The following is a 57,671-nucleotide window of genomic DNA, read 5'->3' on the forward strand; positions in this document are numbered from 1 at the left end:
CCGGAACCGACGCCGATGCGGCATGGTTCTGGGAGCCGGTAAAGTTAAACGAGACGGTAAGGAGCAGCCAGCCGAAATGCGTCATCAATCCGCGGTCCGGCTGGATCGGCGATTTCCAATGCGACGAAGGACCGCACGAGATTACCGGGAACATCATTCCCATCGATTGGGAGAAATGCTTCACCATCGCGTATCACTGGTCCTATGACCCGAAAGAAAGGGTCATGCCGCTTGAGGACATCATCAAAATCATGATCGATTGTTTTGTCCGCGGCGGCAATGTGCTGCTCAACGTTGCTCCCGATCCGGACGGGGAAATACCGGCAAGCCAAGTGGAGCGATTGAAGCAAATCGGCGAGTTTATGAAGAAAAACGGCGAAGCCATTTACGGAACGCGGTCGGGACCGCTCGAGCCGGTCGACCATATTTACGGCATGACCCGCAAGGGAAACCATCTATATTTGCATGTACAAAATATGCCGGCTTTTGACGGCATGGTTTTGCCGGCGCTTCCGCAGAAAATCGTACGCTGCCAATTGCTGGACGGCAGCGCGGTCCCTTTCGAACAAAATGAGCAGGGGATTTCCATCAAAGTTCCTAAAGAAAAATGGGAGCCGCTTGATACGGTTATCAAGCTTGTTGTAGAAGCAGGAGGCTGAAACTGGAAATGTCTAACCGGCCGATTGTTATATTTTGGACGGATATTTCCGTATGATGTCAATTTATCCAATCCATAAATAAATAACGTAATATCATTTTATAATTTATAATATACTTCTATTTATATCTTATAAATAAGTAGATTATAATACTATTAAAAAGTAATATTGATATAATGACAAAGCGAATGTGTTCAATCTGAAACGAATGCTTTGGGAAATGAAAACGTTATCAACAATAAAAGAGCGGGTGCTGTCGAAGCTTCGGTGTAGTGGAGGGGGTATTAAATACATGTCATCTAAGGGGGAAGCTGGATTGAATTCCACATTGCAGATCTCTGCGCCGAGAAAAAAATCTGTGCTGAAACAAATAAAAAGACACTGGCAGTTCTATTTGCTCATTATCGTGCCCATAGCGCTGCTCATCACGTTTAAATATGTTCCCATGTACGGCGCGACGGTGGCGTTTAAAAACTTCAGCATCGTGAAGGGCATCCTGGGGAGCCCGTGGGCCGGGTTCAGGCACTTCGATTATTTCTTCAACGGGCCTTACTTCTGGCTCATCTTGAAAAATACACTCATCTTGAGCTTGTACGGCCTGCTCGTCGGGTTTCCGATTCCGATCATCTTCGCTCTTGCGATGAATGAGGTTCGCAGCGCGATGTTCAAAAAGTTCGTGCAGTTGGTTACCTACGCGCCTCATTTCATCTCGACGGTCATTGTCGTATCGATGATGGCGCTGTTGTTCGCGCCGCAAATCGGCCTTGTTAACAATATTTTGGTACAGTTCGGCTTTGACCGAATCAATTTTATGGGCGAGGCGTCATATTTCAGATCGCTGTACGTCTGGTCCGACGTGTGGCAGAACGTCGGATTCAACGCCATCATCTATTTGGCGGCGCTCTCCGGCATCGATCCGACGCTGTACGAAGCGGCCAAGATGGACGGCGCGTCCAGGTGGCGGAAAATCATTCACATCGATCTTCCCGGGATCGCCCCAACCATCGTTATATTGTTGATTTTGGCCGTCGGAGGCATTATGTCCGTCGGTTTTGAGAAAGTGTACCTGATGCAAAATCCGATGAACGCGGATACGTCCGAAGTGATCGCGACTTACGTATATAAAGTCGGTTTGCTCAATTCGAACATCAGTTACGCGACGGCAGTCGGGTTGTTCAATTCCGTCGTCAATCTGATCCTGCTCGTCAGCGTTAACGCGCTGGCCCGGAGGGTCAGCCAAACGAGCTTGTGGTAAAGGGGGAGACGCAGACATGCAGACGAGTCGAACAATCAAAATCAAGGAGTCTCGCGGAGACCGGGTGCTGCTCATAGCCATCCATACCTTCCTTACGCTGTGCTCTCTGGTTGTGCTTTATCCGTTGATTTACATTCTCAGCGCTTCGTTCAGCAATCCTTTTGCCGTCATATCCGGCCAGGTATGGCTGTACCCGGTCGATTTTACGCTGATCGGATACGAGACGGTGTTTAAAAATTCGCAGGTGCTTGTCGGGTTCGCCAATTCGTTTTTTTACGCGACGGTCGGCACGTTGGTTGCCGTCACCGTCACCGTGATGATGGCTTATCCGCTGTCCCGCAAAACCTTCTACGGTCGAAATTTGCTCATGTTTTTGCTCACTTTCACCATGCTGTTCAGCGGCGGGCTGATCCCTTTGTATCTGGTCGTAAAGGACCTGAATCTCATGGATACCCGTTGGGCGCTTATTATCCCGAACGCGCTCGGCGTCTTTCAGATCATCATCGCCAGGACCTTCTTCCAGAATACGATTCCCGAAGAATTATCGGAAGCGGCTGAAATCGACGGCTGCAGCGATATGGGATTTCTGTTTCGCGTCGTGCTGCCGTTGTCCAAGCCGATTATCGCCGTCCTTGTGCTGTTTTTTGCCGTTGGACAATGGAACGCCTATTTCGATGCTTTGCTGTATCTCAAGGACAACGCCAAATATCCGTTGCAGCTTGTTCTTCGGAACATCTTGCTGCTTCAAACAACCGAAAATCCGACGAATATTTCGGAAACGATGAAGAGACAGGGTGTCGCTGAACTGATGAAATATTCTCTCATTGTCGTCTCTACCGTGCCGGTTCTTGTTCTGTATCCGTTTATTCAGAAGCATTTTGTGAAAGGGGTTATGATCGGCTCGCTTAAGGGATAGCGCTTATTCTTTAAAGGGGGTGAAGCCAGGCAAACAGCGGTGCAATTCACGATTATGGATCGAAAGTTAATTCCGTCATGAAATCAAACTGGGAGGTTCAAGAATGAAAAAGACATTGACCTTGATTCTAAGCATGATGCTTATAGCCGTTACGGTGCTTGCCGGATGCTCCGGCAGCAACTCCGCAAGCGAAAGCGAATCCGGAAACACGGACAATCCCGCACCGGCCGAAGAAGCGAACAAAGAACCCGTGCCGCTCACGATTTTTATGGCCGGCGATCCCGAGCAAGATTTTTCCAACAACAAATTTACCAAAGAGATTGAGGAAAAGCTGAATATCAAACTGGACCTCCAGGTCAACGGCGGCGAGGTCATTAAGGACAAGAGGCAGCTTGCCCTGACCAGCGGGGATTATGCGCACGTGTTCCTGTTGAACTGGACCGACTATATCTTGCCTGCAGAACAGATGAAGCTGGGACAGCAAGGCGTATATGTTCCGCTGAACGATCTCATCGAGGAGCATGCACCCAACATCAAGAGGCTGATGGAGGAAATCCCTTACTACAAAGCGGGTGTCACGGCTCCCGACGGCAACATCTACGCGCTGCCGGGCATCAACGAATGTTACCACTGCAGCTTCGGATCGAAAATGTGGGTCAACTCCGAATGGTTGAAAGCGGTCAACCTGGAGATCCCGAAGACAACCGAAGAATTCAAGGAAATGTTGCGAGCATTCAAAAACAATGACTTGAACGGCAACAAACAGAACGACGAGGTACCGTTGAGCGGATTTACCGGCGCTCGCGTATCCGCTCCGTTGATGAACGCTTTTATTTTCGACAAAGCCACCGGTGAATGCGGCGCGAGCTCTTGTTTCCTGATGGTCAACAACGGGAAGGTTGAGCTTACCGCCAACAAACCCGAGTTCAAAGCCGGATTGGAATATATCGCTTCGCTATATGCGGATGGATTGATCGATCCGGGCGCATTCACGCAAGACTTTAACGGTTACAGACAACTCGCCAATCGCGAAGACGTCGCTATTCTCGGTGTCGGGGTAGCCTTGCATCCGTATGTCTTCAACCCGCCCAGCAACCCGTTCAATACGCAGTATGTGCCGATTCCTCCGCTTACGGGACCGAATGGCGTTTCGTATACAGCGAACGGCACCGGAATCCCTGGCGGAGCTTTCGCCATCACCAACAAAGCGAGCAAAGAACAGCAAATCGCCGCGATCAAGCTGGCCGACTACATGGCTTCGGAAGAAGGTACGGTCCGGATGACGTTCGGGGAAGAAGGGGTCAACTGGGAGAATGGCGGCTCCGGGGATATCGATTTGAACGGCGAACAGGCTAAATACAAGCCGATTCCCAAGACGCCTGACGAGAGCAAAGCGCTCAACAACTCATGGGGCGAAGTCGGTCCTTTCGTCAAGACGAAAGAGTTCCGCGCATCCTGGGCTGTGGACCAAGATATGATGACGCCGGCGGGATACGAGCTCAGATTGTTCAAAGCGACCCAGCTCTATGACGGACACCAGCCGAAAGAAATGCTGCCCGACGGTTTGTTCATCGATCCGAATCTTGTCGATGAATATGGCTTGCTTGCCACCAATATCAACAAGTATGTTGAAGAAAGCATGATAAAGTTCATTACGGGCACCAGTAACTTCGGCTCGGATTGGGACTCATACGTCAGAGGATTTGAGAAATTGCAATTGAATCGTTATCTGGAAATTATCCAGACGGCATACGACGCATCGAAGTAATTTACCATGTAATGAAAACGGTTGAGCAGGGGACTAAACCTGCCTAACCGTTTTTTGTTTGTAACGGTATTCAATTGTAGTGCAATTTCCGAAAATCGCCCGGCGTGACACCTTCCATTTCCATAAAGATTTTGTTGTAATAGCTTACGCTGGGATAGCCGGAGTTTATTGCGACCTCCTTGATTTGCATATGCGGATCGCTTAGCAGCATTTGTTTGCTCATCTGGATCCGGCATTTCGTAATGTAAGAGAGCGGCGTCATCTTTGTTACTTTTTTAAACAGGCTGCAGAAGTAATTAGGTGTCAGCTTCGCCTTGTCCGCCCACTCCTCCAGGATAAAAGGAAGGTGGGCGTTCTTTTGCATCATCGGAAGCAGTTGAATGATCCGGTCAACGTTGTGTGTGCCCCTTTTATTGGAAAAAGGTATCGCATTACACATAAATTCAACGATCACGGCATAGGTCAGGGCGGAAATTTTGGCAGGCCGCAAAAAGTTGTTCGCTTGAATTTCATCAAGCAGTTCCAGCCACGCTTGCTCGAGCGGCCCGTTCTCTTTCATATACCAGAGGGACGATTCGTGAAAGCCTCTTTCCAGCATAAAGCTCGCCAAGGCGCTTCCGTTAAATTGCACCCAATAAATCTCCCAACGGTCGTCTTCCGATGTGTAATAGCGCATTCTTTGAAACGGCGTGTGGAGGAACACATCTCCTTGTTTTAAGGTGTAGACGGTCCCGTTCAATTCCAGATATCCCTTGCCGCCTATTACGAAATGCAAGCTGAAATCTCTTACCCCCGCATCGCGAGTGACATTATGTTCAAGCGGCCTGGTGTACTTTCCTACCGAGTCCGGAAAACAAAAAAAGTTATATTCGTCGAAGGCAGGCAGCATATATTGGCGGTACATCAAAAGAACCACTCCCATATAATTTGGTTATACTATCACATTAATTATTCGTGCTACTTATATCAATTATATAGGAAAATAAGCTTGAGAGGGAATAACGAAATCGTAACATTATTTTATTGTTTGGAAAATTGTGTTATTTTCTTCCTGATGAAGCATTTCTATAATCAAATGTAGGGCCGTTCTATAACTTGGCTCGAATGATCATTGCAACACAAAAAGGAGGTGCAACAGAAAGCGCTTACAGTTCACCGCCATTGCTGCGTCGAAAAACCGGTATGAGCACTGGGCAAAAAAAGGAGATGAATTTTATGATGAAGAAGATCTTAGCGTTTTCAATGATTTTATGCTTTCTGGCAAGCATGATAGGGAATGTTAGGGAAGGGCAAGCAGCTACAACCGGCCCCTTTGTACATCCTGGCATTCTCCACACACAGGCGGATTTCGACCGCATGAAGCAGATGGTTGAGGCGGGCACGGAGCCTTATTGGTCGGGGTTTGAAAAGTTGAAGAGCAGCCCGCTTTCAGCCTCCGGTTGGACCCCGCGCGCGACGGAGACGATCATTCGCGGCGGCGACGGCGACAATGTAGCCTTGTTGTACATCGATGTTGCCCGCGCTTTCCAGAATGCCATAAGGTGGAAGGTTACCGGCGATACGGCTCACGGCGATACGGCAGTTAACATTCTGAACGCCTGGTCGTCCACACTTAAAGAGGTCACGGGCAATGCCGACCGCTATTTGGCTGCCGGACTTTACGGCTATCAGTTGGCTAACGTGTCGGAGATTATGCGTGACTATCCCGGTTTCAATGTGGCACAGATGCAGGACATGTTGTTGAATGTATTTTACAAGCCTCTTAACGAGCGCTTCCTGATCGGCAATGAATTCGGCGATGATCACAACGGAGCATACATCCAAAATTACTGGGCGAACTGGGATTTGTGCAATATGGCGGCTACGGTTGCGATTGGCATTTTTACTGACCGCCGGGATATTTACAACATCGGAATCGAATACTTCAAACACGGTGCCGGGAACGGTTCCATCTATAATGCGATTCCATTCCTGCACCCCGACGGGCTCGCACAGTGGCAGGAGTCCGGGCGCGACCAACCGCATTCGGTACTGGGCATCGGGTTAATGGCTGCTACGGCTGAAATGGCTTGGAATCAAGGCGACGATTTGTATGGGTGGGCCAATAACCGTTTCTTGCGCGCAGCCGAATACGTTGCCAAATATAACAATGGGGGAGACGTACCGTTTTCGACCTACGAATGGGGAACCGGCGTAAACGGCGACGTTCGATGGCATACAGAGATTTCCAGCTCCGGCCGCGGTGATGCGCGACCGGTCTGGGAAATGATTTACAACCACTATGCAAACCGCAAGGGGCTGTCGGTGCCCAATATTGCCGCACGCGCCCAGATGTTGAGACCTGAAGGCGGTCCGAACGCACACAATAATCATCCTTCGACATTCGACCAACCCGGATACGGTACGCTTCTTTATACTCGGCCGGCCGGCAGCGGCGGAACCGCAACGCTTCATGACGGAAATATTCCGGACGGCACTTACCGTTTCATTGTGCGCCATAGCGGCAAGGCGATGGATGCTGCCGGGACAACAAACGGTGCAGCTGTTCATCAATGGTCCTATCATGGAGGAAGCAACCAGCACTGGACCGTGACCCATCTTGGCGGCGGTCAATACAGCGTTAGGAATGTGCAGAGCGGACGATCTTTGGATGTAGCACAAGCGTCTCATGATCATAGAGCCAAATTTCAATTGTGGAGCTATCATGGCGGGGACAATCAGAGATTTGCATTTATCCCTGTAGGCGAAGGTTATCACCGCATCACTCCTGTACACAGCAACAAACCGGCTGACGTGGACGGTGTCTCCACCGCGGATGGTGCCCTTATACAGCAATGGCGGTATGTTCTTGGCGGTAATCAGCAGTGGAAGCTCGAACCGGTATCGGTTAACGTTCGCTTACAATCGCATAACTTTCCGGACCGTTACGTACGGCACTTTGACTTTCGTGCACGGATCGATGCCAATGTTTCTCCGGTTCAAGACTCACAGTTCAAGATGGTTGCCGGATTGGCCGATACAAGAAGCGTTTCGTTCGAGTCGGTCAACTTCCCCGGGCGCTACTTGCGTGTCCGAACCAATGGAGAAGTATGGCTGGATTCGAACGACAGCACGACAGCTTTCGCGAATGATGCAACCTTCCGCCGCGTAGCGGGATTGGCGGATCCCCAAAAATCGTCCTACCAAATGTGGACGGATTCGACCAGATATTTGCGCCACTTCAATAATCTTTTGTATGCCCAAAGCGGGTCAGGATCGACGTTTAACGCCGACGCGACTTTTACTGAAGTCGCCCCGTAAACTAACATATGCAGGCGGAGCCGACCGGCAGTGGCAATTAATCAAACAGGAAGAGCAGCGGCCTTTTTGCCCTGCTCTTTTATATTAACGCAATTTCGTTATATACAAGATAATATTATGCTATTTTACTTGGAAAATCGGTGATTTATACTAATTGAATGAAATAAGGAGGGGCTGCTATGAAGCTGCAATACCGGACACCGGCCGGCGCCTGGACGGAAGCGCTTCCGGTCGGAAACGGCCGGCTCGGCGCCATGATTTTCGGCGGGGTGGAGAAGGAACGCATCCAACTGAACGAGGATACGTTATGGTCGGGATTCCCGAAAGATTGGAACAACCCCCGCGCGAAGGATGTGCTTCCGCAAGTGCGCCGGCTTGTAATGGAAGAGCAGTATGAGGAAGCCGACCGGTTGTGCAAAGAAATGATGGGGCCGTACACGTAATCGTACTTGCCCTTGGGCGACTTGTATCTCCAATTTGAACACGGGAATATTTCTGACGGGTACAAGCGGCACCTCGATTTGGAAGAAGGAGTCGCATACACGGAATACAATGTCGGCGGTGTGAATTATACCAGGGAAATATTCGCATCCCACCCGGATCAGGTTATTGTAGTCAAGGGTATATTGAGCTGCTTCCCGCGCTGCCCGACCGTTGGCCGGAAGGATACATCAAGGGCTTGCGAGCCCGCGGCGGATTTGAAGTAAGCGTCAGATGGGAAGGCGGCCGGCCGGTTGAAGCCGGGATTTTGTCGCACAAGGGAGAGAAATGCGCTGTGCTGTCGAGGCATCCGTTCCGAATTCTGGAAGGAGAGAACGCGATCGCCTCAGACGTATACAATGACGGCGTGCACCGGTTTCCGACTAAGCCGGGATTCAAATATTTGCTTGTTTTCGAATAACATCAGCGGTTGAGCGCACACGGGAGGATTATACATAATGACAGTTCATGAAGAGTACGCCGGATATTTGTTCGTCTATTTCACCGATAAGGGAGATTCGGGGGAGGAGGTGTATTTTGCTTTAAGCAAAGGAAACGACGCACTTCATTGGCAGGAGCTTAACGGGGGCGAACCGGTACTTGTTTCCCGCTTGGGGGAGAAGGGTTTGCGGGATCCTTTCATCACCAGATCTCCAGGGGGAGACAAATTCTACTTGATAGGAACAGACCTTAAGGTTCACGGCATCGGAGGCTGGGACCGCGCCGTAACGAAAGGAAGCAGGTCCATCATGGTTTGGGAGTCCGCGGATTTGATCGATTGGTCCGATCAAAGAATGGTGGAAATCGCTCCTCCGGATGCAGGGTGCGCATGGGCGCCGGAAGTTTTTTACGATACATCGTCGGAACAATATATCGTATTTTGGGCGTCTACGCTTCCTGGCAAAGAACAGGAATCGTACCATCGCATGTTGTATGCGAAAACAAATGATTTCGTCACCTTTACGTCCCCGGAAATATTTATGGACTACGGGTACTCCGTCATAGATACGACCATAATCGAGCATCGGGGCAAAATATACAGATTTTCAAAAGGCCGCAATGTGATTCAGGAAGCGGGGAATTCGTTCTTTGATGCGAACTTTGCCATAATTAATGAAAACATTGAAGAGAAATTCATGACCCGGGGCGAAGGACCGATCGTGTTCAAGTCAAATACCGAAGAGAAATGGTATTTATTTATTGACGAATTTGGATTAAGAGGGTATCTGCCGTTGGAAACGACGGATTTGGATTCCGGCGTATGGACGATGCCGAAGCATTATTCCTTGCCGCCCAAACCGCGCCACGGAACCGTAATGCCGGTCACAAGTTCCGAGTACGACAGATTGATGGAAAAGTACGGCAACAAATAAACATAGATGTGCGTCATTGGTTAGGCAATTCATGATAATTGTCTAACCTTTTTTTATCAAAAATGAATCACGATCTGAAGTGCTTGCGATACGACATCGGAGATTGACCGACGATTTTTTTGAATACCGCATTGAACGAGTCGATATCGCGGTATCCGACGAGCTCGGCAACGGTCGTAATTTTATGCTCGGTATTACGCAGCAGCTCGCAGCTCTTATTCACGCGTACATTTTGCAGATAGGAACCGAAGGATTGGCCGGTGTGCCGAACGAATTTTCGCTGCAGATGCCGACTGCTCCACCGGGACATTCGAGCCAGGTCAGTCAGCGTAATCGCTTCGCTTATATTATTTTCAATATATTGGATAACTTGCGAGAAGTCAGCGGCTTCAGTGATAGATTTGTCGACGTCCCCGTATTTCTGCCGGTATACTTTGACAACCAATTGGCTCAAGAGCGTATGCAGCATCGTCGTGGAACCTATACCGGGAACGGATAACTCGCGGTACATATTCTGCATTAATCCCTCAATTGAGCCATCGGAGTCGAATACCGAGTAGTAGGTAGAGCCGCTGCCGCCAAGCGACGCCAGATGCTCTCGCAAAGGCAAATCATGCAAGAAGAGAGACAGGCGGTCCATCATCTGCGCATCGAACAGGCAGTTATAGACAATCAGCGGATCCCTGAGGGAATCGTACGAAGACGGGCGAAACACATGGGGGATGCCGACGGGTATCACGAACAGCATTCCTTTGCGAACGGGAATCTTTTCTTGCACGATGTGGTGAAAGCCGCTTCCCTCGGATACATAGCAGTACTCGATAAAATCATGCGAGTGGAAGGGAACCAGGAAGTCTTCCGTGTAGCGGTTGACCAGTACATGCAGATTGTTTTGCAGAAAAGTCTCGCCCTTGAACAGTTGAGCCGCTTGCTTCAATCGAGTTCCTCCTCCGGAATTTATGGCATGAACGCAGGGGTAATATGTCCTTATTGCCGGGTGAATCTAAGGGCATTGCAGCTATAATTATAGGGCAAGAACGAATATATATCCATAAAGCGAGGTCATCCCATCCCTATGTTCGCTGTGACAAAGCTCCGCTGCGAGTATAAAGAAAATCCGATCGGAATCGATATAACCGTACCAAGGATCAGTTGGCAGCTGCTGTCGGACAGCAGGGACTGCGTCCAGTCGGCTTATCGAATCCAGGTTGCGGAACAACCTTCCTTCCAAACTGTTTTATGGGATTCGAAGAAGGTGGAGTCTTCGGAGTCTATCCATATAGAATTGGTTGGGCTTCGTCCGGAAGCACGCACGCGCTACTACTACCGTGTTCGGGCGTGGATTGGAGCGGGAGTGGAGTCGGACTGGTCTGAGACGGCCTTCTTTGAAACGGGACTTATGGATGCAAGACAATGGAAGGCCGAGTGGATCAGTGCACCGCTTCAACAATTCCCTCCCGATTCTGAATCTTGCCCGCAGCTTCGCGCGTTTGTCGAGGTGAAAGATAAGATCTCCAGCGCAAGGATTTACGTAACCGCTCTTGGATTATACGAGCTTGAGTTGAACGGCAAGCGCGTAGGGGATCACTATTTTACTCCGGGATGGACGAGTTATGGCAAGCGGCTGCAGTATCAAACCTACGATGTGACTGCTCTTCTGCAAGAAGGCACGAACGTGTTGGGCGCTCTGCTCGGCAACGGCTGGTACAAAGGCTATCTGGGGTGGCAGAACCATAAGGAAATGTACGGCTCTCGGACAGCTCTGCTGTTAGAGCTTCACATCCGGTATGAAGATGGATCTGAGGAGTGCCTTCTGTCCGGCCAAAGCTGGCAAGCTGGGGAAAGTGCAATCCGAATGTCGGATATTTATATGGGAGAACGATATGATGCGCGATTGGAACGTGACCTTTCCGATCGGTCGCAAGCCGGGTGGTATCAGGTTGAGGTTATCAACCGGTCCAAGGATATCATTGTTGCTCAGGAAAATGTCCCCGTGATGCAAGTCGATCGTCTGAAGCCGAGAGCATTACTGACAACTCCGGAGGGCGACCGTGTTCTTGACATGGGACAGAACATGGTAGGATGGCTGAAATTTACCGTGCAGGGTGAAGCCGGGCAGACGGTAGAATTGGAGCATGCGGAAATATTGGATCGGGACGGGAACTTCTATAGGGATAACTTACGGCGCGCGGAGCAGCGCATAAGCTATACGCTGAGAGGCGGAGAAGCGGAAACGTTCGAGCCTCACTTCACGTTCCAAGGGTTCCAATATGTTAAACTTGCAGGTTTCCCGAAAACCGTACGGCTGGAGGATTTCACGGGAATGGTCATTCATTCGAATATGGACCGCACCGGTATATTTGAATGCTCCGAACCGCTGGTGAACCGTCTGCATCACAATATTCTGTGGGGGCAAAAAGGCAATTTCCTGGATGTGCCTACAGACTGTCCGCAGCGGGACGAACGGCTGGGCTGGACCGGCGATGCCCAAATGTTTATCCGCACCGCCTCGTATTTAATGAATACGGCACCTTTCTTTACCAAATGGTTGCGGGATTTGAAGGCCGATCAAACGCCGGAAGGCGGCATCCCATTTTATATTCCGAACTTATCGGAATCGTTCTCCTCCGGCTGGGGGGAAACCAGCCATTCCTCGGCAGCATGGGGAGACGCGGCCGCGATTTGTCCCTGGACGATCTATGAGATGTATGGTGATAAAAGGCTGCTTGCGGAGCAATACGATAGCATGAAGAAGTGGGTTTCGTATATTTACGAGCAGGGAAGCAATCCTTACCTTTGGAATACCGGCTTCCACTTTGGAGATTGGTTGGCGCTCGATTCGAAACCGGACAGTTACATCGGAGCTACGGATCGCGACTATATCGCCACCGCCTTTTATGCGTATTCGGTCGAGCTTACATTGAAAGCTGCAAAGGCGCTTAACAGGTTGGAAGATGAAGAGTATTACCGTGAATTGCATAGCAAAATCGTTGATGGGTTTCATAGCGAATTCGTCACGCCTTCAGGGCGGCTGTCCGTACCCACCCAAACCGCGCAAGTATTGGCGCTGCGCTTCGGTCTAGTCAAGGGAGCGGCTAAGGAGCGGGCGGTCCGCAAGCTAACGGAACTGCTGGCCGAGACAGGCGATCATCTGACGACCGGATTCGTTGGAACGCCGTATCTGAATCCCGTGCTAAGCGAGACCGGGAACAATGAGCTTGCCTACCGGCTGCTTTTCCAAACGGATTACCCGTCATGGCTCTATCAGGTGACGAAGGGGGCAACAACAATCTGGGAGCATTGGGATGGCATTAAGGAGGACGGCAGCTTCTGGAGCGCGGACATGAATTCCTTCAATCATTACGCTTACGGCGCAATTGGCGAGTGGCTTTATCGTTATGTCGCCGGGATCGCTCCTGACGAATCAGAGCCTGGATTCAAAATTGTCCACATAAAACCGCAGCCGGGTCCGGTTCTGAATTGGGCGGGTGCCCGGCTTGAAACGATGTACGGCAGCGTCGCTTCCTACTGGAAGCGGTCAGAAGATGGAGAGATGGAAATAAGCGTCACTATACCGGCAAATACGAGCGGAATAGTAGTCCTGCCGGAGGCGAAGCCGGAAGGATTGCTGGAGAGCGGTGCTCCCGCTAATCAGGCGGAAGGCTTACACGGGATGCAGGCGGCAGAAAACGGTGTGCGTCTGACTCTGGGGTCCGGTAGTTACAGGTTTACGTACCGTCCATAACTTCCGTACGAAGGTCATCCGGAAGGCGATATGAAACTCTGCTAGCTGTCCTGGGAATATAAAAACGGGCAAAACGGCGTTCGTATCCGGCATTCCGCCGGAAACGGCGCCGTTTTTCTTGCGTCCAAACGAAACGATCCTTCCATTGACAATCTGCGCATCGCTTACGATGTCGACTGAGGACGGGAGAGGACAACATGCTCAGAATTGTAAACCGGATGAAAATTATCCATAAATTAATCCTCATGATGCTGCTGCTCACTGCGATCGTATGCGTATACAACGTATACAAAACAACACCAGCGGAGCCACGCGGTCTTTGGGCTCCGCTTAATAATTTTTCGTGACATCTTGTGACGTTCCCTTTTTCCGTAAAAAAACCTCCCCGTTCAATCGAGGAGGAGAAAAAAAGGTTATAGCCTTACTTTATGGGATAAATCTTATCATTTTGTGATCATTGTTTTATTTAATTTGAAAGGAAATTAATGCAATTATCCGCGTTCGATAGCGAAACCGACTAATGCTTTCTCGCCGCTCTCGGTTTGGCGCTTATCGCCGGCGCTTCCATGTTCGATGAACGCTTGTGCCGCTGCGATCCGGGCAAGCGGGATGCGGTACGGGGAGCAGCTGACATAATCCAATCCGGTCCGGTGGCAGAAGGCGATCGATTGTTTATCCCCGCCATGTTCCCCGCATATGCCTGTTTTTAACGCGGGCTTGACGGACCTTCCGGCCGTTGCGGCCAATTCGATCAATTGACCGACGCCATCCTCATCCAGAACTTGAAAGGGGTTTTGAGGCAGCACTTTCAGATCCGTATAGTGCGTCAAAAATTTCCCTTCGGCGTCGTCGCGGCTGTAACCGAATGTCAATTGGGTCAGGTCGTTCGTTCCGAACGAAAAGAAATCCGCATGCGCGACAATTTGCTTTGCGGTAAGCGCCGCTCTCGGCACTTCAATCATCGTGCCTACCTTATAAGGACATGTACGCATCCCCTCTTTGCCGAGCACTTGCTCCGCAACAAAGTCGACCAGATTGCGCAATATTTTCAGCTCGTTCTCATGGCCGACAAGCGGAATCATGATTTCGGGCATTACCGCGCTTCCTTCGTTTATGCAGCGGGAAGCCGCTTTGAAGATCGCTTCGATCTGCATATCGTAGATTTCCGGATAGACGATCCCGAGCCTGCATCCCCTTTGTCCCAGCATCGGGTTCGTTTCGTGCAAACAACGGACTGTTCGGATTAGCTTCCGAATTTCCGACTGTTCCTCTTCCATTATGCCCTGTTCGTTTAACCGCTGCTGAAGCTCGGCTATATTCGGCAAAAATTCGTGCAGCGGCGGGTCCAGTAACCGGATCGTCACCGGCAGCCCATCCATCTCCCGAAACATGCCTTCAAAGTCGGATTGCTGCATGGGAAGCAGTTTCTGCAGCGCTTCCCTGCGCTCTTCCGCCGTATCGGCCAAAATCATTCGCTGCATGACCGGTAGACGGGACGGTGAGAAAAACATATGCTCCGTCCGGCACAGCCCGATTCCTTGCGCCCCCATTTTCCTTGCAATCTTCGCGTCTTGAGGATTATCGGCATTCGCATAAACCCGAAGCGTTCGAATCTCGTCCGCCCACTCGAGCATCTCCAGCAGCTCGGCCGTCATCTCGGCTTCCCTAAGCGGTATGCTGCCAGAGATAACCCGGCCGGACGCCCCGTCCAGCGTAATCCATTCGCCTTCTTCGAGCACGCGGCTTCCGATTGTCATCATCTTTTCTTCAGCTTGAATGAGGATTTCTTCGCACCCGCATACGCACGGCTTGCCCATTCCTCTGGCGACGACAGCGGCATGGCTTGTCATGCCGCCGCGGCTTGTCAAAACTCCTTCCGCGGAAAGCACCCCGTGTATGTCTTCCGGCGTCGTTTCCGGCCGGGCTAAAATAACCGCTTTACCCGCGTTTGTCCACTGTACCGCCGTATCGGCGTCAAAGACGAGTTGGCCGACGGCTGCACCCGGCGACGCGGGAAGCCCCGTCGCGAGCAAATCGTTCACGGCGCTTTCTTCGATTCCTCTGTGCAGCAATTGATCCAGATGGGAGGGCTCGATTCGCAATAACGCTTCGCGCTTGGACAGCAGCCCTTCGTACACCATTTGAACGGCGATTTTCAACGAAGCTTGAGCGGTCCGCTTGCCGCTGCGGGTTTGCAGCAGATATAATTTATTCGCTTCGACCGTAAATTCGATGTCCTGCATATCTTTATAATGCCGCTCCAGCCGCTTGGCAGCCTGAAACAGTTGGTCGTAGATTTCCGGCATATCCGTCTTCAGAGCGTCGATCGTCAGCGGCGTTCGAACGCCTGCTACCACGTCTTCACCCTGCGCATTGATCAAATATTCTCCGAAAAAAGTATTTTCCCCGGTCGACGGATTTCTTGTGAATACGACACCCGTTCCGGAATCATCGCCCATATTTCCGAACACCATGCTCTGGATATTAACGGCCGTTCCTTGGGAATCCGGAATATTGTTAATTTTGCGGTATACTTTCGCTCTCGGATTGTGCCAGGACTTAAATACGGCTTCTACCGCCAGTTTCAGCTGCTCGGTTACATCTTGCGGGAAGGGGCGGCCCGATTTCAGGATAAAAACTTGTTTATAGTCCGAGATAAGCCGTATCCACCCGTCGGCCGTAATGTCTTGATCGTGCTTCGCGCCCAGCTCTTTCTTCAATTGATGCAGCAAATGCTCAAAGTGGCGGGAATCGATGTCCAGAACGACATTGCCGAACATCTGCATCAAACGGCGGTAGCAATCGTATGCAAACCGCGGATTATTCGTCAGCGAGGCGAGCCCTTCAACCGTTTCATCGTTCAATCCGAGATTCAAGATCGTGTCCATCATGCCCGGCATCGACGTGACCGAGCCCGAGCGGACGGAAACAAGCAGCGGCCTTGCGGGGTCTCCGTACCGCTGGCCTTTTTCCTTCTCCAGCCGCTGCAGCGCTTCGAAAATTTGCCGGGATAAATCATCGGAGATGAAATTTCCTTGTTCAAAATAATGCAGACAAGCCTCTGTCGTAATCGTGAACCCCGGAGGAACGGGAAGCCCGATTCGGGCCATCTCCGCAAGATTGGCCCCTTTGCCGCCCAATAGCGGCTTCATGCGGCCGTTGCCTTCTCTGAATGAAAACACTTGCTTCGGAATCATCGGCTGTATCCCCTTTGTCAAATAATACATACTAATATTAAAAATAATACACCATAATTCGAAATTTTGGCAATATGTGACCACAAATATTTATTAAAAGTTGCGAAATTTGGATAAATCGCTTTAATAGTATGTCAAATAAAATATAATATGACGCGCTATATAAGTTGTACCGATAACCGAATGCAGAATTTATTCTGACCTCGGAGTATCGCGAATCGTATACAAAGCAGCTTGTATGTTGAATTTGAAATGAAGTATAAATCGGCGGGGGCATCAAAAAAGTCGTTGATGAAATCGCGGATATTTCTCAGGCGTTTAAGTACGGGGGGACTATGTCGAACAAGCAAATGATATTCTTCGAATTGTTAAACGTTCCATCCCGGTCTCCTGATAGGCAGGAGCCGGGATGGATTATTCAACGTTCATCATGCTGCATTCGAAGCGCTTTCATCATCGTAATAAGGAATTTTCGAATGGGTGTATTTGTATACGGCGCGGCCGAACGCAGCGCAGATGACGGTTGTGGCAACGGCTCCGGCCAAGTAGGAAATCGCCATGGGCAAACCGAAGCCGATCTTGGCATTCGCAATATACGTAACCGTTACCATGGTCATAAAAGCGGCGGGTATGCTGGCAATCCAATGGGTTTTGCGGTGCATCGCCAAGTACATGGCTCCGACCCACAAAGCGAGCATCGCCGTGCACTGGTTAGCCCAGGAGAAGTATCTCCACAGCAAGGTGAAATCGATTTTCGTCAAGACGAAGGAGACGGCGAACATGGGCAGCGCGATCCACAAGCGGTTGGCCAATTTCTTCTGGCCGATGCGGAAATAATCGGCAAGGATCATTCGCGCGCTGCGGAATGCGGTATCGCCTGAAGTAATCGGCAGCACGATAACGCCTAGAATCGCCAACGTTCCTCCAATGGCTCCGAGCAGCGTAACGGAAACCTCGCTAACCACGGCAGCCGGTCCGCCCGCATTAATCAATTCGTTCAGGCTCGTTCCGTTGAACAAACTCATGGCGGCTGCTGCCCAGATCATGGCGATAACGGCTTCCACGATCATCATGCCATAGAAGACGGAGCGTCCGTTCTTTTCATTCTGAAGCGTTCTGGAAATAATCGGCGACTGGGTGGCGTGAAAGCCGGACAAGGCGCCGCAGGAAATCGTCAGGAACAAGAGCGGGAAGACGGCTGCCCCCTCGGGATGCATGTTCGCCAAAGTCAATTCCGGTATCGGCGCTCCCGTCACAACCATCATGCCGCCGACGCCTAGAGCGCTGACGAGCAGCAGCGCACCGAAGTAAGGATACAATCTGCCGATGATTTTGTCGACGGGAAGCAGCGTGGCCAAAATATAATAGACGAAGATAAAGCCTATGATTAATCCGAGTCCCATCCAGCCGTTCATCAGCTTATGCAAGAGAGCGGCCGGGGAGCTGACGAACACGGTGCCGACGAGCACCAGCAGAAGCAGGGCGAAGGCGTTGACGACATGCTTGAAAGCCCTGCCGAGAAATTTGCCGGCAAGCTCGGGAAGATGAGCGCCCCGGTTGCGGATGGAGATCATGCCCGTCAAGTAGTCATGGACAGCCCCCGCAAAGATCGCTCCGAGCACGATCCATAGGAAGGCTACCGGTCCGTACAAAGCGCCCATAATCGGTCCGAAAATCGGCCCCACGCCGGCGATATTCAGGAGCTGGATCAGCGAATTCCGCTTACTGCCCATCGGCAAGTAATCCACGCCGTCATTCAAGGCGTAAGCCGGGGTCTGACGCTCTTCTTTAACGCCGAACACCTTCTCCACAAATTTGCTGTAGGTGAAGTATCCGACGATCAGCAATGCAATCGATACAAGAAATGTGGCCATCCTATGGTTCCTCCTTAGAGTTCAGTTAATGACTCCATTATAAGAGGAACCGGCAGCGCAAAGTTGAAAACGCTACCAACATGTTAGATATCAAGGATATGGTGTTGAAACGAGGGTGTAACATGCAGCTTGATGACAGCCCTTACAATTATAGCTCCAATTGCTCCCGCAGCGCCTTGATATAGTTCCGGCTGACCGGAATATCTTCATCAGCTCCGTGCACCTTCAATTGATAAGCACCGTTAAACCAAGGAATAAGCTGTTTTATGGCACGAAGATTCACCAAGTAGCTCTTATGCGTTCGGAAAAAATGATGCGGCGACAGCTTCTGCTCCAAATCCTTTAAGCTGCTCTTGGAAATGTACCGGCGTTCTTTCGTGACGACCGCCGTTTCTCCCTCGACGGCCGAGGCATAGAGGATATCGTCGGGTGAGAGATAAATAATATTTTCCTGATGCTCGACGGCGAGCCGGGCAAGCTTCTCGGAAGACGCCGGCTTTCGCAACGCCGGCACGTCCGTACCCATGGATTTGTAGACGCGGCTCATCGTATCGGCAAGTTCATCGTCAGAGAAGGGCTTTAATAAATAATCGAGAGCCTGAAGCCGGAACGCTTTAATGGCGTAATCCGGGTAAGCGGTGGCAAAAATGACGAGCGGCACCCGCTTCAGCTTATGAACGGCCTCGACCAGCTCCGTTCCGGACATGCGCGGCATCTCCATATCGACGAAGATCACGTCCGGATCTTTAAACAAGATCTTCTCCAGCCCCTCTTCGGCGGAGCCGGCTTCCGCAACCACCTCCACCTCTTCGTAGGAACCGAGCAAATGCTTCAATTCCTCGCGGCTGTAGGGTTCGTCATCAACGATTACGGTTCTGATTTTAAACGTCACTCGAGATCGCTGCTCCTTTCCATGGGATCACGAACGATACGGCGGTTCCCCTGCCCGGCTCGCTCTCGATGCGAAGTCCGGCCTTCGGCCCCAGCGTCATAATAAGCCTTCGATTCACGTTATATAGGCCGATGCCGGTCCCGTCCTCCGACGGAGAATGACGCCCTCCCGATAACAACGAGCGGTGCCGCTCGGGTTGTATCCCGATCCCGTTGTCCTTCACGCAAACGAAGACGCCTTCATCGCCGCGGCTTTCTACCGAGATCGACAGCTCTCCCCCGGAATTCAGGGAGCGCAATCCGTGCTTCATTCCGTTCTCCACAATCGGCTGAAGGGTTAAAGAAGGAATCGACGCATGCAAGCATTTTTCATCAATATGGTAATTCACCTTCAACGTGTCGTTAAAGCGTGCCTCTTCAATGGACAAATACGCTTTCACATGCTGCATCTCTTCCCGAAGCGTGCTCTCCTCATGCAGCGTCCCGGCTAAATTTTGGCGGAAATATCGGGACAATGAAATCAGCAAAAGGCGCGCTTTATCGGGCTTCGTGCGGATCATCGAGACAACCGTATTTAATGCGTTGAACAGGAAATGCGGCTGGATTTGGGTTTGGAGAGCTTTGATTTCCGCCTCGCGGGCGAGGTGCCGGTAATGCTGCAGCTCCGCAATCTCCAATTGCTGTCCGAACAAGGTCGTTAAGCCTTTGATCAGCTCAAGGTCCATATGAGAAATCTCTTTGACCGAGGAGAAGTAAAACTTTAAGGTTCCGACCGTTTCTCCTTTCCGCTTGAGGGGAGAAATGATGGCGGCCTGCAGAGGACAGCCGGGAGTGCTGCACCCGATTCGGGAGACCACTTGCAGCTCTCCGGTGTTCAACACCTGCTTCGTGGCGTCCGTCCGGATTTCCGCCATGGGCCGGTGATGGTCCGACGCGATGCCCACATGGGACAAGATGTGTTCCCGGTCGGTCATCGCCACCGCTTTGGCGTTGGCTTCGCGGATGAGGATCGCGCATGTCGCATGCGCCGATTCGACGGTCAGCCCTTTGGACAAGTGCTCCACGGTGACGCCGGCGATGCGGAGCGCCTTCTGCGCTTGCGCGGCGCCGCTTTTCTCCTCTTCGCTGATCACGTTGCGGATGATGAGCACGAAGAGTGCGCACCCCACGCCGTTCGCCAATACCATCGGCATGCCGATCTGCACGACGAGCTCGAACGCCCGGTCGAATGGCCTTGCCGTCAGAAGAATGATGCCCATCTGGATCGTTTCGTTGGCGATGCCTACCCCGAATGCTCCCGCCACCGAAACGAGCCTGCCCTCCTGCTTGCGGTGTACCAAGCCGGACAGGAAGCCGGCGACAACGGCGGCAAGCCCGCATGCCAGCGCCGTGAAACCGCCGAGCATAAACCGGTGCATACCGGCGACAAGGCCGGCCCCCAAGCCGGAGCCGACGCCGCCAAGCAGCCCCGCGGCTGCGATGCCGATCACCCTGAAGTTGGCGATTGCTTCCCCTTCCGCAAGGGGACGTTCCCACACGGCAGAGCTGAGCGCTCCGGCCTCGACCACATAGCCCATATAAGTGCCGATGATGCCGAACAATCCGAAGAAGCCGATCACCCGCAACCGTTCGCCCGCCGTCAATCGCCGCCGCTCAAGCAGCTTCCGGGCGAAACCGAAGCGGGTGACGACGAACGCGACGGTGACGATGACCCCCAACCGTTCCAACATTAAAGCAAACAACGCCCACAATGAGTTCGTCCCTCCCATATGGAGCAATAATAACAAGTTTATTTTTGACACACATCATACCATATTGTTTTCGATGTTGACGCAAAACACAAAATTAGGTTCCCAATACTAACACTCTTGCGGGCATTATCCCTGTCGTTCAGTAAATGCCAAGGGTCGCGGCCGAAACACAAGAAGTGTGAAAAAAGAGTTGGGCACTTTTGTAAAATGTGTGTGGTGAGGGAAGCAGTGTGCGCAAGTGGAGACGAAACGTGAAGTCGGAGAGAGCATCGGAACGAAGGATCAGGCGGTCTGAGACAAGGGGAGAGTGCGTGTACGGAAATTCTCTAATCGTTCCTCAGAGCCGGACCAGGACGAACCTCTTGAATCCGGCGTCACAAGACGGCCCAACAAGCCCGGTATTCGTTGAAGGCATACCGAAGGCCAAGTCGCGCCCATGCCAGTCCGTCAGCTACTTGCCGCATTTCTTTTCCTGGATCGTCGTTGCGTACATTCTTCAATCGCTGCTGACACTCGACGGCACCCTCCCCTATTATCTAAATTTTCAGAATTTTAATACAATTATGTTGTATTCTTTAAAGCGCTTTCATATAATGATATTACCAGGTGTACAATTAAGGGGGCATTGCTTATGAAAGATGCCAATAATATTACGATCGGTCTTATCTGGGGTACGTTATTAAGCATCCCTTTGTGGATGTCGTTGATCGGGTGGATCCAGTTGATCGTTATCCTTTTCTTGAAATTAAATGTTGAATGGCTGTGATGCCTTGATGTTTCTGAAGCAAGAGGAATTTCCTCCATTATGCACGTACTACTCATTTTGATGTATATATATGAAATTAGCCTGGGCAATCGCCCAGGCTTTTTTAGCTACAAAATCTTCATGAAACCATATTATCCCGTTATTTGAAGTGAAAGAGGAAGGATACACCGTATATTTTCCGGTTACACAAACATTACCCGTCAAACAAGCGGCGTATGAACGTTACTTAAGCAGATGACTTCCGAATCGCCGGGAGTCTTTTTTTTTGCAACTAAAAGTTGTCGCTGTTATTTTACTTTTGGGAGCATAAGCTTGCCTAGGTGGCAATGGCTTGAAATAACCTCTTTAAAATTTACAAATAATTTCTAGTTTTTCTATGGAACTTGAAACGCTATAAATAATACAATGTGCTCGTACTAGAAAAATCTGTATCGTGGCAAGGAGGGGACATCGAAACTTAGAAAAAAGCAATGCAAAATGTAAGCGATTACATAAAAATGGAGGATGTGATGACACAAATGATTAAAAAAGGTTTTCTACTCATTATATGTTTAATCTTATGTACCGGTTCGTTCTTCGTCTCATTAGGAAATACTGCCGTGCATGCAGATACACCAACAAGTACATCTACAAGTATCCCTACAAGTGTTATAGATTGGAATGCGGTACGTCAAACAGTAGACGGTTTCGGAGGCTCCGGCGCTTTCGGCAGACCTGATTTCATTATGCAGTTGGAAGAGCCAATCAGAACCCAAATCTTGGACATGGTTTTTTCCAAAGACAAAGGAATCGGCATTTCCATCATACGCAACTTGGTCGGTGACGGCGTGGCGGCCCCCACAATCGAGCCCCAACCGGGCGTCTTTGTTTGGGATGACCCCGACTGGGAAACGAAGAGGGCGGATTTCGACAAAGGCCAAATATGGTTTATGAACGAGGCGAAAAAACGGGGCGTTACGACATTCATGAGTACCGTTTGGAGCCCCCCGGCCTGGATGAAAACGAATAATAGCGTGAACGGAATTAGCGACGGAGTGCAGGGAAAACTGAAGCCTGAACACTACCAGGACTTTGCCGATTACTTGGCGGAATATGTTTTAGGTTATAAAAAGTATTTTGATATAGATATTAAATATATTTCGGTTGCAAACGAGCCGAACTGGCCCGCCTCTTATTCGGGTTGCATTTGGACACCGGAGGAATTAAACGTTTTCATCCGCGACTATCTGGGTCCCACTTTCAAAGCAAAGAACGTCCCCGCAAAAATTATGATGCCGGAGACCTTGGACTTTAGCGAAGCATACGCTATTCCTGCATTGAATGACCCGGTGACGGTTGATTATATCGGGGTTGTTGCCGCTCATGCGTACGGATCGGCCGGAATTTCCCCCTTCCCGGTTTCAACTGAAAAGAAGAAACCGATATGGATGACGGAATTCGGGACAGGCAACGTTGTTATTTCATATGATGGCGGCACGATGAAGGACGGTTTGACTCAAGCCAACATGATTTCAGACATGTTCAATACGACGGGCATAAGCGCATTCTTTTGGTGGTGGCTTGCGGCGCGCAACGAGTCCGACGGATCCGATCTCATTCGTCTGGTGCACGACGATTCCGGTCAAGTCAACGGATAGTACCGGGTATTCAAAAGGTTCTACACAATTGGAAATTTCAGCCGATTCGTAAGGCCGGGGTATGTTATGATCGGTGCGGATCATAACCCTGCACAAGACGTTAAGATTGACGCATTCAAAGATCCGGCTACAGGGAATTTTGCGATTGTGGCCATAAACCGAAGCGAGAATGACCAGAAGGTCACATTCCAGCTGAACCAGTTCCCGAACGGGATTAATGAGCTCGTCCCTTATAGGACTTCTGGAAACGAAAATTTAAAGAAACTTGAAGCTGTCGAGGTTGTCGGGAATGCCGTTACGGTCGAACTGAAAGGTTCCAGTGTTACAACTTATGTTCCGAAGTCCTCCGAGTTACCCGACCTGGATATCCCGAAAGATGTGTTCTCGACTTATGAAGCGGAAGAAAATGACGGCCAGTCGGCTGATTTTGCCGTTTCCCGAAACGATGAGGGCAAATCTTTCATAACTAATGTACAGAATGGCGATTATGTTAAATATGGTAACGTGAACTTTGCCGATGGAACGGCGAATGGTCTCACAGTGAACGGTGTCCTGGTGAAGAAGGGCGTTTTAGCCATGAATGCACACGTAGCATCCCTCGCCGGCGGAACGATTGAGGTAAGACTTGACGATCCGGTAAACGGTAAGGCTGTGGGAACAATGACAGTGCCGCCGCTGAATGATCCCGATAACTGGATAACCGTTTCAACAATGATTGATACGAACCCGGCAGATGGCGCGAACGGTATTCATGATATGTATCTTGTTTTCAAAGGCGGCGCCAATGGTCAACCGTTATTCAATGCAGACGGTTTCAGCTTCGGCGATAGTCTCTATGTGGACAGGTCCCGTTTGAAAACCGAGTATGACTTCGAAGACGGCACGAAACAAGGATGGTTCGGACGATCCTCAGCCAATGTCCTGACGGTTACGCAAGAACAGGCGCAATCGGGGCTGTACAGTTTGAAAACAACAAATCGAACCAGCGCGTGGCATGGTCCGATCGTAGATGTAACGGAAAAGATTGTAAAGGGGACCACCTATGAAATTTCAGGATATGTCCGTCTTACGGATATTCCCGCTACCCCCAGCTCAATCAAGATGACTCTTGAGATCGTAGCTAACGGCACGACAACGTTTAAGAACATTGCCGTCCAATCGGTTTCCGATACAAATTGGTATCAATTGAAGGCGATATATAATTTAACATCAGATGTTTCGGCTTTGAAATTATACGTGGAAAGCTCAAATAGAACTGAATCGTATTATATCGACAATATCGTGATTAACCCTTTAAGCAACAATGCGAAATTAAGCGGCTTAGAATTAAGTGCGGGTACGCTGTCTCCGAATTTCTCTGCAAGTATTACCGGCTATAACGCAACGGTAAGCGTGGAAAGCATTACGGTAACACCGGTAACTGCGGAAAGCCATGCAACGGTTACTGTCAACGGAGCAGCGGTGTCAAGCGGTCAAGCTTCGCAGCCTGTTCAATTAGTCGAGGGAGAAAACATCATTACTGTATTAGTCACCGCCCAAGACGGTACAACCAAAACGTACACTTTACATGTGACCAGGGATATCAATCCGCCGGTCACCACAGCGGCATTAATGCCTGCCCAGCCTGATGGACTGAATGGATGGTACGTCCAACCGGTTACGGTGACTCTAAACGCAACGGATGATTTATCCGCCGTAACATCGACGGTATACAGTCTGGACGGCGGGACGACATGGCAAGCGTATGCGGGTCCGGTAACGTTAAATCAAGATAGCAATTATACCTTCAGCTATCGCTCGACGGATCACGCCGGGAATGAGGAGATTGCGAAATCCATTGGCTTTAATTTGGATACGACCGCACCGACAGTTACTGTTTCCGGTTTAATGGACGATACTTATAGCACTTCTATGGATATTACCCCCAACATTACTCTCAACGATAGCTTGTCCGGAGTTGATAGCGGCAAAACTACGGTAACGTTGAACGGGGACGCAATACTGCAAGGGGAAAAAATTCCTCTCTATACTTTGCCGCTTGGCTCACATCGGTTTGTCGTTACGGCAACGGATATGGCAGGAAATACAGTAATTAAAACAGTTGCGTTTAACACTGCCACAAATATCAAATCGTTGCAGGAATTGGTTACACGCTTTGCGAATGCCGGATGGATTGATAATGCAGGAATCGCCAATAGCTTGCAAGTAAAATTGGAAGCGAACAATCTGTCTGATTTTATTAGCGAGATACAGGCGCAAAGCGGAAAGCTTATATCAAACCAAGCAGCAAACTACTTGATTCGTGATGCTCAGTATTTGATAACTCAACAATAGAAAACTAATGATTAATCTAGAAAACCTTTTAAAAAGGATGAGCAGGAGACAGAGGAGAGCCGAAATGCTCTCCTTCTTGTACATTGATGGCCGCACGCGGCTTCCGATACATTGATGGAGCGGCGGAACGGCAAGAATTGAGTCGCGACAAGGGCAAATTTTCGTAAGGAAGTGATGACGGCATGGCAGCTCATGCGCAAGACAAAGCTGTAGATACAAGCCCGCTTTGGAAACACGTCAGAAAGGAATGGAAGCTGTATTCGTTCCTGGTCATTCCCGTAATCTACTTCATCATCTTCAAATACGCGCCGATGCTCGGGAACATCATCGCTTTCCGGAAATATAGAGGCGGACCGAATATATTCGGATCGGAATGGGTCGGATTTACGTACTTCGAGATGTTTATGAAGGATCCGACCTTCTGGAGAGCCTTCTTCAACGATCTAACCTTGAGCGTGAGCTATCTCATCGTCAAATTTCCTCTCACATTGTTGTTCGCGCTGTTGTTGAACGAGCTGCGGAGGATCAAATGGAAGAAGTTCGTGCAAACCGTGTCGTACCTCCCCCATTTCATCTCGATGGTCATCGTGGCGGGCATGGTTAAGGAGATGGTTTCCTTGACGGGGCCGATCAACTCCGCTTTGGCATGGCTAGGGTACGAGAAGATATCATTCATCTCCTTGCCGGAATGGTTTCCCACGATCTACGTCACCTCCGGCATCTGGCAGAGCCTCGGTTGGGGAACGATCCTGTATTTGGCTGCGATGACCGCCATCAATACCGAGCTCTACGAAGCGGCGAAGATGGATGGAGCGAACCGGTTCCGCTTGGCCTGGCATGTCACGATACCCGGCATATTGCCAACGGTCATGGTGCTCTTGATCTTGGATATCGGCGGCATCTTGGGCTCGAATTTCGAGAAAATCTTGCTCTTGTACAATCCTTTAACGTACGAGACGGCGGACGTCATCTCCACCTACGTCTACCGAATGGGGATCACCGGCGGCAACTTCAGTTACGCGACGGCGGTCGGGTTGTTCGAAGGCGTCATCGGCCTCATCTTGGTGACGATCGCGAACGAAATCTCGAAAAAGACGACCAAATCAAGCCTGTGGTAGAAAGGAGAACTTACCCGTGAGGCGAACCTCGGCATTCAGCTTCTTTGATATTGTAAACGGCGTCATTATGATCCTGGTGATCTTCTTCACGTTATACCCGTTCGTTTATTTGGTCGCGCAGTCCTTTAGCTCGGAAGCCGCCATCTATGCGGGCAAGGTTACGGTCTGGCCGATCGAGTTTACGACCAAAACTTATGAGGTCATTCTGAGCAAACCGGACTTCTTCCGCTATTACTGGAACACGATTGTATACTCCGTGCTCGGTACGCTCATAGCGGTGACGGCGACGGCCGTGATGTCCTATCCGCTCTCCAAGGAGCGGCTTCGCCTCAATAAATTTTTCATCCCGTTTGTGCTCTTTACGATGTATTTCGGCGGAGGCCTCATTCCGAACTATATTCTGGTCGCGAAGACGCTCGGCATGCGGGATACGATCTGGGCCATCGTCATTCCGGGGGCCATCAGCGCCTTCAACGTTATTCTTATGAAGACGTTCTTCGCCGGCTTACCGAACGAGTTGGAGGAATCGGCCCGCGTCGACGGTCTGGACGTGTTCGGAATTTTCATGAGAATTACGCTTCCTCTATCGAAGCCGATCCTTGCGACAATTACGTTGTTCGTCATCGTCGGCATGTGGAACAACTGGTTCGGGCCTTCGCTCTACTTGCAGACGAAGGAGAAGTGGCCGGTCGCCTTGTATTTGAAGCAAATAATCGACAATGCGGTCAGTCCGACCGAAATCGGAGCCGCGTCCGATCAGACCAGCCAAATCGCGGCAACCGTCAAATCGACCGCCATGGTGCTCACCTCGCTTCCTATTATTTGCGCGTATCCTTTCGTGCAGAGGTATTTCGTGCAAGGGATGTTGATTGGGGCCGTCAAGGGGTAATCGAGTTTTTCAACGATATAGCATTTATAAGTTTCCTGCCACAACATGAAACGAGTAAATTCTATACCAAGAAAAACTTCCTCTAAATCGCGGTCGCTCATCCTTGAATGTACTTCGATAGAAGTTCTTCTTATATATAACCGGTAAGGCTGTAGACGAATTGTACGTTTCGTTACCGCCGGTTCCGTTATATAAATACGCATGAAATAAAAGGGAGGCACAGGTATGAAAAGATTCAGTAAAGCGGCTGTATTGGTAATGCTGGCGTTGATGGTCGCGTTTATGGCGGCCTGCAACGAACCGGCCGAGAAAGAAGGCGCTTCCAACAGCGACACTCCGTCCGCCGATACAGGAGCGAAAGACGGTGCGGCGGCGGAGGCGGCGGATTACACCTTCGGGGAAGGTCAGACGTTCCGTTCCAACGAACCGGTATCCTATTCCATGATGTACAGCGACCATGAGAATTACCCATATAAAAAGGACTGGAGACTCTGGAGCGCCATTCAAGAGAAGACGAACGTGACGTTCGATCTGTCCATCACGGCGAGAACGGAATACGAGAACCAAAAGTCTTTGCTGGTGAACAGCGGCGATGCGCCTTATATTATTCCGAAAACGTACGATGAATCCGCTTACGTTGCATCCGGTCAAGTCGTGGCCGTCAGCGATTGGGTGCAGTACATGCCGAACTACATGAAGGCCGTAAAAGATTGGGGAATGGAAGAGGACCTGAAGGCCAAGCTGAAGGAAGACGGGAAATATTACGTCCTTCCAGGCATGTGGGAGGTCGCCGGCGGGGGTTATTCCTATATCATCCGCAAAGACGTGTTCGATGCGGCCGGCATCGATGTCCTCGGCCAAGAGGCGAACTGGACGTATGAAGACTTCTACGATGCGATGAAGAAGGTCAAAGAGCATACCGGCGCGCAATACGTGATCTCCGACCAGTTCAAAGGCGATTCCACGCTCAACATCGCCGCCGTACAATACGGCGTCACCGGAGGATGGGGCGTGTCCAACGGTCTCGTCTTCGACCACGAGAAGCAGCAGTTTGTGTTCGCCGACGCATCGAACGAATTCAAAAATTACCTTATGTATTTCAATAAGTTAGTGAAAGACGGCATTATGGATCCGGAATCGTTCACCCAAGAAGACGATACCGCTCGCGCCAAGTTCTTCAAAGGCGACAGCTACGTGATTAACGGGAACTACCAGCAGCTGTCGGATTTCAAGTCCAAGATGCAAGATCCGAAAGCCGAATTGTACATGATCGTTCAACCGGGCGGACCGAAAGGCAAGCTTCAGATCGAGACGTCCCGTCTGGAGAACGGAATTATGATCAGTCAGAACGCGCTTGATGATTTGGGCGAAGAAGGATTTATCAAGATGCTTCGTTTCATTGACTGGCTCTGGTATTCCAATGAAGGTCAAACGCTCAGCTTATGGGGCGTAGAAGGCGAAACCTATACCAAGGATGCGGACGGAAAAATCGTACTCAATCCGGAGATCTACTTCAACGGGATGAACGAGGGAGCAACAAAGCAGCTGAACGTCGATTTCGGCTTCGCCGGCGGGGTGTTCGCATACGGAGGCTCGAAAGAGTTGAAGATGTCCAAGATGACCGAAGGAGAGCAGGACTACTTTAACCGCACTGTGACGACCCGGGAACCGCGCAAGCTGGCGCCGCCGATTATGGCCACGCCGGAGGAAAGCGAACAGATGAACTTGATCTCGACGCCGCTTATGGATTACGTAAAGACGATGACCTTAAAGTTCATTACCGGTCAAGAAAGCTTCGATAACTGGAACAATTATACGGCCCAGGCGGAGGCCAACGGAAGTACGCGGTTTACCGACATGGCGAATGAAATCTTCCAGAAGACGAAGAGTCTGCTAGGTTACTAATTTCTTGAACAATGGGCTAGGTACGCGGTCTTCCGAGGGATGATGCGCTTAGCCCTTTTCACAATGGGATTGAAAATACTAGGATACAAGTGTAATTTTGAGATATTCATATCCCGATAAAAGAAGAAAGCGAGCTCGTCGATGATGAATACGAAACAGCTTTTTAACGATGGATGGGAGTTTGCGAAGAGCGGCTTGGACGCTGCGGACTGCGAGGGACTGCGTTTCGAACCGGTCGACCTCCCCCATGATTGGCTGATTTATAATACGTTGGCGCTATATGAGAACAGCATTGGCTGGTATCGCAGGAAGTTTGTCCGGACGAGGGAACAACTCCAAAGCGGACAGCAGCTTCTGTTGTATTTCGACGGCGTGTATATGGATTGTTCCGTATACGTAAACGGGCAGCTAGTCGGCGAATGGAAATACGGCTACTCCTCCTTCGAACACGAGATTACGGACGCGGTCGTCGAAGGGGAAAATGAAATCGTCGTAAAAGTCGTGCACCGGAGCCCGAACAGCCGATGGTATTCGGGAGCCGGCATCTATCGGAACGTCTGGTTGAAGACAAGGGACAAGAATCACATCGTAACGGACGGCGTGTACGTCTCGACCAAGGAGCAAGACGGCGTTTGGTTAGTGGAAGTCGATACCGACGTGAACATCGATGAAGACGTGCAAATTGTCCACAGCATCATCCACCGTGGCCAGTCGGTCGCCGCCGCTTCGGAGCGGGTTACCGCAAGACGCGGCACCATCACGAAAAACCGTCAGACTTTAACGATAGACATGCCATTGTTATGGAGCCCGGACGAGCCGAATATGTACCGGCTTGTCACCCGTTTGCAGCGAAAGGTGTCCGAACCGGTAGACGCAGAACCGCGTTACGAGGATCTGGAGACGGTCACGCACAATCTCGGCTTTAGGAGTATCGTGTTTGATCCCGGGCGGGGACTTCTGGTAAACGGGACAAAGATGAAATTAAACGGCGTCTGCGAGCATCACGATTTGGGTGCCTTGGGAGCGGCGTTTAACGTTAACGCGCTGCGAAGAAGATTCGTTATTCTGAAAGAAATGGGCGTCAACGCCATCCGGACGGCTCACAATATGCCTGCGCCGGAGCTTATGGATTTGGCGGACGAGATGGGTTTTTTCATTGTCTCGGAAGCGTTCGACATGTGGGAACGATCCAAGACGCCGTACGATTACGCTAGATTTTTCAAAGATTGGGCTTATCGCGACGTGAAAAGCTGGGTGCTGCGGGACCGAAATCATCCGAGCCTGTTGATGTGGAGCATCGGGAATGAGATTTACGACACGCATGCGGACGAGAGAGGACAAGAAGTCACAAGAATGCTCATGGAATATGTGCAGGAGTTCGATCCGAAGCGCAATGCGGAAGTGACGATCGGTTCCAACTACATGCCTTGGGAGAATGCGCAGAAATGCGCCGATATCGTGAAGCTTGCCGGCTATAATTATGCGGAGAAGTATTATCACAAGCATCATGAAGAGCATCCGGAATGGATCATCTACGGCAGCGAGACCGCTTCTGTCGTCCAGAGCAGAGGCATCTATCATTTCCCGTTCGAGAAGTCGATTCTTGCCGACGACGACGAGCAATGCTCCGCCCTCGGAAACAGTCCGACGAGCTGGGGGGCGAAGTCGGCGGAAGCATGTATTTTGGCGGAAAGGGATGCGCCGTTTTCCCTGGGGCAATTCATTTGGACCGGATTCGACTATATCGGGGAACCGACACCGTACCATACCAAGAACTCATATTTCGGCCAAATCGATACCGCTACTTTTAAAAAGGATTCCTACTACATCTACCAAGCCGCTTGGACCGATTATCGAACGAATCCGATGGTGCATGTGTTCCCGTACTGGGATTTCAATGACGGGCAAATGATCGATGTTCGCGTATGCTCGAACGCGCCCAAGATCGAGCTGCAGTTCAACGGGACGACGATCGGAACCCATGATATCGACCGCGAGCATGGGACGCAGCTTGTCGGTTGGTGGAAGATTCCTTATACGGAAGGGGAAATCAAGGCGGTAGCGTATGACGAATCGGGCAACGTCATTGCGACCGATGTTCGGAGATCGTTCGGCGATGCGAAAAAGATTCGTCTCCATGCGGATAGAAAGGTGATGACGGCAGACGGTACGGACTTGATCTTCGTCGAGATCGGTATGGAGGACGGCGACGGCAACCCGGTAGAAAACGCGAACAACCGCGTGCGCGTCGAGGTAACGGGGGAAGGGCGTTTACTCGGACTTGATAACGGAGACAGCACGGATTTCGATCCGTACAAAGGGGTAAGCAGAAGATTGTTCAGCGGCAAGCTCATGGCGATCATCGGCGCGACGCTTACGCCAGGCAAGATTAGAATCGAAGCATCCTCCGAGGGCATGCAAACCGAGATCGCGGAGTTCGAGTCGTATCCCGCGAAAGGCGGAGTACCGGAAGGCATTTCGGCGACCGCGAGAAATCAAGAGCTGCCGTGCGTGACGGGCAAACCGGAAGAAATTCCTCTTCGCAAGATAGAAATCGTCAGCGATGCGGGACAGCACTTCGATGAATCCGTCAAGGAAATTGTCGTTCGAGCCAAGTTATATCCGGAAAATACCACGTACCGGGACGTCGAGTGGCGAGTGGTAACCGATGAAGGCATTGACTCGAATATCGCGAAGGTCGAAGCTAACGGCCTGGAGGCGAAGCTCACCGCCATCGGCGACGGCGTGTTCCGTCTGCGCTGCACGAGCAAGAACGGTACGGACAAGACGAAGCTCATTTCTCAATTGGAATTCAAGGCAACGGGTCTGGGGACAGCCTATAAGGATCCGTACGGATTTATTTCGGCAGGACTTTACGATTACAGCAAAGGCGAGGTCGGGAACGGCAATGAGAGAGGCGTAGCGACAAGCCGGGACGGTGAGACGCACGTAGGCTTCCGCGATATCGACTTCGGTCCGTTCGGCTCCGATACTATTACGATTCCGATCTTCGCCTTATCCAGCGAGCAATATGCGCTGCAAATTTGGGAAGGGATGCCCGAAGAACAGGGCAGCGTCTTAGTCGCTGACGTGATTTATCAGAAGCCCTCCAAGTGGAATGTGTATCAAGAAGAAACGTATCGCCTGTCAAAGCGGCTTCGCGGAATTACGTCGATTTGTTACGTTCTGCGTCAGAAGGTGCACATCAAAGGATTTTCGTTTGCGCGTCAGAACCGGGCATTTGAACAAAACCGGGCGGCCGACTGCGACCATATTTATGGAGATACGTTTACCATTGCGGATCGTCGCGTAGAAGGCATCGGGAATAACGTCTCGCTTGAATTCGCGAATATTGATTTTACAAGCGAAGGCGCGTCGAGGTTGATCATCCGCGGCGGATCGCCGATCGACAAGAACACGATTCATATCCGGTTCGCCGGCAAGGAAGGCGAGAGCAATCAACTCGTGGAATTCACGAAATCCGACGGATACGAAGAGCGGGTGTTTGATTTGGAAAAGGTGACGGGGATGCAAAAAGTGACGTTCATCTTCCTGCCGGGAAGCAGCTTCGACTTCGATTGGTTCCGCTTTGAGAAAGGCAGGTTCACCCGTTGAGCAATTCAGGCAAAAAACGAATGATCGCTATAACCGCCGTCATGGTCGCCACACGCTATTATCGCATTAACGATGCTGTTGAACAGACCTGAACGAAGGTTTGGGCTGTCGTCGACCCTTCGAAGCTGCCTTAATTGTATTTTCTAGCAAAGGAGAGCCAACAATGGAAAAATTTGACGTACCGAAACCTAATCATCCGCTTGTCACCCATATCTTTACTGCAGATCCTTCCGCACATGTATTTGAGGGTAAAATTTACATTTACCCGTCGCACGACCTCGACCATGACAGTCCGAGCAATGACAATGGCGATCAATACGCGATGGAAGATTACCATGTCCTGTCTCTGGACAACTTAGAGTCTCCTGTCGTTGATCACGGCCAGGTTCTTCATCTAAAAGATATTCCCTGGGCCTCCAAACAGCTTTGGGCTCCGGATGCCGCTTATAAGGAAGGCATCTATTTCCTGTACTTTCCGGCGAGGGATCATGACGGGATTTTCCGGATCGGCGTGGCGACAAGCGCGTCGCCGGCCGGCACGTTCATCCCGCAGCCGACATACATCGCAGGCAGCTACAGCATCGACCCGGCCGTGCTCGTTGACGACGACAATCAGGCTTACATATATTTCGGCGGTCTTTGGGGCGGCCAACTGGAAAAATGGCAGACCGGCAATTTCGAGCCGGAAGCGGCGGGGCCGGCGGCGGAAGCGCCTGCGCTTGGCCCAAGGGTTGCGGGATTGAGCGAGGACATGCTTTCGTTTGAAGGTGCTCCGCGGGAAATATCGATTGTCGACGAGAACGGCAGCCCGATTCTCGCCGGCGACGAGGATCGGCGCTTTTTTGAAGGGCCGTGGGTGCACAAGCACAACGGATGGTACTACTTGTCCTATTCGACGGGCACCACGCACAAACTCGTCTACGCCGTCAGCCGAAATCCGATGGGCCCGTTTACCTTCAAGGGGACGATCCTTACTCCGGTGATCGGCTGGACGACCCATCACTCCATCGTCCGGTTCCAAGACAAATGGTACTTGTTCTACCATGACAGTTCCTTGTCGGATGGCGTTAATCACAAGCGCTGCGTGAAGTATACGGAACTGCATTACAACGAAGACGGGACGATTCGGACAATCGATCCTTATGGTAATTAAAGCGTTCATCCGCGTTGGTCGAAGGAGGAATGGATAAATGAATACTGAAGTCATCCGTCATATGGTCATTTTTAATTTAAAACATCCGACGGGGTCGCAAGAAGCGGAAAAATTTCTTCATGACGGAAGATCGATACTAACGTCAATTCCCGTTGTGCAAAACTTTGAGGTGTTCAACCAAGTGAGCAGCAAGAACGATTATGATTACGGATTTTCTATGGAGTTTTCAAGTCAAGCTGATTATGAAGCGTATAATGAGCACCCGCTTCATGTGAAGTTTGTTCAGGAGCGTTGGCTGGTGGAAGTGGAACGATTTCTGGAGATTGATTTCCAAGTGCCCGTTTCACGATGACGGTTGCTTGCGATGTGACGAATCCGCAAGGACGCTTTCCACAGTGATTGAGAAAGGCTGCCGCTTGGCGGCCTTTTTCAATTATAGTTGCTGACAAGAAGCTCCTTCACCGATAAATGTTTGCGGTTCGTTAAAATTTGAACGCCGAAACGATTATATATTGAAGTTTTCATTATATTTTTGACTACCGTCTTGGGACTGGCGTGAATTATCGTGTAGCGTGAAGCGGACGGGAAGGGGGAATTGTTGAACGAAAAAGGACGCAATAATGAAAGCGTTGTCAGCAAAAAGGAAGACAAGAGACGAAGAGGAGGACGAACGATGACTTTTCTCTGGAACAAAAAAATCATTTGGGCGATTTGCTGCGCGATGATCGTCTCTATCTGTACAAATCACGGAACTGCTGGGGCGTCATTCCGGTCATCCGATGAAATATGCTGATAAAATAGCTGGTTTGGCTAAACCCCGTTTCATACGCGATCTGCTTAATGGCGAGCGGAGTAGATACCAGCAAGTTCTTGGCCAGCAAGATGCGGCATTCCGTCAAATAATGCGTCGGTGACTTTCCTACGGCATCTCGAAAAATACGGGTAAAATGGTACGGACTGTAACCGGCTTTGTCGGCAATCGACGTTAAATTCAACTTCCCGGCACAGTTGGCCCGGATATAGTCGGCGACGTCGAACATCTTCTCGCGGGCGCCGCTTCCCGCCAGTCGGCGATGGCGTCCGGTATCATGCAAGAGTGCGGCAAGCGCCTCGTACAGCACCGCTGATATGGCTGGCTCATTCGCACTCTCAAATGCCTCGGACAACCTTCGTAACGTCTCCAGCGCCTGTTCGACGCGACTGCGCTGCTGCGCAAGCGTAAAAAGCCAAACCTCACTTATTCGGATGCCGATCACGCCGCATTCCGCGAATGGCTGCAGCACAAATACGGCTCCCTCGACGCCCTCAATCGGGCATGGGGAACCGTCTTCTGGAGCCAAACGTATACGGCGTGGGAGCAGGTGTATCTTGCGAGGCCGACACCTGCAAACTCTCCGAATCCGCACCAGACACTGGACGAGAAGCGGTTTATCTCGCACAGCGCGATCGAATTCGCCCGCATCCAGGCCGATATTCTGCGGGAGGTCGCAGGGTCGCGGCACTGGATTACGACCAACGGCATGTTCGGCCATCTCGACAACCACCGGCTCACGGAGGAGCTACTGGATTTCTTCTCATATGACTCTTATCCGCAGTTCGCATCGATTCATCCGGACGCGGGGCCCGAACCGCTGCTGGATCGAATGTCGAGTTTGCATTTAAGCGGCGTACGCTCGATTTCCCCGAATTTTTGCGTAATGGAGCAGCAATCCGGACCTGGAGGATGGGCCAACAAGTTCGCGATGGCATCGCCAAGGCCCGGCCAAATGCGGCTGTGGACGTATCAATCGATCGCCCATGGCGCCGACATGCTGCTTTATTTCCGCTGGCGGACGGCATCGTTCGGGCTCCCGCCGAGGTGGAGCTGGCTCTCCGGCGCCATGCGGATACTGGCGAAGCCTTCATTTTCGCGCTCAACTATTCGGGACATACGGTAACATTGCATTTGCAGCGTAAAGCGGTCGATTTGTTGAGCGGCAACTCCTTCGAGGGAGATGTCGAGCTGGAGCCGTACGGCGTGCTGGTGCTCATGGTTACTGCGTGCAAGGAGTGATTTTCAGGGTAGCATACGTACGGGAATCGGCGTAGTCGTTCCTCAAGCCTCGCCTATTGGACGTACCGTCTGACAATACTCAAATTCCTATTGGAGACAAACCAGTCGGTCAAGAGTGCTATGAGAGCAAGGATAATATGGATCCTGAACATCAATTTCCATAACGCTTCGTTGGACAAAACTTCATCTTTTTTGGATAGGAAATATTGGAACTCCGGGTCTACCATACCCTCATCCTACCTTGTGTTGGTAAATTTCGCTATAGCTCGGCTCGTTCAAATAGAACGAGCCCGCTCATCTAGTTGTGGGTACGAACAGGCGTAATAATATAAGTTGCAGAATCGCTGGCATCAAAAGGTTGTAATACAATGGGACCCCATTTTCCGGACAATTTAACTGTTACTTTATCACAATCAATGTGCCGAAGAATGTCTATCATATACATGCCGTTGAAAGAAATCGCCACTTCCTCGCCGTCGGCATCTTCAATCGTCACTTCTTCAACCACATCGCCGATATCATCGGTTTTAGACGTTAGTTCTACAGTGTTATTCGCGCCGGTTTTCATCCTTATAATACTTCCGTTGGCCAATAGGCAAACCCGCTCCAGCGCTTGCAAAAAGCCGCTTGTATCAAGAGTGATTTCTGTCAAATGAGATGTGGGAATAATTTTATTGATGGAAGGGTAAGTGCCTTCGATCAATGCGGAATGAATCAACATATTTTTTGCTGAAAAATGAATTTGGTTTCCGTCAATAGTGACATCGGACATTTCCTCGTCATCGGTAAGAATCTTGGATAACTCCAATATATTTTTGCCTGGAATAACGATGTCTGTATACTTTGAGTTACTGCTATGTACAAAAGCTGCACGAGAAGCGAGACGTATGCCGTCAGTTGCAGTCATTTTCAGGGAATCGCCGTCAAGTTGACATGAAACACCCGTCAACACCGGTCTGTTTTCTGCCGTTGCAACAGCAAATGTTACTTGACGTATGGCCGTTTTCAGCGTTTTATTTTGCAGGCGAAAAGTAATATTGTTGTCGTTCGGTTCCGGTATTACAGGAAACTGTTCGGCATCGAATCCGGCCAGTCGAAACAAACTTTTGCCCGAAGTAATGATAAGCAACAAAGGCTCTTTCAATTCTAGATATACTATGCCCGATGGAAGTTTACGTATGATTTCGTAAAAATAACGTGCGTTTATTACAATAGAGCCTTCTTCTCGAATCGATAAAGTTTCATCGTCCGGGGGAATCATAAATTGGATCGACATGCTCAGATTGCTTGTGGTAACGGTCAGGCCGCCATTTCTCCGGACAAGCAGTTTGACTCCGGAAAGAATGGAGATCGGATGATTTGCGGATACGGCTTTTAGTGCATGCTGAAGTCCGTTGGACAATCGTTCCCGGGATACACTGACCCGCAATGGTTTCACCTGTCTCCCTTGTGGTTTGAAAAATAATATTCTATCATCTCGCGTATAGCTTCCGACCGGGATGCGTTATTTTCTGAACAGTGGTTCTCAATCTTGCCCCATGTCTCGTTCGGTAAGGTTAAAGATATTTTCTTTGTTTCGCCGAATCCTTTTCGCCCGGCGCCTTCCCGTGGCCCCCCTTTTGAAAACACGATGCTTACTTGACCGTCTTTGTTTGAGAACCCAAGCTTTATATTGTTTTTCACAAAAGAGACTCCTATATATTGATTTAGGTAACCTAATTCATTGAATCAATTCTATTCTAACAAAAACAGACTAGTCCCGTCCAACATTTGTATTTGGATCCACCGGCTGCTAGCCGGTATCCGGTCACGACCTGCTATATGGCCATGGCAACTCCCAATACTAAACACTCTTGCGCGCACTATCCCTCCGGTTCAGATACCTCTCACGTACGCCTTGCGTACACTGTCCCTTTTGTTCAGGTATCTGAATCTCGTTCCTTCCGGGCATTATAACTCCCGTACAGCTATCCCTTTCGTTCGCCTTGCGGGCACTGTATCCTACTGGTTCCGAAAGCATGGTCAGGGTCGCGGTCGAAAAGCAGGAAGTGCGAAAATGAATGTGATAGATGAGTTAAGGGGAGAGTGTCCGCAACAGGTACGAAACGTGAAGTCGGGAAGGGCAAAAGGGACGGAGGATAGACAATCTAGCCGCAAAGCTCGGAAGCCGAATCGCTATAGGGCGGTTTAGCGCAATCTTTCCCGGATCTTTGCAACCGATCTCGCAATTGGTTACTTTTATGGTAGGTACATTTTTTGTTGGAGTGGAAGCCGTGGACATTAGAACAATCGAGAAAGAACAGGCTTGGAAGCTGAGGCACGAAGTAATGTGGCCGGAGCGGGATGTGGACTACGTGAAATTGCAGGATGACGACAAGGACGACCGGCTGGTCTCGGTCGTGTCGTTGTTTGTGAATGGCGCGGAGGCGCAATTCCGCAAATTTGCGACCGTACAGGACATGCAAGGTAAAGGAAACGGAAGCCGGCTGCTGTCCCATGTGCTGGAGGTGGCCGAACGGGCGGGCGTAAGGCGGACCTTCTGCAACGCGAGAAGCGACAAAACGGATTTCTACCGTAAATTTGGTTTGCGTGAGACGAAGCAATCCTTCACCAAAGGCGGGAAGGACTATATCGTAATGGAACGGTGGTACGGGAATAACGATACGGGGGACGGAAAGGACGCGAACCATGACCAATAGATTGTATTACGATTCTCCCTACCTGACCGAATGGGAGACGAGGATTACGAAGACGGTCCAAAGAGAGGACGGGTGTTACGTGCTCTTGCAGGAAAGTGCCTTCTTTCCGCATGGCGGGGGACAGCCCTGCGATGCGGGGACGATCAACGGAATTCCCGTACTGGATGTCATTAACGAGGAAGATGAAGTGCTGCATAAGATTGAGCGCCTGCCTGAAGGAACGTCGGCGGCATGCCGGATCGATTGGCAGCGAAGGTTCGACCATATGCAGCAGCACAGCGGCCAGCACTTGCTGTCGGCGTTATGCCTGAAACTGTTCGACGCAATGACGTTAAGCTTTCACTTAGGCACCGATTCCGCGACGATCGACGTGGAGCGGTCTGAGCTGTTCCCGGAGCAGCTGTCCTTGCTTGAGCGGGAAGTGAACCAAGCGATATACAATAACCGTCGAATTACAAGTTATATGGTTTCCGAGCAGGAGGCGTCCCGGTTGCCGCTGGTAAAGCCGCCGAAGGTGACGGGGCAGGTGCGGATTGTCGAAATCGAAGGCGTGGAATACAATGCGTGCGGAGGGACGCATGTTTCGTCAACGGGCGGGATCGGGATGATCAAGCTGCTCAGAGCAGAGAAGCAGAAGGGAAATACCCGAATCACGTTCAAATGCGGAAACCGCGCGTTAGCGGAATTTAACGATTGTTTGGAGATTTTAGGGAAGCTGTCCATGAAGTTCAATACCGGGAAGGAAGAAATTATCGACCGCATTGAGAAGTGGGAACAGGAGCAGAAGCAGATTCAGACGGAACTGACCGCACTCAAGGAGCAGAACGATATGTTTGTCGCTCGTGATCTCCTGGAGAAGCAGGGGGGCAGCGGCTTGGTGGCACATGTGTTCGAGGACAAGCCGCTGAAAGAATTGCAAAGCCTGGCCCTCAAGCTCACGACAATGAGCGACGATCCGGTGCTGCTCGCCGATCGTGCCGAATGTAAGGTTGTTCTTGCGCACAGCGGACGTTTGGATCTTTCCTGCGGCGCATTCTTCAAGGAGGAGCATCTGGGAGTGTTTTACGGCAAAGGCGGAGGCAGTAATGTTATGGCGCAGGCCGGGTTTCGAACGCTCGACGATGCATTGGCTTTCTTTACATTCGCAAGACAAGCATTGGCAACGAGAACAGAAATATGACTACTCTGCAATTTAGACATGCAAAAACCGAAATATCTCTAAAGAGCCGCATTGTTTCGGCTCTTTTTTCGATGTTACAGCGGCAAAAATATCACTTATTGACGGATTATGTGTTCATGTAGCTGAATAAATTACCATTGGCGTACGGATATGCCACTGGAACTAGGACTCTTCGCATGAAAGTATTTCTTGATCCTAGAGGATGTCTTTGTCGATCCCGCCGTGACATCCGTTTCGAACTCCCTTTACGATCACTATCCCCATCGTTCAGATAAACCGATAGTTTGGGATTTGGCTATGACTTCTATTTCGTTTCCCCTTGCAGGTCCTACCCTATGCTCGACAGCAATTTGGCCGCGGCTCCCTCCCCGTACTAACTCTCATGCAAGCAAGAGGATATAAAAGATGAAGTCGGGGAGTGTGCACAAGAGGGTAGAAACCTCAACTCAGGAAAGAGCAAGGACTTTGGAAAGAGCAAGAGCTGAGGATCAGACCGTCTGAGACAAGGGGAGAGCGTACGTACGGGAATCAGCGTAATCGTTCCTTCAGCCTTTGTCGAATGAGTAAGACGGAATTCTGAAACAGAGCGTTGGATCTCGATCAAAGTCGGCCGCAAGGAGGTTTTCTTATGTTTTGCCGGTCCTTCTTAAATTATGTCGTGAAGGGTAAGGCGCCAAACTAGCAGATGTAAAGATAGCATCCGCAATGCCCGGAACTTAAACTTAAAGTGTCAACAACATTTGACACACAAAAATACAGGAGGGTTACAGATGAAAAGGGTTATCTCTTCCGCAACAACGATTTGTTTGCTGTTCGTGCTGGTTTTGAGCGGCTGCAGCAGCAACGGTGCTAACAACTCGACTGAAAACAACAAAGCTGCAACGAATGAGTCGAACGGCACGCAGGACACGGCAGCCAATGACAAGCCTTACAATGGCGTCACTTTAAAAATCGCAACGGTAAATAACCCGGATATGGTGATCATGAAAGAAATGTCCGGCGAATTTACGAAAGAAACCGGCATCAAGCTGGACTTCGTCGTTCTTCCCGAAAACGACCTGCGCGAGAAAGTAACGACCGACGTAGCCATGAACTCGGGGATGTTCGACATCGTCACCATCGGAACCTACGATGCGCCGATCTGGGCTCAAAACAAATGGATCGATCCGTTGACGCCGATGTTTGACAAGCTGCCCGAACAAGAAAAGACGGATTACGATGTAGAAGATATTTTCCCGTCCATCCGGGATGCGCTCTCTTATGAGGATCAATTGTATGCGCTTCCTTTCTACGGCGAAAGCAGCATGCTCTACTACAATAAAGAAATGCTGGAGAAAGCCGGCGTGGAGATGCCGCAGAACCCGACTTGGGATGAAGTGCGCGATATTGCCAAGAAAGTCAAAGAGGCAAATAACGTACCGGGCATCGTTCTCCGTGGACTTCCGGGTTGGGGTGAAGTGATGGCTCCGCTGAACACGGTCATCAACGCCTTCGGCGGCTCATGGTACGACACGGATTGGAACGCGCAGTTGACGAGTCCGGAGACCAAGCAAGCGGTTCAGTTCTACGTAGATGTGTTAAAAGAGTCGGGTCAGCCGGGAGCTACGAGCACAGGCTTCACCGAGGCATTGACGCTTCTTTCGACCGGTAAAGCCGCCATGTGGTACGACGCGACGGTCGCGGCGGGCTTCTTGAACAATCCGGAATCGTCGCAAGTCGTGGGCAAAATCGGTTACGCATTCGCCCCGTCCCAAGCGAAAGAAAATAACGGCTGGCTGTGGGCGTGGTCGCTGGCAATCGAAAGCGCGAGTAAAAACAAAGAAGCGGCTTTCAAATTCATTACGTGGGCGACAAGCAAGAAATATATCGAGCAAGTCGGGGAAAAGAAAGGATGGGTTGTAGCGCCTCCGGGAACGCGCGCATCGACTTATGAGAATCCGAAGTATAAAGAAGCGGCGCCTTTTGCCGATATCGTGCTGCAATCCATGAAAAATGCCGACTATACAAAACCGACGAAAAACCCCGTTCCTTATCAAGGCATTCAATATGTCGCGATTCCGGAATTCCAGCAGCTCGGAACATCGGTAAGCCAAGAAATCGCGGTGGCGATTGCCGGCAAACAGTCTGTGGATGAAGCGTTGAACAAAGCGCAGAAGCTGGCCGAACAAACCGCAGTTTCCGGCGGATACAAAAAATAATCAGGACTAAGGAGGAGGGCTGCCCTCCTCCTATTCATACAATGACCGGAAAGGAGAACCGCATGAAATCACTCGAATTAAGCGCGGCCGTTCCACAACGCTCATCCATTCGAAAGCAATCCGGCCCACCGGTCAGAAGACTGCTTTGGCCGAGTATTATTGTTGTTGCGCTCGTTACTCAGATACCATTTTTAGTCACCATATATTTCAGCTTCTTGGACTGGAATCTGATGCGTCCGGATAAGGGCACGAAGTTTGTGTGGTTTGCCAATTTCAAAGCGATCATAACGGCGCCCGAATTTATCACCGTACTTCTGAACACTTTTATTCTAACGGTCTGTGCCTTGTTAATTTGTCTTGTTTTCGGCATGATATTGGCTTTGTTGATGAACCGGGATTTTCTCGGCAAAGGCGTTGTGCGTACGGTATTTATCGCTCCATTCTTCGTAATGCCGGCCGTTTCGGGCATCGTATGGAAAACGGCGATCTTAAATCCCACTTTCGGAATCACGGCCTACTTTTCAGGATTAATGGGACAGGGAGCGGTGGATTGGTTAGGCGCGTATCCGCTGCAGACGATCATTGCCTTGGTGTCCTGGCAGTGGGTTCCGTTCTTCATGCTTATCATTCTCGCAGGACTTCAATCGGTACCCAAGGATGCGGTCGAGGCGGGGATGATTGACGGCGCATCCGTCACCCAAAGATTTATCTATGTCGTGCTTCCGCACTTGCTTCGTTATATCGAAGTGGCGATGCTTCTCGGTCTTTTGTTTATTATGCAAGCATTCGGCGAGATTTATGTGACAACCTCGGGAGGCCCGGGTTATGCTTCCACAAATCTACCGTTTTACGTTTACCGGGTCGGTTTCAAAGGCTGGGATATCGGCGGAGCCTCGGCCATCGGGGTCATCATCGTCGTCATTACGTTGTTTATATTAAATTATCTCTTCAAATTTTTGAGAAGAACGTTCCGGGGTGAATTATCATGAAAAGGCTGCTTTCAAGCTTACTGACAACGGTCACCTATGTGGCGGCTTTCGTCTATTTCTTCCCGTTATTATGGATGTTCGTGACGGGCTTCAAAAACGAAGGGGAAGCGGTCATTATGCCTCCCGCCATCTTTTTTGACCCAACGCTGGATAACTATAGAACGATTTGGGACTCTGGCATCGGTTCGTTTTTAGGAAATTCCTTCATTATAGTAGGGATCTCCACGATGTTCGCTTTATTTTTGGGAGTATCCGCCGCTTACGCGTTATCCATGTTCGGCATCAAAAGAGCGGACGACATTTTGTTCTGGTTCATTTCAACGAAGCTGCTTCCCGCTGTCGGCGTCATGATCCCGGTGTACATCGTCTTCAAGAAGCTCGGATTGTTGGACTCGCACATCTCCTTAATCCTTATCTATACCGCTATGAATATCCCGCTTGCCGTATGGATGATGCGCTCGTTCTTTAAAGACATCCCGTATGAAATTATCGAATCCACACAGGTTGACGGGGCGACGGGGCTGCAGGGATTTTTTCAAGTAACGCTTCCTCTGGTTAAGCCGGGGGTCATATCGACCGCTCTGCTTTGTTTCGTCTTTGCTTGGAATGAGTTTCTGTTCGGAGTAAACTTGACATATACCGACTCATCCACGATGCCGGTATTTATGGCTTCGTTTATGACGCAAGAGGGATTGTTCTGGGCCAAGATGTCCGCGGTAGCGACAACCGCCGTACTGCCGTCCGTCATTCTCGGATTTTTTACGCAAAAACAATTGGTTCAAGGATTGACTATGGGCGCCGTAAAAGGATGATGCACCGAAGCGATGTTTGAGCAAGCAAGAGCGAAGGGGGAGTTTAGCTGTGAGAGCACTCGTTATTACGGAACCGAACAAAGCGGTTGTTCGGGAAGTTCCGAAGCCGCAACCCAAACCCGGAGAAGTACTCATTCGGGTGGAGAGGGCGGGTATTTGCGGAACGGATATTCATATTTACAAAGGGGAGTTCATTTCCCCATATCCGATTATTCCGGGACATGAATTTTCCGGAGTCGTTCATGAAGTCGGTGAGGGTGTCATCGGACTTCATGTCGGCGACCGCGTCACTGCGGATCCGACCTTGTACTGCGGCGAATGTGAATTTTGCATGACGCACCGCAATAACCATTGCGAGAATTGGAATGCGCTCGGGAATACGGTGAACGGATGTATGGCTGAATATGTTGCGGTTGCGGCAAGGAATGCGGTTAAAATACCCGACACGATGAGCCACGAGGAAGCGGCATTCATTGAGCCTATGGCTTGCGTCGTTCATGCCCTTAACCGTCTCCAGGTGCAGGCGGGCAACCGGATCCTGCTGTTCGGAGCAGGCGCGATGGGTCAATTGTTGGTTCAGTCCTTGTCCAGATCAGGCGCCTCGCAATTGGCTGTGGTCGATATTTCGAAAGCGAAATTGGATATGGCGTTGAAGTACGGCGCGACGGAGGGCGTATTGTTCGAGGAGCTTGACTCATATGCCTCGAGTCATCCCAATGGTTTTGATATTGTAGCGGATGCCACCGGCATACCGGAAGTCATTGAGAAGGCATTCGCATTCATGGGTCCGGCGGCCAAATATTTGCAGTTTGGAGTGACGCCCGAACATGCTTCGGTTCGTATCAATCCCTTTACTCTCTATCACAAGGATTGGACGATTCTCGGTTCAATGGCCATCAACCAAACGTTCCTGCCCGCCTTCCATTGGATCAAAGCCAAGCGCATGGACTTGACGCCGATCGTTTCCAAAGTGATCCCGCTGGAGGAAATGCCGGCCTTTCTGGCCAATCCCAGAGATCCGGGCCTGATGAAGGTGCAAATCCAACTATAATTGGAAGGGCGGTGTTCGGCGACGAACCATCCCTTGTGTTCTATAATTATTTATAATAAATGCGGGGGGATGACTTCTTAGTGATGACACTCATGAGATTAAACTCCAGACAAAAGCATATCTTATTGCTGCTGCTCGAGTCATCCCAGCCGTTAACGCTCAAGTATTTATCCGATGAACTCGGTTTAAGCATACGCACCGTCCAACGCGAACTTGAAATACTGGAAAGCACCATCAAGAGCTACGGCTTGCTGCTGGCGACCAGGGCGGGCACGGGAGTGTGGCTTGAAGGTTCGGAAGATTCGAAACGGAAGCTTGTGCAAGAGCTTCAGTCCAGCAACCCCGTGCAAATCTTCACTTCGGAGGAACGCCAATTTATTTTGATTCAGCAGCTGCTTTTCAATAAAGAACCGCTGAAGCTGTTTTATTTCAGCGATTTGTTGAATGTGACCGATTCTACGATCAGTAACGATTTAGACCGCTGCGAATCGTGGTTTTTGAAGCATAATCTGAATCTCATTCGAAAGCCCGGCTTCGGCATACATGTAGAAGGGCACGAACACCAGATCCGAAGGGCGATCCTGAATCTGATTTATCAAAATACGAGCCATGATCAATTACTGGACATGCTGTCCGCTCAAGGCGAAGGCTCTCAGGATAAAGTGAAGCTGGAAATGGCCGTCCGCAATAAAATGTTGAATTTTATCGACCCGAACAGCATCGACAAGATCGAGAAGGTGATTCAACAGACGGAACGCGAGTACGGATATAAAATGGCCGATACCGCTTATGTCGGTTTGATTATTCATATTGCTTTGGCGATCCACCGGTTGAAGAGCGACGAAAATATAACGTTCGACCGGCCAACCTTGGAAAAACTGAAAGAAACCCGGGAATTTATTTGGGCGAGCCGCCTATCCGAAGTATTGGGCGGCGAATTGTCCATCGCCATTCCCGAAAGCGAGATCGGCTATATTTGCACTCACCTGCTCGGAGCGAAAGCCAATAGATTGAATTCCTCGGAGCATTCAAGCCGGGTGGAACATTTTGTTCAAAATATGGTGAGTATCGTGGAGCAAGAGCTGAAAGTAGAATTAGCAACCGATCTGTCGCTGATTGAGCATTTAATCGTCCATCTGGAATCTTCGATTAATCGGATCCAATACAACATGGATATACGAAACCCGCTCCTTGCGCATGTGAAAGAAAAATACCCTGACGTGTTTCAAGCGTCCGAGAAAGCGGCCGCTTTCTTGGAGCGGCAATTGGGAAAGCTTGTTCCGGAAGAAGAAACAGGTTATTTGGCGATGCATTTCGGGGCGGCCGTCTTGCGGAAAGCCGGCATGAAAAATAATCGCAAACGCGTTTTGTTGGTATGTGCCAGCGGAATGGGAACCTCGAAGCTGCTGGCCGCACAGTTGGAACAAGAGCTGCCGCAAGTTGAAATCGTGGATACGATTTCGCTGCTTCATGTGGACGAGTTGCTGAACAATATGCACGATATCGATCTGATCGTATCCACCGTCGATTTCCGGCACAAAGATCATGAAGTCATCGTAGTCAATCCGTTCATGGCGGCGGATGAACTGATTCGAATCAAAGAACGATTGAACCAAATGCCGGAAAAGAGATCCGGCGCCGCCCCGAAGCAAGAGGTCGACGTAGAGGGGATGATGTCCAAGCTGAAGCAATATAGCGACGCTTTATCCCAGCTGCAGAGCAATATCTTTATTCAAGCGCCGAAACCGGTCCGAAAGAAGCAGGAGTTAATCGACTATATTTCATTCAATCTCCCCGAGCATTTATTCGGGAAAGATCCGGGCATCCTGAGGCATGAACTTATCGAAAGAGAGAAGCTTGGCGCATGGGTTATGAAGAAAGCGGCGCTTGCAATGCTTCATTGCAAAAGCGACGCTTTACAGAAATTATGTGTTTGCATTGTGAAATGCGGCAAGCCTATTCGCTGGACGCATCAGGATCAGAGCATCGATGTGAGAACGGTCCTCGTGCTGCTCGCGCCAAAGCAAGCTCCTAAAGAGCATTTCGAGATTATTAGCGAAGTGAGCGCCGCGTTAATAGAAGACAGCTTTATCGATGCGCTTACCCAGGGACATGAGGATGAAATTATGGAGCAGGTGAAAACGGTCGTCGGAAAAGGGTACTTGAAAAAAATCGACATTGCGTTGCGGGGGAAGACATGAGAATCCTAGAGCGCATCGGAAATCATCTAAGTACGGTCGTATTCCAAAATATCGCCGCTCTGATTACGCTCGGACTAATAAGAGTTTTATTCGGTCCGCTGGGTTGGTTCCATAATGCGCATGTATATCAAATCGTCGATCCGGTGCTTCATTATTTGGTGCCGATCCTGTTTGCCTATACCGGGGGGAGGTTGATCGGCGGGCAGCGGGGGGGCGTTACGGCCGCTTTCGTGACCATTGCGGCGGCAACCGGCGGGTTGCAGCAATTTTCGTTGATTCTACCTTCGTTAATCATAGGACCGTTGATCGGATATATCATTAAACTCGTCGACCGTCTGCTAAATGGGCGTATACCGGTCGGTTTCGAGCTGCTGTTGAATAACACGGCCGCAGCCGTTGTGGCTTCCGCTTTTTCGGTCCTGTTTTTGAATTATTTAGACCCGGTCTTCATACAGACCGTGCGTGTGATCGTTTCCGGCACGCAATATTTGGTAGATTCCAATCTGCTTCCATTGGTTGCTTTCATCATCGAACCGGGCAAGGTGCTGTTCTTTAACAATGCGATCAACCACGGCATTCTTGAGCCGCTAGGCATTCTCCATACCAAGGAAAGCGGAACCTCCATATTTTTCCTGTTGGAGACGAATCCGGGTCCTGGATTTGGGATGCTGTTAGCCTACTATTTTATACGGAGGAAGCAGAAGGAAGGGTTGGGAAACGTCAAATCGTCCATCATCATTCATGCTCTGGGCGGCATTCACGAGGTGTATTTCCCCTATGCCCTGAGAAATCCCCTGGTCATTGTTTCATTGCTGCTCGGCGGATTAGCCGGGAATCTATGTTTTATGCTTCTGGGTGCAGGGTTGGTTGCAACGCCTTCCCCCGGCAGTGTCTTCCTTATGTTTGTTATGGCGCCCAGCGGTATGCACCTGCCGGTGCTGGCCGGCCTTCTTGCATCTGCTTTCGTTTCTTTCGCGGTTGCTTATCCGATTCTTTCGCGACAAGAACGAAGAGAAGCGGGAACTGACGGGAGCGGCGGCAGGCACGCGATCTCCGTATACAATGGTAAAGAAGAAGACATACGGAAGATTATCTTTACTTGTAACGGGGGTCTGGGCTCCAGCGCGTTTGCCGCGGCTATGCTGAGAAAGAGAACGCAGCATCTGGATTTGGAGTTGACGATCGAACATGCTTCGATTGAAGAAGTTCACGAGGACGCCGATCTCGTCGTTGCGAACCCGCATTTGCTCGAACGGATCAAGTCTGCGCTGCCCGATGCGGAAATATGGTCGGTTTCGTCCTTCGTAGACGATGATTTATATGATCAATTGGTAAACCGTTTGAAAACAACCTTAAATAAAGAAGGGAATTGAGAGACATGCCGGATGATAATGTGCCTCAAACGATGAAAGCGGCCATCATGTATAATACCCGTGAAATTAAGATTGAAGAATTGCCGGTTCCGCAAATCGGTCCCGACGAGGTGTTGATTAAAGTGGTAGCCGTGGGCATCTGCGGGTCGGACTTGCATTATTATTCGCACGGCAGAATCGGAAAATACGTAGTTGATAAACCGTTCATTCTCGGGCATGAGTGCTCCGGGGATATTGCCGCCGTCGGATCGGATGTCCGGCAACTGAAAGCGGGCGACCGTGTAGCAGTTGAGCCCGGCGTCACTTGCGGGCATTGCGGCGCTTGTAAGGAAGGCAGGTACAATCTTTGTCCGGACGTTGAATTTCTGGCTACTCCGCCTTATGACGGCGCGTTTGTGCAGTATATCAAAGTCCGCCAAGACTTTGTCTTCAAGATTCCGGATGGTCTGTCCTATGAAGAGGCCGCATTAATCGAGCCGTTCTCGGTTGGAATCCATGCCGCGGCAAGAACGAAACTGCAGCCCGGCTCGACGATCGCCATCATGGGTATGGGGCCGGTCGGATTGACAGCGGTAGCCGCAGCCAAAGCATATGGGGCAGCCGCCATTATCGTTACCGACTTGGAGCCGCTTCGCCTGGAAGCAGCCAAACAAATGGGAGCTACTCATGTTATCAATATCCGCGAACAAGACCCTCTTGCAGAGATTAATAGGATTACGAGCGGCAAGGGCGTCGATGTCGCTTGGGAAACGGCCGGCAACCCGAAGGCGCTGCAATCCGCGCTAGGCTCGCTTCGGCGGGGAGGAAAGCTGGCTATAGTGGGATTGCCCGCCCAGGACGTAATCCCATTGAATGTGCCGTTTATCGCCGATAATGAAGTCGATATTTACGGGATTTTCCGTTATGCGAATACGTATCCGAAGGGCATTCATTTTCTATCATCCGGCATCGTCGACGCAAACAAGCTGATTACCGATAAATATCCGCTCGAACATACGCAAGAAGCGATGGAGCGGGCGCTCATCCACAAGAGCGAATGCCTGAAAGTCGTCGTTTATCCCAACGGTTTGGCTGCCGCGGTTGAATCGAACTAATGGAGTTTATCGCAAAGTATCGCAATCTGCGTTAAGATATAATCGCTCCTTTTACAAATTTCATTTGCCTGGGGGATTGCGGATTGGATGGTTTGAAGATGTGGTTTGATAAGCCTGCCGATCGTTGGGATGAAGCTCTTCCGATCGGCAACGGCACGTTGGGCGGCATGGTGTTCGGCAAGGCTCAAGTCGAACGGATCCAACTCAACGAGGACAGCTTATGGTATGGAGGCCCGATGGACCGGAACAATCCGGACGCTCTCCGGCATTTGGACGAGATACGCAGTCTTATTTTCGCCGGACGCATCCGGGAAGCGGAGGAATTGGCCTCGCGCGCCTTGATAGGAGTTCCTGACGGGCAGCGCCATTACGAACCGCTCGGCGATCTGTATTTGGATTTCGGCGCCGCCGGGGAGATCGGGGAATATCGCAGAGAGCTGGATTTGGAGGAAGGCGTCGCGCGGGTGCGGTATTCCGTTGATCATGTCGCATACGACCGCGAGTATTTCGCAAGCTTCCCCGATCAAGTGCTGGCGATCCGCTTAACCGCGAGCGAGCCCGGGAATCTTTCGTTCTCCATGCCGTTCGGCCGGGGCTCCGTGCTGGAGCCGACGCCTTGGTCGGATATTTTAAAGCATCCGGTGGGCTTTCATGCTTACTTGGACCTGATCGGGGCCAGCGGGCAGGGGGACTTGATCGTTCGCGGAAAAAGCGGCGGCGAGGAAGGGGTCCGGTTTTGCTGCGCGGTAAGAGTGTTGACTGAGGGAGGCAACCGTTCTTTTGCGGGACGGCAGCTTACAGTCGAACGAGCGGATACGTCGACAATTCTCGTTGCGGCGTGCACCGATTTCAGGATTGCCAAGGACAATATGGAAGCCGAGTGCATCCGAAGATTGGACCGCGCGTCCGCCAAGTCTTACGAGCGGCTTCGCTCCGATCACGTTGAAGACTACCGGGCTTTATTCAATCGTGTCTCCTTGACGCTTCAAGGCTTGGAAAGCAATGCTCTCTTATCGGATTTTCCGACGGACCGGCGATTGGAGCGGGTCCGGGAGGGAAGCGACGATCCGGGTCTGGTAAGCCTGTATTTCCAATTCGGACGATATCTTCTAATATCCAGCAGCCGACCGGGATCTTTGCCGGCGAATCTTCAGGGCATCTGGAATGCGGACATGCTTCCGATTTGGGACAGCAAATATACGATCAATATTAATACGCAAATGAATTACTGGCCCGCGGAGACGTGCAATTTGCCGGAGTGCCACGGTCCGTTGTTCGATTTTATCGAGCGGCTGCGCGTCCGCGGGCGGGAAACGGCCGCCGTCATGTACGGATGCCGCGGATTTGCGGCTCATCATAATTCCGATATTTGGGCGGATACGGCTCCTCAGGATGTTTGCATCACGTCTACCTTCTGGACGATGGGAGCCGCCTGGCTCTGTTTGCACTTGTGGGATCACTATGAGTTCGGGCGGGACGAAGCGTTTCTCCGCGAGGTTCACGGAACGATGAAGGAAGCGGCGCAATTCGTACTCGATTATTTGGTGGAAGATCCGCAGGGACACCTGGTAACCTGCCCGTCCTCATCGCCGGAAAACAGGTATTATCTTGCGAATGGGGAGACGGGAGCGTTATGCTACGGCCCTTCCATGGACAGCCAGATCATCCGGGAGCTTTTCCAACGCTGCATCAGGAGCGCAGAAATATTGCAGATCGATCAGGAGTTCGGCGAGGAATTGAAGAAAGCTCTTGAACGTATTCCGCGGCCTGCCATCGGAAAGTACGGGCAAATTCAAGAGTGGAGCGTTGATTACGAAGAGCTGGAGCCGGGTCACCGGCACATCTCCCATCTGTTCGCGCTTCATCCCGGATCGCAAATCGCGGTGAAAGCTTCTCCGGAGCTTGCCGCAGCGGCGAGAAAGACTCTGGAGCGCAGGCTGAAGCACGGCGGCGGCCATACCGGCTGGAGCCGGGCGTGGATTCTCAATATGTGGGCGAGACTGGAGGAGGCGGAGCCGGCTTACGATAACGTGATTGAGCTGCTTCGCTCGTCTACGCTGCCGAATTTGTTTTGCGACCATCCTCCTTTTCAGATCGACGGCAATTTTGGCGGAACCGCGGGGATCGCCGAAATGCTTCTGCAAAGCCACACGGGCGAAATCCATCTGCTTCCGGCTTTGCCGCACGCTTGGAAGCACGGAAGCGTTCGAGGATTGCGCGCGCGCGGCGGGTTTGAAGTAGACATCGAATGGAAAGAAGGCCGGCTGGCGAGTTCGACCATAACGGCCAATAAGGAAGGAAACTGTACCGTAACATACCGAGGCAAATCGGTGAACCTGGTGTTTGACGAACATAAATCCAATTATACTCTGGACTTGGACGCTTGGATAAACGGATAAAGGGTGTTATGAACGATTTCGTTTTCGGTGACATTGTTGTAATTGAGACCAGAAGAGGAAATATTAATCAAAGCTGCAGTTTTCAATCAAAGAAGGGATGATAAACCATGGCAACCGTATTGTATATCACAGCACATCCGAACGATCATCAAGCGTCCTATAGTATGGCGGTCGGCAAAGCATTTATTGAAGCTTACCGGGAGGCTCATCCTTCCGATGAAGTCGTGCATTTGGATTTGTACCAAATGAATATTCCGCAGCTTGACGCGGATATATTCAGCGGCTGGGGAAAACTTCGTTCCGGTTCCGCGTTCGACCAGCTTTCCGATGCGGAGAAGACCAAGGTAGGCAGATTAAACGAACTGGTGGACCAATTTGTCGCAGCGGATAAATATGTGTTTGTGTCTCCGATGTGGAACTTTTCCTTTCCTCCGGTTTTGAAAGCCTATATCGACGCCATATGCATAGCCGGAAAAACCTTCAAATATACGGAGAGCGGTCCTATAGGCTTGCTTACCGATAAAAAAGCCCTTCATATTCAAGCGAGCGGAGGCGTGTATTCGGAAGGACCGGCTGCAGCCTTCGAAAGCGGACACAGTTATCTGAAGAAAATCATGCAGTTCATTGGCGTTCCTTCGTTTGAAGGTATTTTTGCAGAAGGAATGGCCGCAATGCCGGATCAGGCGCAATCGATAAAGGAAAAGGCAATAGCGAAAGCGGAAGCTGCGGCGAAACAATTTTGAAACATGGGAACCACCGACTTTTTGGTCGGTGGTTTTTTTAACGATAAAGAATTTATAAGTTTTCTGCTTTAGCAGGAAATGAGTAAATTCTTTACCAAGAAAAACTTCCTCTTACTCGCGGTCGCTCATCCTTGAATGCACTTCGATAGAAGTTTTTCTTATGAATCGGACGGGATCTCAAGGAATGACGTCCCAAACTTGTTTGCCGATGAGAATAATCGTTACTCCAATAAATAAAATCCGGACATAACCGGTACCTTTACGGATCGCAAGCCGGGAACCGACAACAGCTCCTGCGATCATAGCGATTCCCATCACCAGACCATGCGTATAACTGACGGAATCCAAGAAAATAAACGTAATCAAACTGGCTATATTGCTGGCAAAGTTTAGTGGTTTGGCATTTCCCGCAGCGGTTACAAAGTCAAATCCCAAGAAAAGAAAAGCGAAGATCAGAAACGAACCCGTTCCGGGTCCGAAGAATCCGTCATAAAAGCCTATGATAAAAGCGACCAAAACGCTGAAAACACCGGTTTTTTTTGTTATTCCCGCATACGTGGACATTTTTCCCCAGTCTTTTTTTAATAAGGTATAGAGTGTTACTCCAACGAGCAAAACAATGACCAATGGCTTCAGAAACGAAGACGGAACGAGGCGAACCGTATAGGTACCTAACACAGCCCCCGCCAACGAAAACGGGATGAGATATTTTACTAATTTAAAATTGATTTTCCCGGATCGAATAAACGAAATCGTACTTGTCAAAGTAGACATGGAAGAGGCTAATTTATTCGTTCCCAATACGACCGGCAGCGGAAGTCCGGTTAATAAAAGCGCAGGAATCGAAATTAACCCTCCTCCCCCTACCACGGAATCGATAAAAGAAGCCAAAAAACCGAGTCCTAGTAAAAGTATAATCATTTCAACACTTATGTCTTGCAACGGAGTGCCTCCTATCAGCCGCTGAGTGATGCTTCTACATCATTTTACCTCCCCGAGATTCATCGGAATAATATATAATTTATAGGTATTCATAGATTGTAACTATATATAAGCAGGAGCGAAAATGAATTTACATACATTGAGAGTGTTTTTCGAGGTTGCCAATCATCAAAGCGTAACGGCGGCATCCGCGAGCCTTGCCATCAGTCAACCGTCCGTTACCGCCCAGATTCGAAAGCTGGAGAAGGAAACGGGATTGAAAGTGATTGAACCGCATGGAAGAGGGATACGTTTAACCGAGGCGGGCGAAATGATTTATGCCCATGCTCAACGGCTGTTCGCGATGGAAAGAGAACTGGAAATGAAGCTTAAGGATTTCCGTGAAGGTAAGACAGGAACATTAAGGATCACCTCGACAGGTTTACCCGCCAATATGTTTCTGCCGAAATGGGTTGCTTCCTTTAAGAAACAAAATCCTCAAGTCGACATTATATTGAATGTTGTTAACTCAATGGAAGCGAATAGACGGTTATTGCAATATGAAGCGGATTTCGCTTTCATTGCGGGCATTTCGAAGCATCAGGATATTAATTACGAAAAGCTGTTTGACGACGAGCTTTGGTTTATCGTACCGAAGGGTCACCGGTTTGATTCCCAAGTGGCAACATTAGAAGAAATGATGGCAGAGCCCTTTTTCATGCGGGAGGAAGGCAGCAGTATAAGGGAACAGCTGTTGGCGCTGTGCAGAATCCATGATATTTCTCCGCCGAGAAGAGCACTGCAGTATAACGGGATGAACCTGTCCATTAAAACAGTCCAAGAAGGATACGGAGCCATGTTGGTTCCCGCCTTGGCAGTGAAAAGCATGGTCGAAAACGGAGAGCTCGGGCGAGTCTTTATAGAGGGGATTGATATTAAGAGACCGATCTACTTCTGTACGAGAAAGGATGATTTGTTGTCCCCCGTTGCGAAGGTATTTTATGAATTAGTGAAGGGGTAGCCCTTGGTGTATCCCGCCGTGATATCCGGGTTCGAACTCCCTTATGAGCACTATACCCATGGTTCAGTTAAACCGGTTGACGGATTTGGTTATGACCTCTATTTCGACTGCCCTTTGCAGTCCTCCCCCCATGCTCCACACGCAATATAGCCGCGGCTCCCTCCCAATACTAACTCTCTTGCGGGTACTATCCCCTGTCGTCAGATAATGGCAACGGTCGCAAACGCAGGCAGTGCGAAAAAAGCAAGGATCTAAGTTCTCTCCGCCTAAGAGGACATACGGATCGCGCAAAGAGTGCCGATGACCAGATCATCAGGACGAGAAGATCAGACGATCTGAATCTAGGGGAGAGTGCACGTAGGGGAATCAACGTAATCGTTCCTCAAGCCTTTGCCGCATGAGCATATCGGAGAAGACCATTTTACGAACATATAACCCGGACATCCAATTTGGTTGCACGGTTTATGCACTGTTCCGAAACAGAACTGGTTTTCCTGAAACGGTTCCCGTCAATTCGAAAGTTCAAACGTCCGCTTGTTGACAAACATCCGGATCATTTAGTTTTATGGAGGGAGGGGAAAGTGAAAGGAATTCGAAAGCACGTCTTGAGGGAAAGGTGAACGCGGTATGGCAACCAAGAAAGCTTCCGGACGCGGAAAGTTCTACCGAATGAGTTTGATCACCATTCTGCTCATTACCTGCATCCCGGGACTGATTATCGGGGTATCTTTATATGTCTTCATTACTGAAAAAATCGAGTACGAGCTGCGGCAAATTCACCAAGATCGGCTTGCGGAGACGATCCAATCGGTAGACGATCAATTTTCGTATTTGGAGTTGACCCTCGCGCATTGGGCGCACGATCCTGTATTCGGTGACGCTTTGAAGCGGCTCGATTTCATTAACGGCTCCCGGCAAATCTTTGATTTATATAAGACGCTTATCGTCGTGGAAGGCACGCACCCGCTCATTCAGCAGGTGGAGCTGGTCTTACTGGAGCCGCAAGGGTATCTTTTCAATACGGAGCAGTACGTTCGTCTTCAAGCCGATGACATAAAGCAGTACGATGATCTGCTGAAGGAGAAACGGCCGCTGCACTGGACGTTGTCCGAGTCGTCCATGACGGTCGCGCACAGTATCCCGGGCGGGCTCGCGCGTCCGTTCGGATTGCTGAGGGCGACTCTCAACGAGTCTCGAACCAAACAGCTGTTAGGCGGGCTGGATCCGTACGGCAACGGCACTGTGTTTTTGATGGACGAGCGAGGCGCGTTTCTTCGGCACGGCGGCCATCAGAAGGTTTCCGGTTTGGAAGCCGCCCTTCGGGACAAAGTGCTGGCGCAAGCCAGTACGCGCGGATCGTTCGCGTTGGAGTGGAACGGTGAGACATACTCAGTCTCTTTCGGCGAGATGAAGCGGCTAGGCTCCAGCTGGATCTTCGTATCCGCCGCCTCGATGACGGCGATTACGCAGCCGGTCGCGGAGGTGACCCGAATCATCACGATCATCAGCGCCGCCGGGTTGACGGTCGCATTATTCCTTTCATGGTTCGCCTCGCAGTGGCTGTATCGCCCGATAGAGAGGCTTAAGCGGCTGTTTGGGACCGATGCCGGCCATCCAACGGACGCGAAGGACGAGTTCGAGTGGATCGGCCATCAGTGGGAGCGAGTCACGAACGAAAGCCTGAACCTGCACAACCGTCTCAAACAGCAGTTGCCTCGGCTGAGGGAAGGGTTTATCTTGCAGCTGGTGCAGGGTCACTTGTCCGCATTGTCGGAAATGGATCTGCGCGATCGGATGCAGAGCTACGGCCTTTCCATGGGGGACCGGACGATCTGCGCGATGGTCGTGCAGTTGACGGGCTTCTCGAAGCTGGAGGGAAGGTTCTCCCACGGCGATCAGGGGCTCGTGTCTTTCGCGGCGGCCAATATGATGGAGGAGCTCGCGACCGCGAAATTCAAGCAGGTGCAGATCGTACACTTTCACGACTTGTGGATCGGCCTCTTGGTCCTGCTGCCGCCGCCAGAGGGGTCGAATAGGAAGCAACTGTTCGACTTGGCGCACGAAATGGTCGATGCCGTTCAGAACATTTTGAGGATCAACGTAACGATTAGCATCAGTCCCGAATCGCGCAGCATTCGCGACGGGTACGAGCTGTTCGAAGAGGCGAAACGGGCGATCGGCTATCGCGAGCTCGGGGCTAAGAGCCAAATTATCGACGTTGCGCAGCTCGAAGCGTTCGAGTCGGAAATTCGCATCGACTACCCGCTCGCGATCGAAAAGCAGCTGCTTCACGCCATGCGAAGCGGCGAAC

General features: G+C 50.5%; 41 protein-coding genes and 2 pseudogenes (2 of these 43 cut by a window edge). 33 read left to right on the top strand and 10 right to left on the bottom strand.

Annotated features, from left to right (window positions below; genetic code table 11):
• The 4 genes from JET16_RS19815 to JET16_RS19830 form a co-directional block, all read left to right on the top strand.
• Positions 1-659: the 3' portion of an alpha-L-fucosidase gene (locus JET16_RS19815; protein WP_199619376.1), read on the top strand. It extends 631 nt beyond the left edge of the window; only the last 659 of its 1,290 coding nucleotides appear in the window; its start codon lies beyond the left edge, outside the window; its stop codon occupies positions 657-659.
• A 292-nt stretch (positions 660-951) separates the two neighbouring features.
• Complete coding sequence (locus JET16_RS19820; RefSeq protein WP_199619378.1) at positions 952-1,914, top strand: ABC transporter permease; 963 nt, start codon at positions 952-954, stop codon at positions 1,912-1,914.
• 16 nt (positions 1,915-1,930) lie between these two features.
• Positions 1,931-2,830, top strand: coding sequence for a carbohydrate ABC transporter permease (locus JET16_RS19825; RefSeq protein ID WP_199619380.1), 900 nt, complete (start codon positions 1,931-1,933; stop codon positions 2,828-2,830).
• Between the two features lie 103 nt (positions 2,831-2,933).
• Positions 2,934-4,598 (top strand): extracellular solute-binding protein, encoded by a 1,665-nt coding sequence (locus tag JET16_RS19830; protein WP_199619396.1) that lies wholly within the window; start codon positions 2,934-2,936, stop codon positions 4,596-4,598.
• 70 nt (positions 4,599-4,668) lie between these two features.
• On the opposite strand, the gene JET16_RS19835 is transcribed toward JET16_RS19830, so the two are convergent.
• Positions 4,669-5,502, bottom strand: a complete 834-nt coding sequence (locus JET16_RS19835) for an AraC family transcriptional regulator (protein WP_233531935.1) — start codon at positions 5,500-5,502, stop codon at positions 4,669-4,671.
• A gap of 311 nt (positions 5,503-5,813) precedes the next feature.
• On the opposite strand from JET16_RS19835, the gene JET16_RS19840 reads away from it, so the two are divergent.
• The 4 genes and pseudogenes from JET16_RS19840 to JET16_RS19855 all read left to right on the top strand — a co-directional run bounded on the left by JET16_RS19840 (position 5,814) and on the right by JET16_RS19855 (position 9,751).
• Positions 5,814-7,898, top strand: coding sequence for an RICIN domain-containing protein (locus JET16_RS19840; RefSeq protein WP_199619402.1), 2,085 nt, complete (start codon positions 5,814-5,816; stop codon positions 7,896-7,898).
• A gap of 179 nt (positions 7,899-8,077) precedes the next feature.
• A pseudogene (locus JET16_RS19845) lies at positions 8,078-8,518 on the top strand (glycoside hydrolase family 95 protein); the annotation flags it as partial.
• Between the two features lie 50 nt (positions 8,519-8,568).
• The gene (locus tag JET16_RS19850) at positions 8,569-8,799 is read left to right on the top strand and encodes a glycoside hydrolase family 95-like protein (RefSeq protein ID WP_325176737.1); all 231 of its coding nucleotides are present in this window, start codon (positions 8,569-8,571) and stop codon (positions 8,797-8,799) included.
• A gap of 37 nt (positions 8,800-8,836) precedes the next feature.
• Positions 8,837-9,751 carry a glycoside hydrolase family 43 protein gene (locus JET16_RS19855; protein ID WP_199619408.1) on the top strand — a complete coding sequence of 305 codons (915 nt, stop codon included), beginning with the start codon at positions 8,837-8,839 and terminating at the stop codon, positions 9,749-9,751.
• Between the two features lie 67 nt (positions 9,752-9,818).
• Here JET16_RS19855 and JET16_RS19860 read toward each other — a convergent pair whose 3' ends face one another.
• Entirely contained in the window at positions 9,819-10,688 is an 870-nt protein-coding gene (locus JET16_RS19860; RefSeq protein ID WP_199619412.1) for an AraC family transcriptional regulator, read from the bottom strand.
• Positions 10,689-10,826: 138 nt separating this feature from the next.
• On the opposite strand from JET16_RS19860, the gene JET16_RS19865 reads away from it, so the two are divergent.
• Positions 10,827-13,496 (top strand): family 78 glycoside hydrolase catalytic domain, encoded by a 2,670-nt coding sequence (locus JET16_RS19865; protein ID WP_199619420.1) that lies wholly within the window; start codon positions 10,827-10,829, stop codon positions 13,494-13,496.
• A 491-nt stretch (positions 13,497-13,987) separates the two neighbouring features.
• On the opposite strand, the gene ppdK is transcribed toward JET16_RS19865, so the two are convergent.
• From ppdK to JET16_RS19885, 4 genes are all read right to left on the bottom strand, one after another.
• Positions 13,988-16,693 (bottom strand): pyruvate, phosphate dikinase, encoded by a 2,706-nt coding sequence (gene ppdK, locus JET16_RS19870; RefSeq protein ID WP_199619422.1) that lies wholly within the window; start codon positions 16,691-16,693, stop codon positions 13,988-13,990.
• 428 nt (positions 16,694-17,121) lie between these two features.
• Positions 17,122-18,567, bottom strand: a complete 1,446-nt coding sequence (locus tag JET16_RS19875) for a carbon starvation CstA family protein (protein WP_199619424.1) — start codon at positions 18,565-18,567, stop codon at positions 17,122-17,124.
• A gap of 148 nt (positions 18,568-18,715) precedes the next feature.
• Entirely contained in the window at positions 18,716-19,459 is a 744-nt protein-coding gene (locus JET16_RS30900; protein WP_199619426.1) for a LytR/AlgR family response regulator transcription factor, read from the bottom strand.
• Complete coding sequence (locus tag JET16_RS19885) at positions 19,449-21,209, bottom strand: sensor histidine kinase (RefSeq protein WP_325176729.1); 1,761 nt, start codon at positions 21,207-21,209, stop codon at positions 19,449-19,451. The genes JET16_RS30900 and JET16_RS19885 overlap by 11 nt, the downstream gene beginning before the upstream one ends.
• Before the next feature lie 631 nt (positions 21,210-21,840).
• Between JET16_RS19885 and JET16_RS30645 the strand changes: the two genes are divergently transcribed.
• The 9 genes from JET16_RS30645 (at position 21,841) to JET16_RS19920 (ending at position 34,978) form a co-directional block, all read left to right on the top strand.
• Positions 21,841-21,975 (top strand): hypothetical protein, encoded by a 135-nt coding sequence (locus tag JET16_RS30645; protein ID WP_267908727.1) that lies wholly within the window; start codon positions 21,841-21,843, stop codon positions 21,973-21,975.
• A gap of 518 nt (positions 21,976-22,493) precedes the next feature.
• Complete coding sequence (locus JET16_RS30225) at positions 22,494-23,612, top strand: glycoside hydrolase family 30 protein (protein WP_233531952.1); 1,119 nt, start codon at positions 22,494-22,496, stop codon at positions 23,610-23,612.
• A gap of 66 nt (positions 23,613-23,678) precedes the next feature.
• Positions 23,679-25,946, top strand: coding sequence for a carbohydrate binding domain-containing protein (locus JET16_RS30230; protein WP_233531936.1), 2,268 nt, complete (start codon positions 23,679-23,681; stop codon positions 25,944-25,946).
• Between the two features lie 182 nt (positions 25,947-26,128).
• Complete coding sequence (locus tag JET16_RS19895) at positions 26,129-27,064, top strand: ABC transporter permease (RefSeq protein WP_199619427.1); 936 nt, start codon at positions 26,129-26,131, stop codon at positions 27,062-27,064.
• Between the two features lie 16 nt (positions 27,065-27,080).
• A complete protein-coding gene (locus JET16_RS19900; RefSeq protein ID WP_199619429.1) occupies positions 27,081-27,953 on the top strand; it encodes a carbohydrate ABC transporter permease in 873 nt (290 codons plus the stop codon).
• Positions 27,954-28,178: 225 nt separating this feature from the next.
• Complete coding sequence (locus tag JET16_RS19905) at positions 28,179-29,858, top strand: ABC transporter substrate-binding protein (RefSeq protein WP_199619431.1); 1,680 nt, start codon at positions 28,179-28,181, stop codon at positions 29,856-29,858.
• A 144-nt stretch (positions 29,859-30,002) separates the two neighbouring features.
• On the top strand, positions 30,003-33,473 hold the full coding sequence (locus JET16_RS19910; protein ID WP_199619576.1) for a glycoside hydrolase family 2 TIM barrel-domain containing protein: 3,471 nt from the start codon (positions 30,003-30,005) through the stop codon (positions 33,471-33,473).
• Positions 33,474-33,636: 163 nt separating this feature from the next.
• Positions 33,637-34,626, top strand: a complete 990-nt coding sequence (locus JET16_RS19915) for a glycoside hydrolase family 43 protein (protein ID WP_199619434.1) — start codon at positions 33,637-33,639, stop codon at positions 34,624-34,626.
• Positions 34,627-34,663: 37 nt separating this feature from the next.
• Positions 34,664-34,978: a Dabb family protein gene (locus JET16_RS19920; protein WP_199619437.1), complete on the top strand. Its 315-nt coding sequence runs from the start codon at positions 34,664-34,666 to the stop codon at positions 34,976-34,978.
• A 379-nt stretch (positions 34,979-35,357) separates the two neighbouring features.
• Here JET16_RS19920 and JET16_RS30235 read toward each other — a convergent pair whose 3' ends face one another.
• The gene (locus JET16_RS30235; protein WP_233531955.1) at positions 35,358-35,666 is read right to left on the bottom strand and encodes a helix-turn-helix transcriptional regulator; all 309 of its coding nucleotides are present in this window, start codon (positions 35,664-35,666) and stop codon (positions 35,358-35,360) included.
• 198 nt (positions 35,667-35,864) lie between these two features.
• Between JET16_RS30235 and JET16_RS19930 the strand changes: the two are divergent.
• Both JET16_RS19930 and JET16_RS19935 read left to right on the top strand, forming a co-directional pair.
• Positions 35,865-36,500 (top strand): annotated as a pseudogene (locus JET16_RS19930) (beta-galactosidase); the annotation flags it as partial.
• Positions 36,485-36,679, top strand: a complete 195-nt coding sequence (locus JET16_RS19935; RefSeq protein WP_199619443.1) for a Beta-galactosidase C-terminal domain — start codon at positions 36,485-36,487, stop codon at positions 36,677-36,679. The pseudogene JET16_RS19930 and the gene JET16_RS19935, both read left to right, overlap by 16 nt.
• A 298-nt stretch (positions 36,680-36,977) precedes the next feature.
• On the opposite strand, the gene dnaN is transcribed toward JET16_RS19935, so the two are convergent.
• Both dnaN and JET16_RS19945 read right to left on the bottom strand, forming a co-directional pair.
• The gene (gene dnaN, locus JET16_RS19940) at positions 36,978-38,117 is read right to left on the bottom strand and encodes a DNA polymerase III subunit beta (protein WP_199619446.1); all 1,140 of its coding nucleotides are present in this window, start codon (positions 38,115-38,117) and stop codon (positions 36,978-36,980) included.
• Positions 38,114-38,362: a ribbon-helix-helix domain-containing protein gene (locus JET16_RS19945; protein ID WP_233531937.1), complete on the bottom strand. Its 249-nt coding sequence runs from the start codon at positions 38,360-38,362 to the stop codon at positions 38,114-38,116. Before JET16_RS19945 ends, dnaN begins: the two co-directional genes overlap by 4 nt.
• Positions 38,363-38,952: 590 nt before the next feature.
• Here JET16_RS19945 and JET16_RS19950 point away from each other — a divergent pair.
• From JET16_RS19950 to JET16_RS20000, 11 genes are all read left to right on the top strand, one after another.
• Positions 38,953-39,378, top strand: coding sequence for a GNAT family N-acetyltransferase (locus JET16_RS19950; RefSeq protein ID WP_325176730.1), 426 nt, complete (start codon positions 38,953-38,955; stop codon positions 39,376-39,378).
• On the top strand, positions 39,368-40,558 hold the full coding sequence (locus JET16_RS19955; protein WP_199619448.1) for an alanyl-tRNA editing protein: 1,191 nt from the start codon (positions 39,368-39,370) through the stop codon (positions 40,556-40,558). Before JET16_RS19950 ends, JET16_RS19955 begins: the two co-directional genes overlap by 11 nt.
• A 770-nt stretch (positions 40,559-41,328) precedes the next feature.
• Complete coding sequence (locus JET16_RS19960; protein ID WP_199619450.1) at positions 41,329-42,756, top strand: ABC transporter substrate-binding protein; 1,428 nt, start codon at positions 41,329-41,331, stop codon at positions 42,754-42,756.
• A 62-nt stretch (positions 42,757-42,818) separates the two neighbouring features.
• On the top strand, positions 42,819-43,745 hold the full coding sequence (locus tag JET16_RS19965; protein ID WP_199619452.1) for a carbohydrate ABC transporter permease: 927 nt from the start codon (positions 42,819-42,821) through the stop codon (positions 43,743-43,745).
• A complete protein-coding gene (locus tag JET16_RS19970; RefSeq protein ID WP_199619454.1) occupies positions 43,742-44,557 on the top strand; it encodes a carbohydrate ABC transporter permease in 816 nt (271 codons plus the stop codon). Before JET16_RS19965 ends, JET16_RS19970 begins: the two co-directional genes overlap by 4 nt.
• Before the next feature lie 49 nt (positions 44,558-44,606).
• Entirely contained in the window at positions 44,607-45,608 is a 1,002-nt protein-coding gene (locus JET16_RS19975) for a zinc-dependent alcohol dehydrogenase family protein (RefSeq protein WP_199619455.1), read from the top strand.
• An 83-nt stretch (positions 45,609-45,691) separates the two neighbouring features.
• Complete coding sequence (locus tag JET16_RS19980) at positions 45,692-47,809, top strand: BglG family transcription antiterminator (RefSeq protein WP_199619457.1); 2,118 nt, start codon at positions 45,692-45,694, stop codon at positions 47,807-47,809.
• On the top strand, positions 47,806-49,182 hold the full coding sequence (locus JET16_RS19985; RefSeq protein ID WP_199619459.1) for a PTS mannitol transporter subunit IICB: 1,377 nt from the start codon (positions 47,806-47,808) through the stop codon (positions 49,180-49,182). Before JET16_RS19980 ends, JET16_RS19985 begins: the two co-directional genes overlap by 4 nt.
• Before the next feature lie 5 nt (positions 49,183-49,187).
• Positions 49,188-50,276: an NAD(P)-dependent alcohol dehydrogenase gene (locus tag JET16_RS19990; RefSeq protein ID WP_199619462.1), complete on the top strand. Its 1,089-nt coding sequence runs from the start codon at positions 49,188-49,190 to the stop codon at positions 50,274-50,276.
• A 98-nt stretch (positions 50,277-50,374) separates the two neighbouring features.
• Positions 50,375-52,675 carry a glycoside hydrolase family 95 protein gene (locus JET16_RS19995; protein ID WP_199619585.1) on the top strand — a complete coding sequence of 767 codons (2,301 nt, stop codon included), beginning with the start codon at positions 50,375-50,377 and terminating at the stop codon, positions 52,673-52,675.
• Between the two features lie 107 nt (positions 52,676-52,782).
• Positions 52,783-53,418, top strand: a complete 636-nt coding sequence (locus JET16_RS20000) for an FMN-dependent NADH-azoreductase (protein ID WP_199619465.1) — start codon at positions 52,783-52,785, stop codon at positions 53,416-53,418.
• A 177-nt stretch (positions 53,419-53,595) separates the two neighbouring features.
• On the opposite strand, the gene JET16_RS20005 is transcribed toward JET16_RS20000, so the two are convergent.
• Positions 53,596-54,360: a sulfite exporter TauE/SafE family protein gene (locus JET16_RS20005; RefSeq protein ID WP_199619474.1), complete on the bottom strand. Its 765-nt coding sequence runs from the start codon at positions 54,358-54,360 to the stop codon at positions 53,596-53,598.
• 124 nt (positions 54,361-54,484) lie between these two features.
• Here JET16_RS20005 and JET16_RS20010 point away from each other — a divergent pair, with 124 nt between their 5' ends.
• Both JET16_RS20010 and JET16_RS20015 read left to right on the top strand, forming a co-directional pair.
• On the top strand, positions 54,485-55,360 hold the full coding sequence (locus tag JET16_RS20010) for a LysR family transcriptional regulator (RefSeq protein ID WP_199619476.1): 876 nt from the start codon (positions 54,485-54,487) through the stop codon (positions 55,358-55,360).
• A 627-nt stretch (positions 55,361-55,987) separates the two neighbouring features.
• A protein-coding gene (locus JET16_RS20015) for an AraC family transcriptional regulator (RefSeq protein ID WP_199619479.1) crosses the window boundary here: on the top strand, positions 55,988-57,671 show its 5' portion. Its footprint extends 593 nt past the window's final position; the window shows 1,684 of its 2,277 coding nt (coding positions 1-1,684); it begins with the start codon at positions 55,988-55,990; its stop codon lies off the right edge, out of view.

The sequence above is a fragment of the Paenibacillus alkalitolerans genome, assembly GCF_016482785.1.
GTDB classification, from domain to species: Bacteria; Bacillota; Bacilli; order Paenibacillales; family YIM-B00363; genus Paenibacillus_AE; species Paenibacillus_AE alkalitolerans.

What these genes read in the sequence shown, in the direction of transcription:
- JET16_RS19820 (WP_199619378.1), top strand. Translation starts at nt 952, where the DNA reads ATGTCATCTAAGGGGGAAGCTGGATTGAATTCCACATTGCAGATCTCT.
- JET16_RS19825 (WP_199619380.1), top strand. Translation starts at nt 1,931, where the DNA reads ATGCAGACGAGTCGAACAATCAAAATCAAGGAGTCTCGCGGAGACCGG.
- JET16_RS19830 (WP_199619396.1), top strand. Translation starts at nt 2,934, where the DNA reads ATGAAAAAGACATTGACCTTGATTCTAAGCATGATGCTTATAGCCGTT.
- JET16_RS19835 (WP_233531935.1), bottom strand. Translation starts at nt 5,502, where the DNA reads ATGTACCGCCAATATATGCTGCCTGCCTTCGACGAATATAACTTTTTT.
- JET16_RS19840 (WP_199619402.1), top strand. Translation starts at nt 5,814, where the DNA reads ATGATGAAGAAGATCTTAGCGTTTTCAATGATTTTATGCTTTCTGGCA.
- JET16_RS19855 (WP_199619408.1), top strand. Translation starts at nt 8,837, where the DNA reads ATGACAGTTCATGAAGAGTACGCCGGATATTTGTTCGTCTATTTCACC.
- JET16_RS19865 (WP_199619420.1), top strand. Translation starts at nt 10,827, where the DNA reads ATGTTCGCTGTGACAAAGCTCCGCTGCGAGTATAAAGAAAATCCGATC.
- ppdK (WP_199619422.1), bottom strand. Translation starts at nt 16,693, where the DNA reads ATGATTCCGAAGCAAGTGTTTTCATTCAGAGAAGGCAACGGCCGCATG.
- JET16_RS19875 (WP_199619424.1), bottom strand. Translation starts at nt 18,567, where the DNA reads ATGGCCACATTTCTTGTATCGATTGCATTGCTGATCGTCGGATACTTC.
- JET16_RS30645 (WP_267908727.1), top strand. Translation starts at nt 21,841, where the DNA reads ATGAAAGATGCCAATAATATTACGATCGGTCTTATCTGGGGTACGTTA.
- JET16_RS30225 (WP_233531952.1), top strand. Translation starts at nt 22,494, where the DNA reads ATGATTAAAAAAGGTTTTCTACTCATTATATGTTTAATCTTATGTACC.
- JET16_RS30230 (WP_233531936.1), top strand. Translation starts at nt 23,679, where the DNA reads ATGATCGGTGCGGATCATAACCCTGCACAAGACGTTAAGATTGACGCA.
- JET16_RS19895 (WP_199619427.1), top strand. Translation starts at nt 26,129, where the DNA reads ATGGCAGCTCATGCGCAAGACAAAGCTGTAGATACAAGCCCGCTTTGG.
- JET16_RS19905 (WP_199619431.1), top strand. Translation starts at nt 28,179, where the DNA reads ATGAAAAGATTCAGTAAAGCGGCTGTATTGGTAATGCTGGCGTTGATG.
- JET16_RS19910 (WP_199619576.1), top strand. Translation starts at nt 30,003, where the DNA reads ATGAATACGAAACAGCTTTTTAACGATGGATGGGAGTTTGCGAAGAGC.
- JET16_RS19915 (WP_199619434.1), top strand. Translation starts at nt 33,637, where the DNA reads ATGGAAAAATTTGACGTACCGAAACCTAATCATCCGCTTGTCACCCAT.
- JET16_RS19920 (WP_199619437.1), top strand. Translation starts at nt 34,664, where the DNA reads ATGAATACTGAAGTCATCCGTCATATGGTCATTTTTAATTTAAAACAT.
- JET16_RS30235 (WP_233531955.1), bottom strand. Translation starts at nt 35,666, where the DNA reads ATGTTCGACGTCGCCGACTATATCCGGGCCAACTGTGCCGGGAAGTTG.
- JET16_RS19955 (WP_199619448.1), top strand. Translation starts at nt 39,368, where the DNA reads ATGACCAATAGATTGTATTACGATTCTCCCTACCTGACCGAATGGGAG.
- JET16_RS19960 (WP_199619450.1), top strand. Translation starts at nt 41,329, where the DNA reads ATGAAAAGGGTTATCTCTTCCGCAACAACGATTTGTTTGCTGTTCGTG.
- JET16_RS19965 (WP_199619452.1), top strand. Translation starts at nt 42,819, where the DNA reads ATGAAATCACTCGAATTAAGCGCGGCCGTTCCACAACGCTCATCCATT.
- JET16_RS19970 (WP_199619454.1), top strand. Translation starts at nt 43,742, where the DNA reads ATGAAAAGGCTGCTTTCAAGCTTACTGACAACGGTCACCTATGTGGCG.
- JET16_RS19980 (WP_199619457.1), top strand. Translation starts at nt 45,692, where the DNA reads ATGACACTCATGAGATTAAACTCCAGACAAAAGCATATCTTATTGCTG.
- JET16_RS19985 (WP_199619459.1), top strand. Translation starts at nt 47,806, where the DNA reads ATGAGAATCCTAGAGCGCATCGGAAATCATCTAAGTACGGTCGTATTC.
- JET16_RS19990 (WP_199619462.1), top strand. Translation starts at nt 49,188, where the DNA reads ATGCCGGATGATAATGTGCCTCAAACGATGAAAGCGGCCATCATGTAT.
- JET16_RS19995 (WP_199619585.1), top strand. Translation starts at nt 50,375, where the DNA reads ATGTGGTTTGATAAGCCTGCCGATCGTTGGGATGAAGCTCTTCCGATC.
- JET16_RS20000 (WP_199619465.1), top strand. Translation starts at nt 52,783, where the DNA reads ATGGCAACCGTATTGTATATCACAGCACATCCGAACGATCATCAAGCG.
- JET16_RS20010 (WP_199619476.1), top strand. Translation starts at nt 54,485, where the DNA reads ATGAATTTACATACATTGAGAGTGTTTTTCGAGGTTGCCAATCATCAA.